This is a genomic window from Pseudoalteromonas sp. 2CM37A (assembly GCF_023161885.1).
Classification (GTDB): domain Bacteria; phylum Pseudomonadota; class Gammaproteobacteria; order Enterobacterales; family Alteromonadaceae; genus Pseudoalteromonas; species Pseudoalteromonas atlantica.
The window spans coordinates 57,672-98,618 of sequence record NZ_JALNTJ010000012.1 but is presented as its reverse complement, the minus strand read 5'-3'; the positions used below and the strand labels follow the sequence as shown (position 1 = coordinate 98,618).

Genomic DNA, 40,947 nt, shown 5'->3' with positions numbered 1-40,947 from the left:
AGTAGTGAAACGAAACAGCGCCGATGATAGTGTAGCATTTGCTATGTGAAAGTAGGACATTGCCAGGCTCCAAATACAAGAAAGCCCGACTCGAAAGAGGCGGGCTTTTTTACGTCTGCAGAAAAGTGAAATACCTGCCTTTACGTAATACCGACACGTTTTTCCACCCTCAAAATAGATCACATAATTAAGCGAATTGGTATTACAGTACACGCAAGTCTCTTAACTTAACTAATCTATTAAGATGTATAAAAATAATAGCTTTTAGTTCAGACTATTTTGATCCACACTCTTTAACTTTGACTATAGTTATACCTCATAATAATTATTCTGCAGAATTATAAAATGTCGTTACTTTTTAATATTCAGCGCTTTTTTATCTAAGTTGCTGAGTGTCTATGCGAAATAAAATATTTCAGATATTCGTTTTAATCCTGAGCCTACACCATTTACCGGCTAAATCGGATGAGTTTGATTTTTCAGGCTACGCACGTGTTATTGGTGGTTATTTAGATGAAAAAGATGTCGAATATAGAGGCTACGATGACAGTCTTAACTTTTCACCATCAAGTTTAATAGGTCTTCAAGCTGAGTATCAGTTTAATACAAACTGGTCAGTGACAGCACAAGGGTTATTTAGATCCGATAGCACAACGGTATCTGGTGAGAGTGGACTTGAATGGCTGTATTTAACTTATACGCCCACAACAAACCTACAGATAAAAATCGGTAAGCTGCGAACCCCATTTTTTACAATGAGCGACTTCTCTGATGTAGGGTTTGCATACCCATGGATCAATCCGCCACAACAAGTATACGACACGTACTTATTTAAAACATTTAATGGTATTGATGCTATTTACAAATTTGGCTCAGATGACTTTGATATCAGTATTGAAGGGTACTATGGCGAAGAGTCGGGAAGTATTGGCATAGGCCCTTTTAAAACAGGTTTTGAGGTGGATAATTTAGTGGGTGTGATAGGGAAGTTGAATATTGAAAATATAGAATTTAGGGCTTCAAGGTATAACGGTAACATAGCGTTAGATCTTAAATCGATTAACCAACTACAAGATATTTTAGAGGATTTTAATTTTAGCCAAAGTGCAGCATCGCTGACAACGCAGGGCAGTGCACATGCAGATCAATTTGGTGTTATTTATGATAATTTAGATTATTTTTTTAGAGGTGAATGGGTAAAGATTAAAACACAGTTAGATATAATTCCGACTATACGAAGCTATTACTTAACCGTAGGCTATAACAATGCACCTTTTACTTATCATTTAACCTTTGCAGACAGCGATGTAGAAATTAATGCCAATCAGAATGAAATCCCTATTGGTGCTAATGTAGAGCTTGATCAGCTGGCACAGGCTTATAACAGCGTGTTTGCAGAGTCGGCACCCGACTCACTAAAAACATGGACACTTGGTATACGATGGGATGTGCTACCTAATCTGGCATTAAAGGCGGAAGTATCTGCTTTAGAGGGCGATGAGGTTAGTAATTCTTTTTTTGTTATCCCTGAGGATGTTAGCTTTAATAGAAAAACGAATCTTTACCTTATTGGCTTAGATTGGGTATTTTGATGATGTACTCTAAGTTAACTTACGTGATTAGACATATAATACTGCTGTGTATTTTTACTTGGTCATTATTGTTTATTAGCGTCCAAGCCTACGCGGATAATAGCCACACAAGTAAAGTGATCATTGTTGTTAATACGGCCAATAAAAACTTAGCTTTGAGTAAGCAGCAAATTCGCCATATTTATATGGGCGGCGCGATGAGTCGTCAATTTAAAGCAGTAAATTTACCCGCCGGAAACCCGTTACGAATCGATTTTAATACGAAATTGGTTGGCTTAACCGAATCGAGAATTCAGGCTTATTGGGCTCAGATGAGATTTACAGGGCGTAGCAAGCCACCCGTAGAATTTAGCTCGACTAAAGAAATTATTGCGTATTTATTGAAAGAAGAAAATGCAGTTGCTTATTTGCCTGCTGATACAAAAATTCCGGACGAGTTAACTGTTGTAACGCTAACGCCTTAATTTATGGTTAACTAGTAGCGCTGATTTATTTTAAAGTTAGCGCTTTAAATGCCTCTTTTGCTTGGGCTTTAGCTGCTGGAATGTGTGCTATGGCTACAGGCTTTGCAAAATAATACCCTTGCATTTCATCACTGCCATTTTCAATTAGGTAGTTAGCTTGGCTGGCTGTTTCTATACCCTCACTACATACTTTTAAACCTAGGCGTTTACTTAAATCGAGTATGGCCTTTAATACCGCCGCATCCTTTTCTGAGCTATCAAATTGATTAACGAACATACGGTCAATTTTGATGGTATCGATATCTATTTTTGTCAGGTAGCTTAGCGATGAATAACCCGTTCCAAAATCATCAAGGGCTATAGACCCACCCATTTGTTTTATTTGGTTAAAGAATTCATTGGAGTTTTCAAAATTATCGAGATAGCTTGATTCGGTTATTTCAAACTGGATATTTGCAATGTCGACGTTGTATTTAACCAGTTTATTTTTTACAACATCAATAAAGTGATTATCTTTAAGATCATGGCTCGATAGGTTTAAAGAAACGAGTAAATGGTTACCTATAGTTTGCTTTAGTGTGGGTAAATCTTGAAATACCCTGGAGACAACCCACTGCGTGATTGCTTTTATTTTACCTGCTTGCTCTGCAATGGGTATAAATTCGCCTGGTGAAATGAAGCCAAGCTCTTCACTTTGCCACCTAATAAGGGCTTCAAGGCCATTAGCCTCACCATTGGCAGCTATTTTTAACTGATACACAACTTCAAACTCATTTTGCGCAATTGCATGACTAATTAAATTCGCCACTTGAGCCATTCGCTTGCTGTTTTCTAACATTTTTCTATGGAAAACGGTGTACGACCCTTTACCTTTTTCTTTTGAGGCATACATTGCGATGTCTGCATTACTAATTAACGTATTAATATCAAACTCTGCCTCTTTAGCGTGAGCAATACCAATACTTACCCCGGTGGGTATATCCCACTGGTTAATAGTAAAAGGCGTTTGCATTGAGCTGATAATTTGCTCCGCAATATTAATAACGTCGGTGTAATTATTTATATTACGCAGCATTATTAAAAACTCATCACCCCCTAAGCGTGCAATAACATCGTTTTCGCGTAAGTGCTTTTTGATATTACTGGCTACCGCCTTTAAAAGTAGGTCGCCCGTTTCATGGCCAAGTGTATCGTTAACACCTTTAAAGCTATCTACGTCAAAAAACATAATTGCTATATCTTGATGATTATTTTTACAGCGTGTTAATTCTTCTTTTAGTAAGCCCATAATAAACATGCGATTAGGTAAGCCAGTTAATATATCGAAGTTAGCTAAGTGCTCCATTGATTGCTTTTGCTTTAATAGTTGTGCGGTGTTTTTTTGATTAGTGAGCACTTGGGCATTAATAGTGTTAAGTAAGTTATTAATATCTTTGCCAAGTTGCGATACTTCGTCGTTGCCTGAGCCCTGGTATTGGAGTTGATAGTTAGTTGTTTTTTCTACTTTTTGTGTGAATTTAGAAAGTTTTAATAGCGGGCTTAATAAATGTTGGTATATCCAAAAAGAGATGAGGATGGTGATCACGATACTAAAAATAACGATAGGGGCTGCACTATAAAATAAGCTCGCTTTGCTTTCATTGAGGGGCTTATTAAAATCCTGAACAATTAATAGGTAGCCTATAGGGAACTGTTCCTCACCAATTGTTTTTAAGGCAACTAAGCCTTGGTTAGTAACACTGACGGTACGGGGCAAACTTTGTGGTTTGATCCCTTGTAACTGTGGAGAAAAATCCTCGAACTTTAAGTAATTAGGGTGCACGTAGGACTGTATTAGCTGCCAATTACTATCAAATACATTTACAAACTTTATGTGCTCGTACCTATCTAACCCCAAAAGCTCAGTTGTAATAGAAAATAAATCTATCTCTTGCGACATAACACGTAACAAATTATCTGAAATATTTGATGACATAGCATCGAGGTTTTCTTCAACTGATTGGCGGTATAAATCCTCGTGCTCATTAATAGCTAAATAAAAAACAAAACTAGCGCTTAGTACGATTAGACAAGTCGTAATAATAATAAATTTGTTACGAATACTATGAAACATTTAGCCAAATCCCTTCTTACTGTCATGCTCTTTCACTAAAAGAGTTATTACTTATTGTTGTTATTTATTAATAGAAGGCTTACGCGTAGCGCTGATGTTACTTACTAAATTTGTAAGTAAAAGAATGTGTTTAAATTCATAGAGTAACTATAGCTGGTTATTTTATTTTAGGCAGACTTACTTTGTTGCAATTTCATTCTTGGCTTAATAAGTGACCTGTGTAAGACTAATGCGGTTATTTATTAAATCAGGTGACATGAATGTCGAATATAAAAGCTTGGAAACTTATGAGCCTGTTTTGTTTGTTTGCAGTGCTTATGGGTTGTCAATCTAAAGAAGAGCAACTACAACAAACAATTCAAGAGTCTATTAAAAAGGCAGATGTTGAGCTTGCACAGCTTGGTACCGCGCTTGATAATGGGACTATACGTAATGCTGTATTGCTTAAAGAATATGGCAAACTCCTTAAACAGCAACAGCCAGAACTTAGTCAGGTTGTTGATGTAATTACCCTTGATGCTACAAGGCAGGGTGCCCTTTACAGTGGTTTAACACAACGACTTAAAGATATTAAAGGCACTTATTTAATCCCTCCTTACGAAGATACGCTACACAGTATTGATTTACTACGTGAGGCGGCTAAGCCTACGCTGTTTTCTGATGCGTTAACTGACCCGATTAATATGCTAGCGGATATGTCTAAGGGCAGCCTTGCGCGCGTTGGTGCTATTAGTAAAGAAGCGGAGGGCGCAGGCGAGGGTAATCAATTGGTGGGCAACCCTAATTACGGTAACTGGCAAACTAATAGTAATGGTATTAGCTTTTGGCAGTGGTATGGCATGTACCGTATTTTAGGCGATGTATTTGACCGTGTTGAATACGGACGTTGGAGCAGCCGCCGTAAATATAGCTATTACAACGATTACGGCCGCTATCGTTACTCAAGCCCTAAACAAATTAAAACGCAAAGTGCTTTAGAAACGCGTACGCGTCAATCGTACCAACGCCAAGGCAAACAGTTTACTAGCCCTTATGCGAGCAAAAAAACGGGTGCCTCGGGTTTAAGCCGCAGTAGTTATACACCGCCTAAAAGCCGCAGTAGTTACTCGCGTTCGAGTAGTTATAGCAACAGCTCTGGATCGGTACGCAATAGCGGTAGCAGAACCTCTCGTGGCGTGAGCCGTGGTAAGTAAAGAATAAGTTGGAGTTAGAAATATGTACGAATTTAATGGAATAACTACGTGGTCGCTACAAGCTTTGGCGATTGATTTTGCAATTATCGTGTTGTTATTTGTAAGCCTAAAATACATTAAGGGCTGGGTTTCAAACCTTCATGCAAATGACGAAATAACAGAACGCGATAACTTTGCTTTTGGTATTAGCTTTGCGGCAGGCTTAGTTGCACTTGCCATTGTATTAACGGGTGTGAGTAGTGGTGCCTTTGCTGCGTCGTTACAGCAAGAAGCCCTGCAAATGTTGGGCTATGGTGTATTAGCCATTGTACTGATTAAATTGGGCCACTTTTTTCAAGATAAGGTCGCGCTTCGTAAAGTCAGCCTGCACGACGAAATTGTAAAAGGTAATGTAACGGCCTCTATTATCGATTTTGGTCATGTAGTGAGTGTGGCTATTGTGATTCGCTCTGCACTTTTATGGGTAGCAACAGAGGGCTGGCATGGGCTGCCTATCGTTATTGCTGCCTTTATTATTGGCAGTGTTGCACTACTGCTTGTAAGCCAATACCGCGTACAATTATTTAAGCGTACCAATAAAAGCGGTGATTGTTTACAACAAGCCATTATTGATGGCAATTTAGCTGTAGGTATACGCTACGCAGGCTTTTTAGTAGGAAGTGCCTTAGCTATTACTGCGGCATCAGGTATTGCGCCGTATGCGGCCGATAACATTAATGCTAGCCTGCTTTATTGGGCTATTAGCGCGATTGTAAGTTTAGTGGCATTCATCATTTTGCACTTAATCACCATCAAAATAATTTTATCAGGTTGTGATATTTCAGATGAAGTTAACCGTCAGAAAAATGTAGGTGTAGGTGCTATTTCTGCTGCAGTGTCGTTTGCTGTGGGTATTACTATGGCAACCTTACTAGGCGCATAATCAGTGTCATCAACTACAACTAGCCCAAGTAAATCACGTTTACTTGGGCACGATATTTTACTAATAACTGTTATGGCCGTACTCGCTGGGTGCGGCCTTATTTATGAATACTTACTTTCGCATTACGCAGGGCGGGTACTGGGCTCTGTAGAGAGTGCTATCTATGCCATGATTGGCACAATGATAGTTGCCATGGGCTTAGGCGCATTTTTAGCCCGTTGGTTTAAAGATGCCTTTACCGCCTTTGCTTGGCTTGAAAGTATTATTGCCCTGGTTGGCATGGGCTGTATTTTGGCAATAGCCGGTGTAATTGCTGTAAGTTATTCACTTCCTCATTTGTTTTCTAGTATTTTTAATTTACCTCCCGATGTTGTGCTCAATGGCTATGTATTTCAAAAGCTGCAAGAGTGGTCACGCTTTTTACCTTATGTGTTTGGTTTAGTGCTGGGTTTATTTATTGGTATGGAAATACCGCTTATTGCACGAATTCGCCAACATGTGTACGGGCGTTTTTTAGAAAACAATGCAGGCACTATTTATGGTGCCGATTATATTGGCGCGGGTATTGGTGCGGCTATTTGGGTAAGCATTATGCTGGCGATGCCTATAATGCAAGCTGCAGCATGGACAGCTCTTTTTAATATACTGGCAGGGCTCGCCTTTTTATGGCGCTACCATGCTCATGTGCGCTTTGCTAAGGCACTTCTAGTTTGCCATATAGTATTACTGGCACTGTTTGGGTTTATTTTAGTGATGGGTAGTAGCTGGATGAACAGCTTAAGTAATGTACTTTATAAAGATAAAGTTATTTACTCACAAGCAACTAAATACCAGCATGTAGTATTAACCGAGCGCTTAAGTAAAAACCAGCCAGCGCCTATTACCGACTTGTATTTAAATGGACGTTTACAGTTCTCGAGTATTGATGAGCAAATATATCACTCAATGCTGGTGTATCCGGCAATGCTCGCATCAAACCGGCACGATAGCGTATTAATTATTGGTGGTGGCGACGGGCTTGCCCTTAGAGATGTTTTAAAGTGGGCAGTGAACGACGTAACATTAATTGATTTAGATGCACAGCTGCTTAATTTATTTGGCCATAAAGACGGTGATTTTACAGCGCCTGAGTCTATAAGTAAGCGGTTATTAGCGCTAAATAAACAATCGATGTTAGACCCACGCGCCAATATTATTGTGGGAGATGCGTTTTTAGAGGTTGAAAGGCTCCTTGATCAAGGTAAGCAATTTGACACTATTTTAATTGACTTGCCGGACCCTAATCATCCCGATTTAAACAAAATGTACAGCGACTATTTTTATAACCATGTACGTCAATTGTTAGCTCCCGATGGCGCAATGGCTGTGCAGTCTACCTCGCCTTATCATGCCAAAAAAGCATTTTTAAGTATTGCTAAAACGGTAAAAGCGGCGGGTTTTGATTATGTTGAGCAGTACCAGCAAAATATTCCTTCGTTTGGGCAATGGGGGTGGACAATAGCCACTAAAATGGGTCAACCAGCCAGTGGGCGAATTAAAAATATAAGCGCTATGCCGGTGCCATCAAGGTGGGTAAGTAAAGAATATTTATTAGCCAGCTTTGTATTTCCTAACCAGTATTTTGAACAAGTTAAAAGTATTGAGGTCAATAGGTTAGGTTCTGGTCAGCTATATGATTACTACCGTAATGCGTGGCAGATAGAAAGCGAATTGTATAAAAATTAATAAAACATGGTTGACATAATATGTCGACCATGCGAATCTTAACTCAGACATAATATGTCAAACAGCAAAAAGGCAGAGACATGGAATTAAATGAACTTTCAATAAAATTAGCTTCTTTTGAAACAGAAGGCGCTAACTTTGAGTCTTTCTTGATTGCCAACCCTGGTGAGCAAGATGTTTTACAAGTCATAGTTGATGGAAACGATGAGCTTCCAATTTTTGTTACGCAAACACAAGAGCAGTTGTTATGTATTAGCTACTTGTTTGGCGAAGATGAAGTAAAAAGTGAATTACGCAACGAGTTAAACGAAACACTACTACGTTTAAACGTGCCAATTCCACTGAGTGCATTTGCTAAAATCGATAACAAATACGCGATTTTTGGTGCACTGTCGGTAAATTCATCATTAGATGATATTACCCACGAACTAGTGACACTAGCTGACAACGCTATTGACGCACTAGAAGCCGTGACCTTGTATTTAAACGATTAGTAACTAGTTAGTGGAGTTAAGATTATGAGTATATTAAAAAAATTATTTACAGCAGTACGTGGCGGCGCGCGTGAAGCGGGCGAAGCAATTGTAGATGCAAACGGCATTCGTATTTTTGAACAAGAAATAGCAGATGCGCAAAATGCACTTAATCGTGCTAAAAAGAGCCTTACAGAAGTAATGGCTAAAGAAATGCAAACTAAGCGTAAAATTAGCGCAGTTGATGCATCAATTGCTGAGCACGAAGCATATGCAGGCCAAGCACTTGAAAAAGGTAACGAAGCCTTAGCATTAGAAATTGCCGAAAAAATTGGCGACTTTGAAGCTGAAAAAGCTGAAAACGAGCAAGTATTAGCAGGTTTTAGCAATCATATTGTAGCGCTTAAACAACAAGTTAAAGACGCTGAAAAGTCGATTAAAGAAAACCAACGTCAGCTTACTATGGTTAAAACCACAGAAAGCGTACAGCAAGCTACTATGGCGGTTAACAGCACGCTTAATACTAATAGCTCGTCTATGACATCGGCTCGTCAGTCGCTTGAGCGTATTAAACAGCGCCAGCAAGATCGTAGCGACCAGTTAGGCGCTGCAAAAGAGCTTGAGTCAGATACAAATGGCGACGATTTAAAAGCGAAGATGGCTGAAGCCGGTATTGGCGATACAAGCCCAAAAAGTGCCGATATTTTAGCGCGCATTAAAGCCAAGCAAAACGGCTAATAGTTCGTACATTTATAATAAAAGGTAATTAAGCGTGGCTTAGTTACCTTTTTTGCTTAAGGGATGCCTCACTATGTTTAATTTTTTCAAATCAAAAAAAGAGCCAGAACGTCAGCTTAACCATGCAAGTGAGCTTAAAAAAGGTGACATGTTTAGCGTTATCGATTCATTTGCATATCCGTCGTGGTTAAAAGGGCAAACGCTGCGTGTTATTGATATTCAAACCTATCAATATCAGCACAGTAGTGATACTGAGTTTGTGCTTGAGACGAACAGCGGACAGGTGGTATTTTTACAAATTGAGCAAGATGATGGCGAGCAGTGGGCTAATTTTTCAATCAAAATTCAGCGTGACGACGTAGAGCAAATATTTGGGCTAGACGAATTTTCACGTATTTTTGATGAAGAGTCGTTAACTCATATACAGGTACAAAATACGCCAGAGCAGTTTATGCAGTTTTTAGCTAAAAGCTATCAGCAAAGTGAATCGCCTTATGTGTGCTATTTCCATAACAAAGATTTTCGTGGCCAGTCATTACCGCGCTATGAGCAAGAGGGTGGCGAACCTTGTGAAATGATTTGCTTAGCATCGCCAGACGAAGGTCATGGCTTAAATATTGAAATATGGGATGGCGGTGAGACCGAAGTGTCACTAACGCTAACACGCCCAATTACCGATATAGTCGACTTGTTTCCAGGAGATGCGAAGTGAGTGATGCTAAAGACAAGTGGTTACGTCAAGAGCAAGCCGTGCGTGCCACACAAATGGCATTTGATTTAAGCAGCGAAGTACAAAAGTCGATAAAAAAGCAGGCCATTGACCAAGAGCTTACGCCCTCAGATATGATCCGTAAAATTTTAGGCTTAGATGTAAAGTCTAAAAAAACACGTCAGCGCCTATCGTTTAATTTAAACGATGATGAAATAGCCCAACTAGCAACGCGGTTTAATGTCCAAAGTGATGATAAGCGAGCCGTAAAGCAACAAGTAGCAGAGTTATTAATTGCTCATACTAAAAAAAACACTAAGTAGTTAATTTAGATTTATATGAATATTATTTTAATTGCTTACTTAATTATTTTTGCTTTATTTGGCACAGCTGCAAGTTACTTTGTGCGATTTATTTATGCGTACTGGGTAAAAAAAGAAATGCCAATGAAATATATTGTTAAAGCAGGAATTTGTGTGGTGCTGGTGGTGGTTATTTCAGCGTTAATACCTTTTATAGGTTAACGCTGAAATTGGCGTTTGCGCTATTTTATATCAAATGCCTGGCATTGCTGATTAATACACAGGGTTTGTACCTCAAGTACCGGTGAGCAATCGGTTAAACCTTGCGCTTTGTTTTGCGCTTTTTGTTGTTGTGTAATTTTTTGGGCAACTTCTTCGGCGTGCTCTTGAGAGGTATTAAGTGTTGAATACACAACATACTTACTTGGCCCACCACATGCTCGTGCACCTACTTCGAGTACCTTACATTGAAAGCTTGCGGTGCAACTATTATCACTAACAATGTTATTAAGATCGTAGTTCAAGTCAGACAAATTCTGATTTTGCTCAGTACTTGATGATGTGTTTGCGCAGCCGCTAAGTAATAGCATAGCGCTGGTGGCAACACTCACAATTGATAATTTAATTGCTGATGGTAAACAACTCATAACCTTGTCCTTAAAATACACTTACCGCTGAACCTTCAAGTTTAACACATTTATTTTCAACACACTGCGTGCTTGGAGAAGTTAAATGCTGGCACGTGCTCATCATTTCATTTTGTGTGTTGTAGGCTTTTTCAAGCGTTGTTATTTGCTTTGCAAGCGAACTGACTTGTCCCTCTTTAGCTGATTTTGTTGAGTAAACAACATAATCACTTGGTCCGCCGCAAGCTTTGCTTCCTACAGGCATAACCTTACATTGTGCAGAGGTATCGCACTGTGTATTGGCAATTAACGTATTAAGCTCGCTTTTTGCGGTTTTAATGTCGTTAAGTGATACTGCTTTTAAAGCGGTTTTTATGGGTTGCGATGCATCAGTAGGGGTTTTGTGCTTGTTTTCACTGCTGGTTTGTTGAGGTACTTCTTTAAGCTCGTTCACCGAGTTAGTTGGTGCATCTTGCGATGTTGTTTCGAGGCATGCAGTTAAGCAAAGTGGTAAAAGTAGGGCTAACAGTGGAGTACGCATAACAAACCTTGATAGTGATGAATTATTCATCACTATCATACACGGTGCATTTTTAACGGCAATAAAAACTATATTATCAAGTAATTAAAGCCGTTTTAGATTTACCTTTATAAACCGCCTTGGGTAAGTTTAGTGGGGTTAAGCAGTGTTTCTAATTCACTGCGTGGAAGGTCGGTTTCTTGCTCTGCGACATCAATTATTGGGCGGGCTTCTTTATACGCTTGCTTAGCTATTTTGGCTGCTTTTTCGTAACCGATCACCGGATTAAGCGCAGTCACTAAAATTGGATTTTTAGCCAGTGCTTTATCAATATTGGGCTGGTTTACTTTAAAACTCGCAATGGCTTTATCTGCCAATGCTTGGGCGCTATTAGCAAGTAACTCAATGCTTTGTAAAATATTGTGCGCAATAACAGGTAGCATTACGTTTAGCTCAAAATTACCGGCTTGGCCTGCCACAGTGATGGTTGCATCGTTACCTATAACTTGAGCGCTTACCATGGCTGCCGCTTCTGGGATCACCGGGTTTACTTTACCCGGCATAATCGACGAGCCTGGTTGCAGTGCTTCAAGCTCTATTTCGCCAAGCCCGGCAAGTGGGCCTGAGTTCATCCAGCGTAAGTCATTGGCTATTTTCATTTGTGCTACAGCGAGTACTTTTAACTGACCTGAGAGCGCTACAATGGCATCTTGCGAGCCAATATTGTAAAAAAAGTTACTGCTTGGTTTAAAGCTTATACCCACATTTGCGCTTAAGTTTTTAGCAAACTTTGAGGCAAATTCGCCATCAGCATTTATACCCGTACCAACAGCTGTCCCGCCTTGGGCAAGCTCACATACTCGCTCTAAGCTATGGCGAATACCGGAGGCTGCATTATTTACTTGTGATTGCCAGGCGCTTAGCGTTTGCTCAAACGTAACGGGCATGGCATCCATTAAATGCGTACGGCCAGTTTTAACTATTTTGCCAACGTCTGCCTTTTTTTGCTCTAAACTCTGCGATAGTTTTTCAAGAGATGGCAGTAATTCATAAACTACGTTAATAGCACTACTTAGTGCAATGGCTGTAGGCACCACATCGTTAGAGCTTTGCCCCATATTTACATCATCGTTGGGGTGAACTGGCTCATTACCAATGCGGGTTGCAAGCGTTGCGATAACTTCATTCGCGTTCATGTTCGAGCTGGTGCCTGAGCCAGTTTGGAAAATATCAACCGGGAAGTGCTCGTAATGCTCGCCATCAATAATTTGTTGGCATGCTTGCTCAATAGCGTTGGCTTTACTTTTACTTAAGTGATTTAGCTCAAAGTTACTTTGTGCTGCAGCTTGTTTAATGTATGCAAGCGCTGTTACAAACTGTTTTGGCATAGTTAAGCCGCTAATAGCAAAGTTGTTAACTGCACGCTGGGTTTGCGCTTGGTATAGCGCATCACTAGGGACCTGTAATTCACCCATGCTGTCGGATTCGGTTCTAAAATTGCTCATAAGTCGCTCCTTAAAAAGGGTTAAATTCGTGACTGAGTACGCGAGCTTCGCGCTCAAGTTTTAAAAATTTTTCAGTATCGTTATGTGCATAGTAAAAGCGTTTTAATGCCAATAAGGGTTTATATAATTGCTCAAGGAACTGCTTACGAATGGCATTGTGTATTAGAGGGTCGCACATTTTATTGATAATTTCATGGTGAGTGCGTAATAAATATAACTCTTGTAGTAAGGGGTTACGCTGTTTTTCAAAGCTTTTAGCAACGTTTAAAGCGGTTTCTATGTAGTGAGCTACCACCATAGGCGCATGTAAGCCCGGGCGTAAGCAGTTACAAGCAAGTTCATGATGATAAGGCTGTAATGCCTGAAAGGGAGACATAAAAAAACCGATTTAAGTTAACGATAATAGTTATCATTACATTTAATCGGTTTCAGTGTAAACAGTTATTATAAAAATTATTTGCAGCGTTTAATTGAGTATCAATTATAGCCAAGAATGAATATTTGGTCTGTTTCATGTTTTTTTAGCGCCTGTTGATTTTGGTTACAGTGAGAAAGTAAGTCGATTACAGTGGCTCTACTATCACAGGTGCTACTTGGTTTTTCGGTGCTTTTTTCTGTCACTGAGACCACAGCGTCTACAGCGGTGTAAGGGGGAGTATGCATAATTTTATCCTCGTATTTAATATTGGTAATACACCCTACTTAGGGTTGATTTAATTAAAGCATAATACATACCATCGCCTTATTTTTATTTTAGTGCCATGAATTAACTCACTTTTATAAATTATCTATAAAACTTTAATTGTTCAGTGCCATTTTTTTGCGTTAATGTTGTGCAATAAGTTTCAATATTGGTGCAGGTCATGATCAAACCTTTCTCACAAGCGTGTGAAAACAATAAGGGTCCTATTTTAGAGGTGCTTAAAACGGCTTTTAATAAGACAAAATCGGTACTCGAAGTAGGCTCGGGTACGGGGCAGCATAGTGTGTTTTTTGCTGAGCAATTACCGCATTTACAGTGGTATACAAGTGATCGCCGTATAAACCATGAGGGCATAAATTTATGGCATAAGGAGGCAAATTTAACTAATTTACACGGGCCTCTTGAGCTTGATTTGAATTATGCATGGCCGGTTAATAACGTAGATGCCATTTACACAGCAAATACGTTTCATATTGTAAGTTGGCAGTTGGTTGAGCAATTTTTTAAAGGGGTTTCAACGCACTTAGCAAGCCAAGGTGTAGTGTGTATTTATGGCCCTTTCAAATACCAAGGGCAGTTTACAAGTGCAAGTAATGAAGAGTTCGATCGCTTTTTAACACAGCGTGACCCATTTAGCGGTATTCGTGATTTTGAGGCCATAGAGCAATTAGCAACACAAGCAGGCCTTAGACTCATAAGTGATACAGCTATGCCAGCTAACAATCAGTTATTGGTTTTTAAACGGCAGTAAATCAGCGCACTGCGTTTTATAAATTGTCATATGTTGGCGTTCTCGCTTTAGGTAGTCGTTTATTGCTGCTCTAAAGTCGGGTTCAACAATATAGTGGCTAGAGTAGGTAAAAACAGGCTCAAACCCACGAGGTATTTTATGCTCACCTTGAGCGCCTGAGTGAAAGCAATGTAAGTTATGCTTAATCGCAAATTCAATCCCTTGGTAGTAACACAGCTCAAAATGAAGGGAGTCTATTTCTTCGCTGGCGCCCCAATAGCGGCCATACAAGGTGTTTTCACCTTGTAAGCTTAGCGTTGCTGCCACTATTTTGTTGTCTTTTTTGGCGAGCATAATAATTAGCTGATCGCCCATTAGCGCCTGTAATAAAGTAAAAAACTCAATATTCAAATACCCTAAATGCCCAGAACGTTTTAAATAAGTACGCTGATAAAACTCACAAAATAGCTGCATTGTTTCAGGGCTGAGGTGCAAGCCTTGCAGCCATTCAATGGTAATATTTTGCTGTGCTATTTTAGCTCGCTCTTTTTTTAGCGTTTTTCGTTTGCGTGCGGTGAGTGTATTTAAAAAATCGTCAAAGGTTTTAAAGCCTTTATTAAACCATTGAAACTGCACGCCTACGCGCTGCATTATTTCGTCAGTACACAGGGCTTGAGCTTGAACCTTTGGGCAAAAGTTAACATGCCAGCCAGACCAACCTTGCTCCACACTGGTTAAATTTAATTGCTTTTTTATGTACTCGTATACGCTTTGTGTATTCGTATGTGCAATGGCAATACGCTGGCCTTCAATAGGGCTAAAAGGTACACCACTTAGCCATTTAGGGTAATAGGCTAATCCGTGTTGCTCGTAGGCTTCTGCCCATGCCCAATCAAAAACATACTCTCCGTAAGAGTGGCTTTTTAAATACCCAGGAGCGAGTGCGACTAGTTTATCAGCTTCATAAACCGCTAAGTGCTGAGGCTGCCAGCCTGTCTCTTTGTTTACACAGTGGCTTTGCTCTAATGCATATAAAAATGCATGGCGGGTAAAAGGTTCATTACCGAATAAACGAGTCCATTCGTGTACGTCTATTTGGTTAATATCACTAAACCATTGGTGGGTAAAAGTTGCCATTACTGCTTACCTTGGGCTGCTTTATAGTGGGTGGTGGCGTTTTAAACTAAGTTAACACAAGTGCATTTATTAGCGCATTATTGTATTAGTGCTCTTCAATTTCGGCGTATTGGGCTAAGCACGCGGTTAGCTTAACCAGTTCTAGCGGTTTTGCAAGATGTTGATTAAAACCAACAGCTTGAGCATGGGCTTTATCCTCAGGCATAACATCGGCGGTCAGCGCAATAATGGGCAGCTCTACCTCACTCTTAAATTGCCTAATTAGGGCGGTGGCTCTGTAACCATCCATTATTGGCATTTGGCAGTCCATTAAAATTAAGTCAAAGTGTTGCTCTTTTGCTATATCTACTGCCGCTTCACCATTTTCGACAATATGGGCAACAATACCTAATGAGCCTAGCATGGCTTTAATTACCATTTGGTTTACGGGGTTATCTTCTGCTACTAGCACTTTTAAGGCCGCCAATTTAGTACCCGAGTATACAAGCTCGGCTTGCTCTTGTACTGGGCTGGTGCGAAGCTCAACGTCAAATTTAAACGTAGAGCCAACGTTTGGTTCGCTCTGTAATGTGACGTTACCGCCCATTAATTTACTGAGCTCTTTTACGACAGTTAAGCCCAGGCCTGTGCCACCGTATCGCCTTGATGTTGAGTCGTCGGCTTGGGTAAAGGCACTAAATAGCTTGGACTGCTGGGTAGGCTCTATGCCAATACCCGTATCTGTAACGGTTACTGTTATTTTAACTTTGTCAGTACTGATAAACTCTCCGCTAAAGTCCACCTTTACTTTGCCTTGCTCTGTAAACTTTATCGCGTTGCTGCAAAGGTTTAGCACTACTTGCTCAAAGCGTAAAGGGTCGCCTACATACCAAGTATCTACCGGAAGATGACTGCTAACCTGCCAGCCAATGCCTTTATTGGCTGCACTGGCCTCAAACATTGTGCTAATACGCTTTATAATTGCATGTAGGTCGAACGCTGTGCTTTCTAGCTTGAGCTTATGAGATTCAATTTTTGAAATATCAAGTATGTCGTTAATCAGGTTTAGTAAGCTTTTAGATGAAGAGTTTATTTTGTCTAAGTAACCAATAAGAGTGTGTGCGTTATCTTCTTTGCGCGCTAATGACGAAAAGCCAATAACTGCATTTAATGGTGTGCGTATTTCATGGCTCATATTGGCTAAAAATCGGCTTTTAGCCTGATTAGCTAAGTCAGATTGCTTTTTAGCTTGCGCAAGCGAATGGGTGCGCTCTGCGACTTTTCGGGTAAGGGCAATTTGTTGCTGATTAAAAAGCAGTAAAACAATTAAAATTAAGGCACATACCACCAATTGTAAGGCCATTAAATACAGTGTTAATTGGTTATTATGGGGGGCAAGGTATTTTTCTTTTAAGGCTAAATGTGCATTCCATGTTTGCCCACCAAAGTTGAGTTTTAGTTTCATAACACGGCTGCCCTGAGCAATATTTAAACTTTTGCCGTAGTTACTATAAAATGCGGGCTTATTTACATCTTCATAGAGCGCAATAGAAAACATCTCTGATTGTTGCTCGTTAATCGCTTGCTCAATAATATTACGCACTAAAAACACACCTGTTGCGTACCCCTTTATAATAGCTTTTTGCTGTTGTTGTTCGTACACGGGGGCAAATAGCAGATAGGCAGGCTCAGGCTCAGCTGTTTGCACTAACTGAATAATTTTAGTGCTGACTGGCTGATACCTGATTGCAGGGTTTACTAGCGATGCTTTTCTGTCTGGGTTTGAATACACATTAAAACCAACCGCTTTTTGGTTGCCATTAAAAGGAGCAATGTATTTAACGATGACCATAGGATCGTCTGGCTCAAGGGGCTCGCCGACAATTTCAAAGTCTAGATGGTATATATCGGCAACTTCTTGGGTAAACGAAGCTCGCTCACTTTGCGCTATTTTTTGATTCCACGAAAGCGCTTTAATAAACGAATGCTGTGCCAGTAACTCGCTGGCGTAGGCGTAAAAGTCTTGCTGGTTTAAATCAGGGTTAGATTGTACTTGGCTGGCTAAGCTTTGCACCGCTATTAAACTTTGGTTGATGTAGCGATATAAGCTATTTTCAATAATGTGAGCTTCTCGCTCGGCGACTTTAACGGTATTTTGTCTGTTTTCTTGGTTATAAAGCTGAGTAGTTACTGCAACAGATACAAATAAAATACTACATACCGCTAACGTAGGCAGCGGCGATATAGGCCTATTTTGCCCCTTAAACTGAGTAAGCACCAATAGCAGAGGAGTGGCAATAATTACGCCTAATGAGTCTCCTAGCCACCAAAATAACACATTTTGCCAATGATCTTTAATATCGTATGCGGAGTTAAATTGGCTCAGCGCAAAAACCCCAAAATTTGCTGAAATTAAACTAACCGCAATGCCCACAACAAAAATAAAATAAATGATACTTGCGCGTTTTTTAAAATACAGCGGGTGTCCAAGCCAATATTTAAGTAAACTAGCCCCCACCATTGCCTGCAATACAATGCCAATAGCAATATACATGGCTTGGCTGAAGGTATTGCCAACCAACACCATATCGTGAGCTGTGCTGTCAAAAATATTAAAGTTAAAAGCAAAGGCTGCTATAAAAAGCGCTGGAATGAAGCGCCACCACCACATATAGCATCCAACTAAGGCAATGCCTGCAGGCAACCATACCGGGATAATTTGAGTATTAAAGGCGAGTTTAGTGAGTGAAATACCAATTAAAAAGTACGCTAATGAAAAAATTATGTAAAAGATAACTGAATGATATTTTGAGTTAAAATTTTTCACATAGCTCCCTGACTTTTTAAAAGTACTTAATTTTAAATATCAGTATAGCGAACAGTATGTTATTTGCGGTATTTTTTAATATATGTTGTAAAAAGTGTACCTTGCGCAACCTGTAAACTGCTTATTTAGCAGTTAAGGTTGTTTGCTCAGCTGCTGTTTTTGCTGCTGTAAAATAGAGATTTGTTGCTCTACTGCGCTAATTAAGGCGTTATAGCGTTTTTGAATCGCCGTAGTTTTAGTGGCTATCGCTTCGGCTATTGATTCGGCGCCCATTCTATTAGCTTGATCTTGAGTAACATAGCTGGCTTGTTGTTTGGCGTCGGCTAAGTCTTCTTTATAGTTTTTGATAGTAAGCTGGTGGCGTTTAATTTCACGATCAATTTTTTTAATCTCAATGTAGTTATCTACAGAGGCACCAGGCATTGCGGGTGAGTTTGCATTATTGCCGTACTTATCGGCAACTAGTGGCTGTTTTAGCTTAATAACTTCTGCATTGTCAGCACAGGGTGTTTGGCTAAATGTAGCGACTCCTTTAATTGTGCATTTATAAACCGTAATGTCTTGGGCTGCGTGTGTACTTAAAGCCACAAGGCCTATTAAAGGTGCAATTAAACGAAACATAATTAAACTTACGTTAGTGGAGTTGTTATTAATAATGCCGTAACTACCCAGTGTATTCAATGTGTTTTGATTCACCTATTTTAATAAGAAATGGTGGAGAAGGAGGGGTTAGCTTAATTACATCCATGTAATTAATTGCTTCGCAACGCCTGCGGCGACTTAAATGTTCCAGACATTTTATCGAACCCTATCGAGGGCTCTCACCCTCCTTAGATACATGGGTTGTTAAATTTTAGGCACAAAAAAAACGCAACTAAGCGGTTTTTAAAAAGAAATGGTGGAGAGGGAGGGATTAGCTTAATTACATCCATGTAATTAATTGCTTTGCAACGCCTGCGGCGGCTTAAAGTGTTCCAGACATTTTATCGAACCCTAGCGAGGACTCTCACCCTCCTTGGATACATTGGCTGTTAAATTTCAGGCACAAAAAAACCGCAACTAAGCGGTTTTTAATAAGAAATGGTGGAGAAGGAGGGATTCGAACCCTCGATAGAGCTACAAACTCTATACTCCCTTAGCAGGGGAGCTCCTTCGGCCACTCGGACACCTCTCCAACGCATAACAGATTGTATTAACGGTAGTTTATTCATACCATTAATTAAATAGTGGTGGAGAGATAGGGATTTGAACCCTAGATAGGCTACAAACCTATGCCGGTTTTCAAGACCGGTGCATTCGACCACTCTGCCATCTCTCCGTGACGCAGAATAATACTTAGGTGATACCGTCGTGTAAATAGCAAATAAACTGTTTGCTTAAAAAGTAGGCGTAATTACGGTTTTTTTTGTAAATAGAGGGAAATTAGAAGGATTTAAACTAAAAATTAAAGGGTGGCAGCATACTAAGGGAGCTAAAGAAGCGCTTTCAATAGTGGTTAGTTGTTTACTGCCCCTGCTTAATAATCATAACAAGGTTGATTATTTGTATTGCGCGGCGCTGTTTAATGCTAACTTTTTGCCCATACGGTTTAATTTAGCAAGCATTTTAGCTTTACGGTTAGTTGGTTTTACGCCAACGTGGGCTGCTGCATTTTGGTTTAGGGTGTTTATTGGGTTCATGTCTTTGCTCCAAGGTGTATGTGTTTAAATCGCGAGCATTTTGACTCTTTTTTGTTTAAAAATACAACAATATAAACTAAGGCTTGGCTATTAGTTATTTTTATCTGAATTTGCATTGTTTTGTTTTTAATTAAAACTACTAAGTGCACATTTTGCATAGTTATTTAATCAGGGGAGTTAGGTTTTGATTTGTTTTATAAGTATTTTTTGTATTTGTTAATGTTTTTAGTAAATTTTTACGCACTTTTATGATTAATTATTCAGATAAATTAATTTTAACTTAATTCTTATTTATGCTGGTGTACTGGCTAATAGGAGATAAATTACTTGCAGTTGTTAATAATAGTTAAACCGAGCGTAAAAAGTGTGGTGTTAGATCACCTCGATTGGCTTAAAAAAACATGCCAGAAGAAAAATATTCTCTATATTACGGTTAAAACGACAGGCAATTTTGAGTACGACTTAGCAAACGTTAAATTGAATGCACAAAAAAGCCAAATAGCAGTGGCTATTGGTGGCGATGGCACGCTTAATTTGGCACTTAATGGCGTGATTAACAGTGCATGTAGTTTGGCAATATTACCTTGTGGTACGGGCAACGATTTTGCGCGTCGCTTTCATTGCACAGCTAAACAGTGGCAAAACGCTATTTTTAATGCCCCCACACACTTAATTGATGTAGGTAAAATTAATACTCGTTACTTTATTAATGTGGCTGGTGTTGGTTTTGATGCTCATGTAATTAAGCAGTTGGGTCATTTACAAAGCATGTCAGCTTGGCGCTATAAGTGGACGAGTTTTAAATCGCTCTTTACTTACAAAGCAAGCACACTAAATGGAGCATTTTTAAATAAGCAATGTAGCTATCAAAATTTAATAACTGTATTTGCGAACTCTCAGTATTTTGGTGGCGGCATTAAAATAGCACCTAGGGCTAAAATTGATGATGGACTGCTTGATTGCTACCAAATGCAAGCGGGTAGTCTTGTTGATCACTTATATAGCTTTATTAAATTAATTTTTAAGCGCCACCATACTTTAAAAAAGCTTACTTATAGCCAACTCAAACAGGCGCGTATTAATACTAAAAATTTATTAATTGAGGCCGATGGCGAGCTAGTAGGTGTTACGCCCGCGGTTATTGCTATTCATGAGCAGGCTATTAATTTTCATATACCAATAAAAAAGCGCCTACAGTAGGGTAGGCGCTTTTGTGTTAGTGCGTTAAAAACGCCTCTAACTGGGGACGGAGCCATTTTTAGCAACGCAGCGGCTTGCTAAAAAGGCGTTAATTCTTTTTGTGGGGGTAAGTACAATTGCATTACCCAGTAGTACTAAACTAAAGCCGGCAACGGTGTTTGCATGCCACTCAAAGCCTTCAAAAAAGCTGCTTAATGCAACGGCCACTAGCGGAAACAGCACTATGGCGTAGCTTGCTTTTTCGGGGCCAATGTTTTTTAACAAGGCAAAATAGCAGCCAAACGCAATCACAGTGCCAAAAACCGATAAATACAATAGCGACAGCCAATAGCTGGTAGGGGCACTAAAACTGACCGTTATACCATTTATTAATACATAAACGGCTAAACCTACTGCGCTATATAACATGCCCCATGCGTTACCCTGCAGCACACCTATTTGACGATTAGAATTACGTACACTAATCATATTGCCCAATGAAGCCACAAAGGTACCCCCAAGGGCAAGTAGTAACCCGACCAACGCCCCATTACTCAAGTCGAATTGCTGTAAATGCGGCCAAAACAGACAAATAATACCCACCACGCCGATTAGTGCGCCGCAGTAAATACGTTTGGCAATGGGCTTTGCAAAAAATAAACGGGTGTTGACTATGTTCATTATCAGCAACATTGAAAATGCAATAGAGGCCATTGCCGATGAGAGGTAGTTTTGTGCCCAATACAAAAGCAAATAATTTAAGCCAAAGTTAGAAATGGCCAATAAAGCAAAAAAGCCATGATCGACTAACGAAAATCGCATATTAGGCTTTTTGTAGGCCACAAATAGCCACATACATGCAGCTGCTATGGCAAAGCGATAAAACAAAGAAAGCTCCACAGCAATATCGCCTAGCTGAAACGAAATCGCGAGCCACGTAGAGCCCCAAATTAACACTGTTGTGAGATATAGCGCTGCGCTTTTCATGGCAAACCTCTAAAAAACCGATTGAGTGGTTATTTTAGAGTCTATCTGTATACTTACCATATACAGAAAAGTATAAATGTAACCTATACAGATTTGAGGCGAGATATGCAGCCAGCTGCCAATAAGCAAAAAGCCGAGTTTTTATATCAACAAGTTATTGAGCTAATTAAAGACATGCAAGCACAAAAGGTGTTACTACCAGGGGAAAAGCTTCCTTCGCTTCGTAAAATGGCTAGTAACTTAAATATTAGCATTCCGACGGTTAAGCAAGCGTATCAAGCGTTAGAAGATCAAGGGTTAGTAGAGGCACGTGAAAAATCGGGCTACTTTTTAACGGTGCTTAACACGGTTTACAGTTTGCCAAAGCGTGTAAAACTAAGCCGCGAGCCTGTCACTGTAAATAAACAAGCATTAATAGAGCAGGTATACAGCGCTATTCATCAACCTAATATAATTGCCTTTGGTATTGCCAATCCCGTTGCTGCCGCGCCTACCGATAAAGCTTTAGCCCGTACCATGCGTCGGGTTATGACAATTGCTGGGGCGAGTGTTATTAATTATGGCCCTATTGATGGTTTTGCTGCACTTAAAAAGCAATTAGTGCATAGATACTTAGGCTTTGGTATTGGTGTAAATATAGATGAACTGGTGATCACCAATGGCGCGCAAGAGGCGCTGGCTATTGCACTTAAGTGTGTCACTAAGCCCGGCGATGTGGTTGCAATTGAAACCCCGTGTTATCACGGCATTATTGAACTAATAGAGAGCTTAGGTTTAAAGGCGCTTGAAATCCCGCTATGCCCCGACAATGGTATTTGGCTTAACGACTTAGCTCAAGCGCTTGAACAACATGATATAAAAGCATGCTTGTTTTCGACCGCAATAAATAACCCGGTTGGCAGCTTTATGAGCGATGAAAGCCGTAAGCAAATGGTGGACTTAATAGAGTCACATAATGTTGTTCTTATAGAAGATGATGTGTACGGTGATCTACACTTTACTGCCAAGCGTGGCACGCCCGCTTTAGCGTATTCAAAAAAGGGGCTTGTGATCAGCTGCGCCTCGTTTTCAAAAACGGCTGCACCAAGTTATCGAGTTGGTTGGTTAATAGCAGGCAAGTTTGCAGGTCAAGCGCGCCGGCATAAGCGTGCATTAAGTTGCTCTGCCTCACTTATAAATCAGTGGACGCTTTCTGAGTTTATAGCCAGTGGTGAGTATGACCGTAATTTAAAAGTACTTAGGCAGCGCTTACGTAATAACAAAGAACGCATGCGGTGGTGCTTATTAAACGCGATGCCTAAAAATACACGTATTAGTGACCCTAAAGGTGGGTGTGTTATTTGGCTTGATTTAGGCCAAGGGGTAGACAGTCAAAAGTTATTTTTACTGGCGTTAGAAGCTGGTATTAGCATAACCCCTGGACTTATTTTTTCAGCAAGTAATAAGTATAAAAGCTGTATTAGGCTAAGTTACGGGGTGCAGTGGAGCGAAAAAATAGAGCAGGCTATTACCACGTTAGGTGCGCTGGCTCACACGCTAAAAGAATAAAAAAGCAGCACCTAATATACAAGTGCTGCTAAAGGGATGTTTAATACGGTGCGGGTATTAATTTTGTTTAATGGTAAATAACTCGTAGCCTTTTAGCTGGGGTAATTGCGCTACTAATTGCTCTTCTTGCTGTGCTATGTTGGCAAAGTTGTCGCATAAAGAGTTGGCACGCTTTTCAAGCGCACTGGCATGCAGCTCTACTTTTTCTTCTATTTGCGCGCCCATATTTTCCATGCGTTGCTCAAATGCATCCATATCTCCACCCGAACCAAGCAGCTCAGAGCCTAAAGCAACTAAAATACTGCCCATTGATTGCATAACGGCAGACTCAACCACGGTTTCTATTTGCTCCTCAAATTGATGTTCAAAGTTTTCACCAAATTGATTAAAGCTTTGTTGGCCCATTACAAACGTACCTTGTTGATAAAAGGTGTTTTCTACTTCAAGTCTTATATCGTCCATCAGGCCAGATAAGTCATCAAGGCCATCAATATTAAATGCGTTGGCTACTTCCTCTAGTGCTACACCGGCTATTTTCACTCCGTCTAGGGCAATATTAGCGACCTCAGGTAGCTGCGTACGTAAGTTGTCAGAATACTGGGTAAGCGCTTGGCGCTGTTCGCTGTTAATGGATACTTGTTCTCCATTTATAGTTAAGTTGCCATTGCTGTTAAAGCGCATGAATTGATTAGATGCGGTAAAAATTTCTAATTCGCTAGGTTTAATGCGTACATCGTTTTTAAACTCTACATTGCACTGTTCATTGCTAAACGAAATGCCCGCATTGTTATCGTTATGTGCCATTGCAGCGGGTGTACAAATTAAAGCGCTTACTAATAGTAAATTTTTCATGTTTATTCTCTAATAATTGTTGATGACAGCTAAGTATTAACAAGTTTGGTGCCATTATTTATTTTTATTTTAAAACAGTAGGTTATGAAATTTGTGTGTTTTTAATGATTTTTAATTTTGATAAATAAACTACTTTTTAGTCAAAAACACTAAAAATAAATAAATGATAAATTTTATTTGTCGAAACGATAAAAAACTCTCACTTTCCACTTTCTTAATTTAGCGCTATTTATTCACAATATTGACATGAAGGCTATTTACGATAGTCACGTGGCTTTATTTTGGTGCTAATTTGTTCGTATTTTAGCGCTAAACATTTTTAATTTACCAAGTGCAGGAATAAACCTGAGTTGGTCTCAAACACTTTATGGAGTGGGTTGTGGGTAAGACATTTAGTTACGATGCGCTAGATGATGATTTTGTTGAAGACGAGTACGAAATGGTCGGGCGTAATCAGCATGACAAAAAAAAGCAAAAGGTGAAAAAGAAGTTGGAAGATTACCTTGAGCAAAAACGTTTGCGTAAAAACCTAGGTGAAGACGACTTAAACGATTACATAGACTAAATTGTGCTAGTTAAAATAATGCGCCTTTTTATTAGGGTTTGAATGTGCGTTTACGCATGTTTAAAGGCTAAATATTGGCAATAAAGAGGCTTTATGCCTCTTTATTACTTATTGTGTACTTAATTTAGCGAGTGCTTGTTGAATAGTGGTTTCTAGCTTTTCTGGTTTTGTAAAAGGCGCATAGCGCTTGATAGGTGTGCCATCGGGCGCTATCAAAAACTTAGTGAAGTTCCACTTTATTTTGCGTGTTAAAAAGCCGGGTAAGGCCGATTTTAAATACCTAAATACAGGGTGGGCGTGACGACCGTTTACATCCACCTTAGCGGCCATTAAAAAGCTTACCCCGTAATTAATTAAACAGCCTTGTTGTATTTGCGTCGCGTCGCCTGGCTCTTGCTGACCAAATTGATTACATGGAAAACCAATAATAACCAATCCGCTTTTCGCGTACTTACTATGAAGAGTTTGTAGCGACTCGTACTGCTTAGTAAAACCACATTCACTTGCGGTATTAACAATAAGCACAACCTTGCCTTCAAAGTCGCTAAAATTAATTGTTTTACCGTCTAACGCAGTAGCCGTTAATTGATGAAATTCATGCATGATGAGTGCTTTTTTATTGTTGTTAGCTACATTCTACCCGCTGTAGCGCGTTACTAAAAGTATAAAATTTAGGCTTGTTAATACCGCGCTTAACTATGCGCTAATGGGTTGGCTGTTATTTAGGGCGTGTTGAACTTTGCGGATTGAAATTTGTTCAACCTAGGGGCGATCAAATCGCGGCGCGAGGTTTGTAACCTAGTGGGCTAAGTAAAAACCGAGCAACAAAGAGTTTATCGCCCCTAGGCAGAACCCAAAGGGCAGCGCATGTTTGGCATTTATGCTACGTTATCGCCTATTTATGGGGAATAACCACACTTCACAGGCTCTGCCTTGCCTAAAAACCAAACATACTGCTGCAAATTCAAACGCCAAAGGTCAACACGCCCTAGTTTAAAATTAAAAATAACCCCATACTGGCAAGCGTTGTGTAATAAATATTATGTGTTTTATAGGCAACAATAATGGCAACGATGGCTGCGCTTAAATAAGGGTTGTGCCAGTTTAGGTTGAGCCCGTCTTCATTTATAAAAATAATGGGTACCCAAATAGCGGTTAGTACAGCGGGTGCGCTAAAGCTTAAAAACTGCTGCATTTTAGGGCCCACTTTAAAACCAAGGCGTTGATGTAAAAATAAGTAACGAGTAAAAAAGGTAATACACGCCATTAATAATATAGTGAGCATCATAATGGGCTGTCCTTTTTTTGTGTAAGCCTTGCAGTAAAGTAGCCTGCACTCATTGCAAGTAGAGCAGCACAAACCAACCACAACTCAAACCCCGTGCTTTTTAAAACTGTGGCGCTAATACCCGCAACAATCACTGTAACCAGCGAGGCTAAATTTTTTATGCCCGGTACCACAAGCGCAATAAATGTAGCTGCAATAGCAAAGTCGAGCCCTAAATTTGTTAAATCAGGGAGCACACTACCTGCAACTATGCCTATGAGTGTCCAAAGGTTCCATGCAATATAAAAACTAAAACCCGCGCTTAAAGCGTATATTAGGCGCGCTTTTGTTTTATAGGCTTTGCGGTGATGCGAAAAGGCAAACAGCTCGTCGGTTAGTACAAAACTTATTGGTAAGCGCCACCGTAATGGCTGTGAAATAACTTTATGACGTACGGCTAAACCGTATAAAAAATGCCGAGAGCTAATAATAAATGTGGTAAATAAAATAGTCAGTAAAGGGGTGTTACCGGCCATTAGTTCAATTGCAACTAATTGTGCAGAACCCGCGAATACAAGTAATGACATTGCTTGTGTTTCAAAGGCACTAAAGCCATTTTGAATCGCTAAAGAGCCACATAATATTCCCCAAGGAACGACCGCCAGGCAAAGCGGGAGCATATCAAAAAAACCTTTTAATACTGCGCGTTTAGTTATATTCATTAATACAAGTAAGTAATAAGTTTGTGCGTTTAGTGTGCCATAAATAGCGCTTTATGTAATATCATTAATGCAGCGGTAGTAAAACTTTGGAATAATGGCTTTAGTATCAAAATAATGTGTCAGAGCCTGGCAACAAGTTGAGGATGTATATGCAAAGTATAAAAGTATGGGATGGCTTTATAAGAAGCTTTCATTGGTTATTAGTGATTAATATTGCTGTGCTTTACTTTAGCATTGACGAGGGCATGATTGAGCTTCATTTTGTGGCTGGCTTTTTCGCAATCGCATTAATAGTGACCCGTTTAGTTTGGGGGCTGGTGGGCAGTAAAACGGCAAAGTTAAGCGCGTTACTGCACTCGCCAATAGCAGTATTTAAAGAGTTTAAAAACCCCAGTAAAGGTATGGGTCATTCGGCGCCAGGTAGCTACATGGTTTTGTTGTTTTTTGTACTCATTATAGTGCAGTTAGTGTCCGGGCTAATGAGCAGTGATGGCATTTTGACTGATGGGCCTTTGGTTGAGTATGTGTCGAGCTCAACAGTTGATTTTGCAAATTGGCTGCACAGCCTTAATTTCGATATTTTATTTTATGCCATTTGCCTGCATGTTACAGCCATTGTTGTGTATAAAATAAAAGGAAAACCACTTGTCAAAGCAATGATCACCGGTAAACAGGCTAACAGCGAGCAAGCCACTCAAACTAATATAGACAACACGAAAGCTCCTTGGTTGGCGTGGGCTATTTTTGCTGGATTGTTAGTGCTACTGGCTGTTACGTGGGGCAAAGAACCACTTAGTTATTTGCTAAGTTAATAGCTAACAAAAAAACAAAACGGCGCATAAAGCGCCGTTTTAGTGTGCATTGTTTTAATTGTAATTAGTCTTTAAATTGCTTATGGCAATCTTTACAGCCTTTGGCCCATGCGCCAAATGCTTTACCAATTACCGCTTTATCGCCAGATTGAGCTGCTAAAGCTAGCTTATCTGCATTGGCAGCAAAGGCATTGGCTTTTTTAACAAAGGTTGCATTATCAGACCATACATCAGCTAATGCTGCTGTATCACCTTTATCAGTGCCTTCGTAAAACGCTTCCCATGGCATTTTAGAAAGGGCTGCTGCGTTATTAGCGCGCATTTTAAATTGCTCTGCATCAAAAGGAATTTTACCTTTTAGCATCGCGCCCATATCGCTAATTTGCACTGAAATCATAGAAAATGCAGCTTGACGGTATTCAATAGCATCACTTGGCTCTTTAAATGCAGTATTTGCAGATACGCTAAGTGTACATGTTGCTAAAGCAACCCCTGCTAAAAATTGTTTTAATTTCATGTTTTGCCCCTGTAAGAAATTATATCTACTAATCAGACATCTTGAATCGATTATATATTTTATTCAAGTGAAACTTTAATGTCTCGCAGCTTGTTTTCTGAATATATCATTACACCTTGTCAGTTTATTGTTAACGACTGTAAACGGTGAGTTGCTATTAATACCCCTGTTGTGTACCTTGAGTCATCATAAAAATAATTAACGAAGGAAGTTTATGAAGCATAATATTTTTAAAATGTCGGCACTTTCTGCCGCAGTAGTTATGACGCTAGCAGGGTGTGGTGGCAGCGACAATGACAATAATAGCCAAGTTGCTGTAGTAACTGATGTTGCACCAAAAGCAAGCGATGTAGCCGTTGCCGGTTTAAAGCAATGGGTACCTGTAACTGCTGAGTTTAATGCAAGTGATAACGATGGCGATACACTTAGTTATACATTTACTGAAAATGGTGAAGCGGTTGAAGCGCAAGATGGCGTATATACTTTTAGCCATGGCTTACTAACAGTTGAAGGCGATACCTTTACTTACGTTCCTGTTTCAGGCGAAGACGCGGTAATTGATTACACCGCTAATGCAAATGGTAAATCGGCGTCTGCGCAATTAACAATTAGTGATATTGCAACTGACCCGTTAGCTAATCAGCAATGGCACCTACGTAACACAGGTCAAAAGTCGTATGCTTTAAGCGATGATATGAAACAAGGCCTAATTGATTTATATGTCAACCAATTAGGTTACAGCGAAGAAGAAGCGCAAACTATTTTTGACGAGGATTTTGCTGAATCAGAGGCAGAAGAATTGGTTGCTGGCGAAGATATGAACGTAGCAGCTGCGTACGCTCAAGGTGTTACAGGTGCTGGCGTAACGGCGGTTGTTGTTGACTCTGGTATGGAAATTCGTCACGAAGACTTAGTTGATAACGTTTTACCAAACCGTTCTTTAAATTTAGATGTTGATGTGTTGGATCGCACCGACCCTACAAGTCTGTCAAACAGTGGCGACCACGGTACCAGTGTTGCAGGCTTAATTGCAGCGAAAGGTTGGAATGGTAAGGGCGGGCGCGGTGTTGCACCAGATGCTGGTCTAATTGGCATGAACTACCTAGGTGGCGATAAAATTGAGCAAACTGATTTACTCGCGCATGGTTTCCCAGGTAGCGGCATTAGCACGTCAGAAAATATTTCTGCTTTTAACCGCAGCTACGGTATTACCTTCCCAACGTTTATTGGCTACTCAGAGCTAGATGAAGCTATCGAGTCATACCCTAACCTTAACCTTCGTGATGGTAAAGGTGCCCTAAACATGAAATCGAGCGGTAACTCGTTTGTAGATGGCAGCGGTGAAGGGTCATTATGTGCTGATAACGGCGCAAATGAGCTAGGTCTTACTTGTTATAACGGCGCGTTTGAGCCAAGCCAAGGTCATCCATATTACTTAAGCGTTGCAGCTGTAAATGCTGATGGTACGCATACAAGCTACTCAAGCGGTGGTGCTAACTTAATGGTTTCAGCCCCTGCGGGTGAATATGGGCGCTGGGCGCCTGCCATGGTAACAACTGATCAAATGACCTGTATTAATGGGTACTCAGGCTTTAATGGTAGCTCGATTACGGCATGGGCTGCAGCATATGGCGAAGACTTTGCTGCATCGCAATACCCATTCAACTACCCAGGACATGAAGATAACGCTAGCTGTAACTATACCTCAACGTTTAATGGTACTTCTTCGGCAGCACCTAATGCGTCAGGTGTAGTATCACTGATTTTATCAGCTAATTCAGAGCTAACATGGCGCGATGTTCGTCATATCTTAGCTACTACAAGCACAGTCAACGATGCAGAAGATGAAGTTGTAACGCTTAGCGTTGGTGAAGGTGAATTTGTAGCGCATGACGGCTGGGTTGAAAATGCAGCAGGTTATAACTTTAATAACTTATACGGTTTTGGACGTGTAGATGCTGGTGCTGCAGTTGCGATGGCAAAAGAGTACGACGTAGCATTAGGTGAGCAAGTTATTACAGATTGGAGTGGTGTTGGCTCTGTTGTTGAAGAAGATGCCCTTACGCTAGAAATCCCAGATAACAGTGCCGCGGGTGTTACACAGCAAATCACTGTTGAAGAAGAGCTAAACATTGAAGCAATGCAGTTTAAGTTTGATGTGAGCAATACTGAAATGGGCTTTGGTTTAGCGGATGGTACGCAAACATCTGCTGGTACCGATTTAGCAATTGAAGTGACGTCTCCATCAGGCACACGCAGTGTATTACTAGCGTCTAAGCAAGCTCTATTTTACCCAGCTTATAGCTTTACTAACGGTTGGAACACAGGCTATGTTTTAAAAGATGCGGTACTACTGTCTAATGCTTTCTATGGCGAGACAACAAAAGGTACTTGGACTATTCGTGTTCTTGATGCTGCAGCAGATAGCTTTGCATTCAGCGATGGCGGGGATAACGGACTTGGTGCCGTAGGTATTTCAAATAACCGTGCCGCAAGCGTTTTAGAAGGCGTTTCGTTGAGAGCATTTGGTCACGCAGGTCAAGAGTAAGGAATATAGATATGAAAATGAATAAATTAGTTATTTTAGGTGCTGCTGCGTGTATTTCTCTAAGTGCAACAGCGAGTTCAGTAGCAGATAAAGAGCTGCAACTTCCAAAAAAGCCGGTAAATAGTGTGAAATACAGCAAAACCGACTTTGGCTCTTACGTTGTAGAAAAAAACTTACGTTTAGTACCAACAAGTGTTGCTGCTGATGAGTATGTTGTTTCTACTAAAGGTGAGATGGCGGTTGTTGAGTCTTCTGAGACTTCATCGTTAGTAACAAAAGGTACACTGGTACGTAATGTCCTAACAAACAACTTAACGTCGCTTTCTGGCAATATTACTGTTTTGCTTAAAGATGGCATGAACGCAACAGAGGTAGCTCAGCTGTCTGGCTTAAAGGTAGTGTCTGTTTTCCCAGGTACTAAAATAGCGGTTTTAGCTGTTAATGAGGGTCAAGATATTTTAGCTGCTGCAGAGCAATTAAAGTCATCTGATTATACTAAAGAAGCGCGAATTGAAGTGTTAGAGACTATTTATACTGCACAATAAAATTAAAATGTTGTGATAAAAGCCCGAGAAAATCTCGGGCTTTTTTATTGCTAATCGTTAATATCAGCAAATATCATCCCTCGGCGCATACTACGTGTGGCCAAAAATACCTCGCCAAGTAACGACATAAAACCACATATTAATAAGGCCATTGCAGCCACAAAACAGCTGGCAATTGTTACCCCTAAATTAATAGACTGAATGTGTGATAAAAACAACAGCATAACCACAGCGCATACTAGCAAGGCGCTTAGCACGCTCATACTAAAAGCAATATGAATACATCGAGAGCGTTTTAACAGGGCTCGCAGCTCTGTGGCTAGGGTTTTATTAAAGTCTTCATCGGTGCTTACCTTGAGTTTTCGCTCAAGTTGTCGTGCACGGTCAGTAATGCGGGCTAAGCGATTAGATAAAACCCCGAGCGTGGCAGCAATACCCGTAATTAAAAAGACTGGGGCGACGGCAGTCTGAATTACTTTAGCCATGGTTAAAATATTTATAACGTCGTTACTCATTCATTTTCCATAGAGAAGTTAGGTTTTGTTTACAGTGATTTACAAATCACAGAAATGGAAAAACTTATTTAAAATTAGTTTGTTGTGATGTTTTTGCGATGCTATCCCTGCAGTTTTGTAATCCACTTGTAATTGAGTTGTTGCTAGCCTGAGGGCTGTAGTTCTATATTAAAATCACAATTCTAATCACATTGAATTGAGTAAATACAATAATATAAAACTCACTCCAGGGGAAATAATGTCTAATATAACACTGAAAAGAACCGCTATTTCATCAGCTATAGGTTTAGCTATGATGTCATACGGTGCAGCCGCCGCACCTGATTTATCTAAAGGATATGTCCCAGAAACATCAAGTGTAAAAACATACTCTCAAGATAAAACCATTTCTACTAAAGCACGCTATATTATCCAGCTTGAAGACGAGCCGCTAGCAACCTACAAAGGCGGCATTGCAGGGCTTGAAGCAACCTCTGCAGCAGTAACTGGGGATAGTAAAGTTAATCTATCTTCAGCACCTGCGTTAAAGTACAGCAGCTACTTAAAAGCAAAACAAAAAAGTGTAGCGCAAGTAGCCGCATCTGTTAGCGGTGGCTCAGTTTCACATTCATTTAGTACGTTATTCAACGGTATTGTGGTAGAAGGTGAGCAAGGTCAACGTGAAAAACTCGCTAAACTTGCGGGTGTAAAAAAAGTATTTTTAGATACTGAGTACCACACATTAATGGATGCTTCTATTGATGTGATTAGAGGTGTTGAGGCATGGCAGGCGCTTGGTGGTCAATCTGAAGCTGGTAAAGGCGTTAAAGTTGCTATTATTGACTCGGGTATTCGCCCAGAAAACCCTATGTTTTCAGATGTGGGTTTTGCAGCTGCAGAGTTTAGTGAAGAAGAAGCGGCTTACATCGCAGAAAACCCCGATTACTGTCGTATAGAGGGTGGTGAAGCCGATTTTTGTAATAATAAATTAATTGTGGCGCGTGCATTTGGTCCAACACCAAGTGATGTTCACCCTGATGAATATATTGGTTCTCCACTCGGTTATGACGGTCACGGAACGCATGTTGCGGGTACTGCTGTAGGTAACCCAATTGAAATTACTTACCAAGACAATAACGTGTCAATTTCAGGTGTTGCGCCAGCTGCACAGTTAATGGCTTATAAAGCGCTTTGGCACACAGCCGATGGACGAGGCAGTGGTACTACCGTTGCACTAATGGGGGCATTAGAAGCGGCCATTAAAGATGGCGCAGACGTAATTAATAACTCGTGGGGCGGTGGTGCTGGTGGTAATCCATCAAGCAGTGCATACAGTGATTTATTCACAGCTGCAGAAGAAGCGGGTGTAGTGGTTGTAACTGCAGCGGGTAACGATGGTAACGGCGCACAAACTATTGGTTGCCCTAGCTGTATTGAGTCTGGTTTAACAGTTGCCAATACGCAAACAGGGCGTTTCTTCTCTCAACAAATTGAAGTGGCAGGTGAAACCTATTTAAGCATTGAAGGAAGCAATGGTTTATTAACTGACCCTATTTCACTTCCTATTATTTCGGCGCAAGTGATTGCTCCTGATAATTTTGAAGGGTGTGAAGAGTTTGCTGAAGATATCTCATTTGCTGACTCTGTAGCATTAATCTCTCGTGGTAGCTGTGCGTTTTCAGCCAAAGCTGAAAATGCGGCAAAAGCAGGGGCAGCAGCGGTAATTATCCACAACAATGTTGCTGGCGGTGCAATGGGCATGTCTATGGATGACGCCACAATTCCAGCCTCAGCGATTAGCCAAGAAGATGGTTTAAGCTTGGTTGAGCTGTTAACTGCAGCTGAAGAGCCGGTTATTGCTTCACTCGACCCTAGTGTTAAAAGAACAATTCAAGAGAAATTTACTGATGCAGTAAACTCTTCAAGTTCGCGTGGTCCTAATGGTGAGCCTAGCTTCTTAAAACCTGATATTGCAGCGCCAGGTACAGATATTTTATCTGCGTACTCGCCAGATGAAGGTAATGGTATTACCTTTAATGCGATTACAGGCACAAGTATGGCAAGCCCTCATGTTGCTGGTGCAGCAGCATTGATGAAGCAAGCTCACCCAGAGTGGAATGCGGTACAAATCAAAACGGCGCTTATGAGCTCATCTAAAATGGATGGCCTACATAAAGAAGACTTAGTTACCAAAGCTGATGCATTTGATGTAGGTGCCGGACGATTAGATATGCCTAATGCGCTAGAGGCAGCACTTACATTTGATCATGGCTCTTACGCCGATCCAAGTTGTTTAAGCGTTTGTAGCTTCTCAAATACCGTGCAAAATATGACTGATGTTGCTGGTGAGTGGACTGCAAAAGTAGTAACCGATATGCAAGGCGCTGAAATTACGGTTTCGCCTAGCACCGTTATGCTTGGCGCGCATGGTTCTACCTCAACGGATGCAGAAGGTACAGAAACAAGCACTGACATGGCTGAATTTAACTTAGATATTGATTCAACATTTAACGATGTAAAAGGGTGGAACTTTGGCCACGTAGTATGGACTCATACTGAGACAGGTCAAATCGCTCACTTACCATTTGCTATTTACGATAACGAAGCAACAAATAGCAGTGTGTTTAGTGCAACAGTCGATGCCGATTCTTTAAATTCTTCTACTCCAGCAAAAGTAGGTGTGCAATTTAATAATACTCTGTTCACTGACGAGCTATCAGTAAATGTAAAACTTGACGAAAATGCAGAACTTCTTAAAGGTGCTGCCCCTGTTGTTGAAGTGACTAATGGTGCAGGTGAAGTAACATTAAGTGAAGACAATAAAGAGCTAACTTGGACAGGTACATTGGGACCAAAAGAATTTGCTATTAACAGCAGTGATTTCTTAGGTACCTTCTCATTGGCTGATGAAGGCATTGAGCCACAAGCGTGTCCTGACGGGTGTGATGAGATAACTATTACGGTTGAAGCTGACTTTATTTTTGATGGGAAAGAGTACTCAGCATTTACTATCTCAGATAACGGCTTTATTGCTGTTGGTGCAGATGTAAATACAACTAACTCTTGGAGCCCTCAAGCAATGCCTAATGCACGTACACCTAATGGTGTTATTGCGCCGCTTTGGGCTGACTTTGATTTAGCTGGTGGCACGAGCGGTGGCGGTGATCTTTATGTGGCTAAATTTGATAGCGGCTATGTAGTTGTAGAATGGCATGACGTTGAGCTTTGGGGTAGTTCTTTAGGTGATAAGTACACGTTCCAAGTGATCTTAAAAGAAGGAACTGATGAAGTTCGTATGAACTACATTGATGTGCCTGCTTTACCTGCACCTTACTCAGCGGGTGTAGAGTCTGCTGATGGCAACGTAGGTGCAATGCTGGACACAGTTCCAACGGGTAATGCTATTGGTAGTGGCTACTTAGTCGATCAAATCAAAGGCGGTGTTGTTGATATTCAATATCAAGCCTTTGCAAAAGATCGTAGCCATTACACAGCTGCAGATGCAGTAGAAGTTGATGAAGAGCAAACAGTGACTATTGATGTATTAGCTAATGATATGGCTGAGTCGCGTTTTGTATTTGACGCAGTAGCCTCTTCAGAAACAGAAAACGCAGAATTCTCTGCCCATAAAGGTGTAAGAATTAAAGGCAGCTTAGTGGCATCAACTGTTGAGGTGGTTTCTGCACCTGCAAATGGCTCTACAACCGTGAATGAAGATGGCACGATTGATTATACGCCAAATGCACAGTTCTCTGGTGAAGATAGCTTTACATACACAGTGCGTGAAGCATCAGGCACTAGCGCCGAAGAAACTATGGTATCAATCGTTGTTAACGATACCATTGCAGACCCTCAGCCAGTGACGCCAACACCAGAGCCTGAAAGCAATGGTTCATCGGGCTCACTAGCTTGGTTAACATTACTTGCTGCGCCGTTTGCATTTATGCGTCGTCGTAAACAAAAGTAATTTTATAACTAGCACGTTATTTTAAAGGGAGCCTCGGCTCCCTTTTTACATAGCTTCACAAACTAAATTACACCACGCTTTATTATTAGGTATATTTAATAGCACCAATAATAAAAACCATAGAGATTTCATAATGATTCGTTCTTCATTCACGCTAGCCGCGTTATCACTCGCTGTGCTAGCCGGGTGTGATAATGCGCCAAAAAGTACACCTTCAGATACAGCAACTACTATGCAAACACAACAAACAGAAAAACCAGTGAGCGCCGTGGCGCCAATTGCTAAAAAAGTACCTCATGAAATGACGATTCATGGCGATACGCGTATTGATGATTACTACTGGTTGCGTGATGACGAGCGTAAAGCGCCAGACGTTATAAGTTACTTAAATGCTGAAAACGCTTATACCGAGGCAATGCTTGCGCATACTCAAACATTGCAAGATAAGTTATTTGAAGAGTTGAAAGGGCGTATTAAAAAAGACGATGACTCGGTGCCTGTTAAAAAAGGCGACTATTTTTATTCATCGCAAACGCGTGGCGAAAACGAATACCCTACCTATGTTCGCAGTAGCGATTTTAAAGGCACTGATCAGCAAGTTATTTTAGATGTAAATGCGTTGGCCAAAGATCACGACTACTTTGCTGTAAGTGGCTTATCTGTAAGTACTAACGGAAATTTAATGGCGTACGGGGAAGATACCGTTAGCCGTAGAATTTACACCATAAAGGTAAAAGATTTAACCACAGGTCAATTACTCGAAGACACGCTTGAGGGAACAAATGGCGGCGTTATTTGGGCAAACGACAATAAAACCTTTTACTACATTAAAAAAGATGCACAAACCTTACTTGGCTATCAAGTTTTTCGCCATACTTTAGGTACACCGCAAAGCGATGATGAACTTATTTACGAAGAAGCTGATACAAGTTATTACACGGGTATTAGTAAGAGCAAAGATGGCTCAGAAATATATATTTGGCACAGCAGCACCAATGCCTCTGGTATGTCGGTACTCAGCGCAGATGATAATAAAGCAAAACCTAAGCGCTTAATTGAGCGTCAGGACGAACTAGAATACAGTATTTCAAAGCTTGGCAATACGTATTACATCGTAACTAACTTAAATGCGGTTAACTTTCAGCTTATGAAGGTGGATGTAGATAAAGCGCATGATAAAGCAAATTGGCAAACGGTAATTGCGCCGCGCGATGATATTAAGCTAGAAGGCGTTGATTTATTTAAAGACTACCTTGTATATCAAGAGCGAGAACTGGGTCAGTCGCGCCTTATTGTTCGCCATTTAACTACTGGAGATGAGCACACGCTAAGCTTTAACGACAGTGCCTATACCATTGCAAGCTATGGCAACAACGATATAAACAGCGACAAATTACGTGTTTATTATACCAGTATGACGACACCGGTTTCGTCGTACGATATAGACCTTAAATCGGGTGATAAAACCCTACTTAAACAGCAAGCCGTGTTAGGTGATTTTAACGCAGATAACTATGCCTCGGAGCGTATTTTTATAAAGGCGCGCGATGGTATAAAAGTCCCCGTAAGCTTAGTGTACCGTAAAGATGCATTTAAAAAGGATGGCACAAACCCGTTACTGCAATATGGTTATGGCTCGTACGGCGCCACTATGGACCCTACTTTTTCAAGCTCACGTTTAAGCTTATTAGACCGTGGCTTTGTGTTTGCTATAGCGCATGTGCGTGGTTCGCAAATGTTAGGACGCCCATGGTATGAAGACGGAAAGTTATTAACTAAAAAGAACACTTTTAACGACTTTGTAGATGTAACCAAATCATTAGCGGCACAAGGTTATGGCGCAAAAGACGAAATATTTGCCTACGGTGGTAGTGCTGGTGGTTTATTAATGGGCGCGGTGGTTAACCAAGCACCAGAGCTATATAAAGGGGTGGTTGCAGCAGTGCCTTTTGTTGATGTAGTCACCACCATGCTTGATGCAAGCATACCACTTACTACCAATGAGTATGGTGAGTGGGGTAACCCAAATGAAAAAGAGTATTACGATTACATGCTGTCGTACTCGCCGTATGATCAAGTCTCAAAGCAAGCGTATCCTAATATGTTAGTGACTACCGGTTTACATGACTCACAAGTTCAATACTTTGAACCGGCTAAGTGGGTTGCAAAGCTGCGTGACTATAAAACAGATGATAATAAACTGCTGTTTAAAATAGATATGGAAGCCGGCCATGGCGGGGCGTCTGGTCGCTTTAAACGCCTAGAAGATACTGCGCTAAACTATGCATTTATGCTTGATTTAGTCGGTATTAAAAACTAACAAAATAAAAATTAAGTAATGTTCTAAAGGTATAGCCGTTGGCTATGCCTTTATTTTTTGCGGCAAGTTAAAGCTAAACATAGTGCCTTTGCCCAGCTCACTTTGTACATTTATTTCACTGTCCATAAGTTTTAGTAACCCCTTACAAATAGCCAGCCCTAAGCCACCTTGTTGGCGCCCTTCGTTATTTGAATTTGAAGCCTGGTAATGCGGATTAAAAATCGCGTTTAGCTCATCATGCTTAATACCCACGCCGGTATCAGAAACCTGCACAAATAATTGCTTTTCATCAATACGCTTAACGTTTACAGCTATGCTGCCGCCTTTAGGTGTGTGCCTTATTGCGTTATCAATTAAATTACTTAAAACACGCTCAAGTTTTGCAATATCGGCTACTACAGGAAAATCGCAAATTGCGGGCTCTACCGTTAAGTTAAGGCCTTTTTTCTCGGCGGTTAGAGAAAACTTAGCAATACAATCGTAAATAAGCTCACCTAAATTAAAGGTTTCTTTGTGAATGCTTATTTCGCCGTTTTCTAAATGGGCTAATTCAAAAATTTGTTCAATAAGCTGTTTAAGCTGCGCGCAGTTATTAAGGGATACATGTAAGTATTCTTGTTGTTCTTGAGCACTTAATTGCGACCCCGACTGATTAAGCACCTCTAAAAACCCCTGCAAAGAGGCAAGGGGGGTTCTTAAATCGTGAGATAAGTGAGTAAGCAACTCCTTGCGCTGTTTATCGCTTTGCTCAAGTGCTTTAAATTGCTCGTCAATACGGGTAACCATCGCTTGAATGTTACGGCCTAAACTGTGCACTTCGTTACTTTTTTGGGTTGAATAGTTACTGAGCTTGGTATCGGTAAGGCTGTAATTAGCTGCTTCAATATTGCTTACATCACGGGCTAATCGCTGAATAGGGTTGGTAAAAAAGCGCAGTAAAATAAGCATCGCAATCAGTAAAAATGCAAGTGCAGCTCCAAGCCATAATGCGGCAAGCCATAGTTTGTCATTATTTTTAATTGTGCTTAAAGAGGTATCGTAAGCTTCACCGCCAATAATTACATACAAGTACCCTTGCAGCTTATCGTTATTAAAAACAGGCGCTACAGAGAATATTTTTTGCTGCGCTTTATTTCTTGGATCATCACCATAAATTGGCGCTGCAGCTGGGGTGTTAATCAGCTTTTTTAAGGGGGCTAAATTAATATGAGTGCGTTTAACTTTACCAGGCTTTGCTGAGTAAGTGAGGATTTTTCCGTTTTCATCCACAAAATAAAACTCAAATGCGGGGCCTAATAACATTAAGGTATGAAATAGGTTTTCTAGGGCTGCGTAGTCGTATACACCCTCTTTTATTAATGGGTTATCTTGTACTAAATGCTCAGCAAGGGCTAAGTGCAGGTTTTGCTCGCCATGATGTTTTGAGGTGAGCTCTAGTTGTTTACTCCAGCTGTATACGAGTGCACAAATAAAGCAAAATATAACCACCAACGACACCGCTAATTTTTGATACAAAGATAGGTTCATAATAAGGCTCTTAAGTAAGTTGGCTTGGATTTAGTTTGTAGCCAACGCCCCAAACGGTTTCGATAATAGGCGCTTGATGATGTAGCTCAAGTTTGGCGCGTAACCTATTTATATGTGAGTTAACGGTATGCTCGTACCCGCTGTGCTGATACCCCCATACTTTGTCGAGCAATTGCTGGCGGCTAAAAACATGGTTTGGGTGGCGAGCAAAATATACCAGTAAATCAAATTCAGTGGCGGTGAGGTTAAGTGCTTGTTCGTCTAAATAAACTTGATGTGAGCTAAATTCAATATTGAGTGAGCCGATATTTAGCCTTTGTTCGTTGCACGGGCTGTCGTTTTCGTTATTTTGAATCGCTAGAAGCTGTGAGCGGTGGCGTAGTTGTGTTTTAACGCGGGCTTGTAATTCGCGAGCAAAAAAGGGTTTACAAATATAGTCATCTGCACCCATTTCAAGGCCAATTACACGGTCCATATCGCTACTGAGCGCGGTAAGTAAAATAACGGAAATGGTAGGGTAGTGCTCTTTAATTTTACGGCATAAACTCAAGCCATCCATTTGTGGCAGGTTTATATCCAGTAATATAAGCCCGTAAGGTTGTTTTGCTATTTTTTTTAGTGCGAGCTCAGCGCTTACAACATGGTCAACATGCAAATTTAACGCAGCAAGTTGAGTTGTTATTAATTGCCCTATTTCTCTGTCGTCTTCTACTACCAGTATTTTTTCGTGCCGCATGGTTAACCTCGTAAAAAAGGGACATCCGTGTCGCCTCACATCCCCATTACAAGCTGTTTTACTGTGTACGAGTGATCACGATTTTTGATACTGGGTTATCAAACTTATGTTCAGCACCTAGTGCAGAGGTTGATAAGCCATCTTGATTAGACACAACACCTGGGTGCATTGTGATTATATCGGCAATATCGTCGCGTATTTCGTTAAACCCTTCGCCGCCAGCAGCGGGACCAGGCACAGTGTCAGCTGTTTCTGTATTTGCTTCCGTACCTGCATCGTAAACGGGCGTCGTTCGTGATATTGAACTGCCTACTTCCAATGTTGATACATCTACAGAACTAAGACCGGTAAAAGCGTCATTTGTATTCCCAAGCATGGCAGCAAAAGATAAATTAAGAACATCTTGTGCATCAACTAAAAGGGT

General features: G+C 40.5%; 39 protein-coding genes and 2 tRNA genes (1 of these 41 cut by a window edge). 19 read left to right on the top strand and 22 right to left on the bottom strand.

Annotated features, from left to right (window positions below; translation table 11 throughout):
- Positions 1-398: 398 nt before the first annotated feature.
- Complete coding sequence (locus MTF68_RS18370; protein ID WP_248463273.1) at positions 399-1,592, top strand: hypothetical protein; 1,194 nt, start codon at positions 399-401, stop codon at positions 1,590-1,592.
- Between the two features lie 23 nt (positions 1,593-1,615).
- Positions 1,616-2,056: a hypothetical protein gene (locus MTF68_RS18365; protein ID WP_338128464.1), complete on the top strand. Its 441-nt coding sequence runs from the start codon at positions 1,616-1,618 to the stop codon at positions 2,054-2,056.
- A gap of 25 nt (positions 2,057-2,081) precedes the next feature.
- Here MTF68_RS18365 and MTF68_RS18360 read toward each other — a convergent pair whose 3' ends face one another.
- A complete protein-coding gene (locus MTF68_RS18360; protein ID WP_248463271.1) occupies positions 2,082-4,169 on the bottom strand; it encodes an EAL domain-containing protein in 2,088 nt (695 codons plus the stop codon).
- A 260-nt stretch (positions 4,170-4,429) separates the two neighbouring features.
- On the opposite strand from MTF68_RS18360, the gene MTF68_RS18355 reads away from it, so the two are divergent.
- The 8 genes from MTF68_RS18355 to MTF68_RS18320 all read left to right on the top strand — a co-directional run bounded on the left by MTF68_RS18355 (position 4,430) and on the right by MTF68_RS18320 (position 10,453).
- The gene (locus tag MTF68_RS18355; RefSeq protein WP_004589136.1) at positions 4,430-5,362 is read left to right on the top strand and encodes a hypothetical protein; all 933 of its coding nucleotides are present in this window, start codon (positions 4,430-4,432) and stop codon (positions 5,360-5,362) included.
- Between the two features lie 22 nt (positions 5,363-5,384).
- Positions 5,385-6,284: a DUF350 domain-containing protein gene (locus tag MTF68_RS18350; RefSeq protein WP_004589137.1), complete on the top strand. Its 900-nt coding sequence runs from the start codon at positions 5,385-5,387 to the stop codon at positions 6,282-6,284.
- Positions 6,285-6,287: 3 nt separating this feature from the next.
- Positions 6,288-8,009, top strand: a complete 1,722-nt coding sequence (locus tag MTF68_RS18345; protein ID WP_248463269.1) for a polyamine aminopropyltransferase — start codon at positions 6,288-6,290, stop codon at positions 8,007-8,009.
- A gap of 80 nt (positions 8,010-8,089) precedes the next feature.
- Positions 8,090-8,503, top strand: a complete 414-nt coding sequence (locus MTF68_RS18340; RefSeq protein ID WP_004589139.1) for a DUF2170 family protein — start codon at positions 8,090-8,092, stop codon at positions 8,501-8,503.
- Positions 8,504-8,527: 24 nt separating this feature from the next.
- Positions 8,528-9,220: a PspA/IM30 family protein gene (locus tag MTF68_RS18335; protein ID WP_004589140.1), complete on the top strand. Its 693-nt coding sequence runs from the start codon at positions 8,528-8,530 to the stop codon at positions 9,218-9,220.
- 73 nt (positions 9,221-9,293) lie between these two features.
- Positions 9,294-9,932 carry a DUF4178 domain-containing protein gene (locus tag MTF68_RS18330; protein ID WP_248463268.1) on the top strand — a complete coding sequence of 213 codons (639 nt, stop codon included), beginning with the start codon at positions 9,294-9,296 and terminating at the stop codon, positions 9,930-9,932.
- Positions 9,929-10,252 (top strand): hypothetical protein, encoded by a 324-nt coding sequence (locus MTF68_RS18325; protein WP_029772225.1) that lies wholly within the window; start codon positions 9,929-9,931, stop codon positions 10,250-10,252. Before MTF68_RS18330 ends, MTF68_RS18325 begins: the two co-directional genes overlap by 4 nt.
- A gap of 15 nt (positions 10,253-10,267) precedes the next feature.
- Complete coding sequence (locus tag MTF68_RS18320) at positions 10,268-10,453, top strand: hypothetical protein (RefSeq protein WP_004589143.1); 186 nt, start codon at positions 10,268-10,270, stop codon at positions 10,451-10,453.
- Positions 10,454-10,473: 20 nt separating this feature from the next.
- Here the strand turns inward: MTF68_RS18320 and MTF68_RS18315 are convergent, their stop codons facing one another.
- From MTF68_RS18315 to MTF68_RS18295, 5 genes are all read right to left on the bottom strand, one after another.
- On the bottom strand, positions 10,474-10,878 hold the full coding sequence (locus MTF68_RS18315) for a hypothetical protein (RefSeq protein ID WP_024032116.1): 405 nt from the start codon (positions 10,876-10,878) through the stop codon (positions 10,474-10,476).
- Between the two features lie 10 nt (positions 10,879-10,888).
- The gene (locus tag MTF68_RS18310) at positions 10,889-11,398 is read right to left on the bottom strand and encodes a hypothetical protein (RefSeq protein ID WP_248463267.1); all 510 of its coding nucleotides are present in this window, start codon (positions 11,396-11,398) and stop codon (positions 10,889-10,891) included.
- A 107-nt stretch (positions 11,399-11,505) separates the two neighbouring features.
- Positions 11,506-12,882, bottom strand: a complete 1,377-nt coding sequence (locus tag MTF68_RS18305) for a class II fumarate hydratase (protein ID WP_248452126.1) — start codon at positions 12,880-12,882, stop codon at positions 11,506-11,508.
- A gap of 10 nt (positions 12,883-12,892) precedes the next feature.
- A complete protein-coding gene (locus MTF68_RS18300) occupies positions 12,893-13,258 on the bottom strand; it encodes a hypothetical protein (protein ID WP_248463266.1) in 366 nt (121 codons plus the stop codon).
- Between the two features lie 101 nt (positions 13,259-13,359).
- Positions 13,360-13,545: a hypothetical protein gene (locus MTF68_RS18295; RefSeq protein ID WP_004589148.1), complete on the bottom strand. Its 186-nt coding sequence runs from the start codon at positions 13,543-13,545 to the stop codon at positions 13,360-13,362.
- A gap of 200 nt (positions 13,546-13,745) precedes the next feature.
- Here MTF68_RS18295 and MTF68_RS18290 point away from each other — a divergent pair, with 200 nt between their 5' ends.
- A complete protein-coding gene (locus MTF68_RS18290) occupies positions 13,746-14,336 on the top strand; it encodes a DUF938 domain-containing protein (protein ID WP_248463265.1) in 591 nt (196 codons plus the stop codon).
- Here the strand turns inward: MTF68_RS18290 and MTF68_RS18285 are convergent.
- From MTF68_RS18285 to MTF68_RS18260, 6 genes are all read right to left on the bottom strand, one after another.
- Complete coding sequence (locus MTF68_RS18285) at positions 14,313-15,452, bottom strand: GNAT family N-acetyltransferase (RefSeq protein ID WP_248463264.1); 1,140 nt, start codon at positions 15,450-15,452, stop codon at positions 14,313-14,315. The genes MTF68_RS18290 and MTF68_RS18285 overlap by 24 nt on opposite strands.
- Positions 15,453-15,537: 85 nt before the next feature.
- Positions 15,538-18,258: an ATP-binding protein gene (locus MTF68_RS18280; RefSeq protein ID WP_248463263.1), complete on the bottom strand. Its 2,721-nt coding sequence runs from the start codon at positions 18,256-18,258 to the stop codon at positions 15,538-15,540.
- 132 nt (positions 18,259-18,390) lie between these two features.
- Positions 18,391-18,879 (bottom strand): RNA-binding protein, encoded by a 489-nt coding sequence (locus tag MTF68_RS18275; protein WP_248463261.1) that lies wholly within the window; start codon positions 18,877-18,879, stop codon positions 18,391-18,393.
- Positions 18,880-19,339: 460 nt separating this feature from the next.
- Positions 19,340-19,432 (bottom strand) — tRNA-Ser (locus MTF68_RS18270).
- Positions 19,433-19,485: 53 nt separating this feature from the next.
- Positions 19,486-19,576, bottom strand: a tRNA-Ser gene (locus tag MTF68_RS18265).
- Between the two features lie 220 nt (positions 19,577-19,796).
- A complete protein-coding gene (locus MTF68_RS18260) occupies positions 19,797-19,937 on the bottom strand; it encodes a hypothetical protein (RefSeq protein ID WP_004589025.1) in 141 nt (46 codons plus the stop codon).
- Positions 19,938-20,264: 327 nt separating this feature from the next.
- Here MTF68_RS18260 and MTF68_RS18255 point away from each other — a divergent pair, with 327 nt between their 5' ends.
- Positions 20,265-21,137: a YegS/Rv2252/BmrU family lipid kinase gene (locus MTF68_RS18255; protein WP_248463259.1), complete on the top strand. Its 873-nt coding sequence runs from the start codon at positions 20,265-20,267 to the stop codon at positions 21,135-21,137.
- 36 nt (positions 21,138-21,173) lie between these two features.
- Here the strand turns inward: MTF68_RS18255 and MTF68_RS18250 are convergent, their stop codons facing one another.
- Positions 21,174-22,103: an EamA family transporter gene (locus MTF68_RS18250; protein WP_248463258.1), complete on the bottom strand. Its 930-nt coding sequence runs from the start codon at positions 22,101-22,103 to the stop codon at positions 21,174-21,176.
- A gap of 105 nt (positions 22,104-22,208) precedes the next feature.
- On the opposite strand from MTF68_RS18250, the gene MTF68_RS18245 reads away from it, so the two are divergent.
- Positions 22,209-23,651: a PLP-dependent aminotransferase family protein gene (locus tag MTF68_RS18245; RefSeq protein ID WP_248463257.1), complete on the top strand. Its 1,443-nt coding sequence runs from the start codon at positions 22,209-22,211 to the stop codon at positions 23,649-23,651.
- A gap of 57 nt (positions 23,652-23,708) precedes the next feature.
- On the opposite strand, the gene MTF68_RS18240 is transcribed toward MTF68_RS18245, so the two are convergent.
- Positions 23,709-24,503: a YggN family protein gene (locus MTF68_RS18240; protein WP_138580004.1), complete on the bottom strand. Its 795-nt coding sequence runs from the start codon at positions 24,501-24,503 to the stop codon at positions 23,709-23,711.
- 379 nt (positions 24,504-24,882) lie between these two features.
- On the opposite strand from MTF68_RS18240, the gene MTF68_RS18235 reads away from it, so the two are divergent.
- Positions 24,883-25,068: a hypothetical protein gene (locus MTF68_RS18235; protein WP_004589020.1), complete on the top strand. Its 186-nt coding sequence runs from the start codon at positions 24,883-24,885 to the stop codon at positions 25,066-25,068.
- A 108-nt stretch (positions 25,069-25,176) separates the two neighbouring features.
- Here MTF68_RS18235 and MTF68_RS18230 read toward each other — a convergent pair whose 3' ends face one another.
- The 3 genes from MTF68_RS18230 to MTF68_RS18220 form a co-directional block, all read right to left on the bottom strand.
- Positions 25,177-25,671, bottom strand: a complete 495-nt coding sequence (locus tag MTF68_RS18230) for a glutathione peroxidase (protein ID WP_248463256.1) — start codon at positions 25,669-25,671, stop codon at positions 25,177-25,179.
- 385 nt (positions 25,672-26,056) lie between these two features.
- A complete protein-coding gene (locus tag MTF68_RS18225; protein ID WP_004589018.1) occupies positions 26,057-26,356 on the bottom strand; it encodes an AzlD domain-containing protein in 300 nt (99 codons plus the stop codon).
- Positions 26,353-27,057: an AzlC family ABC transporter permease gene (locus MTF68_RS18220; RefSeq protein ID WP_138685495.1), complete on the bottom strand. Its 705-nt coding sequence runs from the start codon at positions 27,055-27,057 to the stop codon at positions 26,353-26,355. Before MTF68_RS18220 ends, MTF68_RS18225 begins: the two co-directional genes overlap by 4 nt.
- Before the next feature lie 149 nt (positions 27,058-27,206).
- Between MTF68_RS18220 and MTF68_RS18215 the strand changes: the two genes are divergently transcribed.
- Positions 27,207-27,869 carry a cytochrome b/b6 domain-containing protein gene (locus MTF68_RS18215; protein WP_248463255.1) on the top strand — a complete coding sequence of 221 codons (663 nt, stop codon included), beginning with the start codon at positions 27,207-27,209 and terminating at the stop codon, positions 27,867-27,869.
- Between the two features lie 64 nt (positions 27,870-27,933).
- On the opposite strand, the gene MTF68_RS18210 is transcribed toward MTF68_RS18215, so the two are convergent.
- A complete protein-coding gene (locus MTF68_RS18210) occupies positions 27,934-28,386 on the bottom strand; it encodes a cytochrome c (RefSeq protein WP_024032101.1) in 453 nt (150 codons plus the stop codon).
- A 214-nt stretch (positions 28,387-28,600) separates the two neighbouring features.
- Between MTF68_RS18210 and MTF68_RS18205 the strand changes: the two genes are divergently transcribed.
- On the top strand, positions 28,601-30,934 hold the full coding sequence (locus MTF68_RS18205; RefSeq protein WP_248463254.1) for a S8 family serine peptidase: 2,334 nt from the start codon (positions 28,601-28,603) through the stop codon (positions 30,932-30,934).
- Positions 30,935-30,945: 11 nt separating this feature from the next.
- On the top strand, positions 30,946-31,479 hold the full coding sequence (locus tag MTF68_RS18200) for a hypothetical protein (protein ID WP_248463253.1): 534 nt from the start codon (positions 30,946-30,948) through the stop codon (positions 31,477-31,479).
- Between the two features lie 50 nt (positions 31,480-31,529).
- Here the strand turns inward: MTF68_RS18200 and MTF68_RS18195 are convergent, their stop codons facing one another.
- On the bottom strand, positions 31,530-31,994 hold the full coding sequence (locus MTF68_RS18195) for a DUF2721 domain-containing protein (RefSeq protein WP_004589012.1): 465 nt from the start codon (positions 31,992-31,994) through the stop codon (positions 31,530-31,532).
- Positions 31,995-32,232: 238 nt separating this feature from the next.
- On the opposite strand from MTF68_RS18195, the gene MTF68_RS19740 reads away from it, so the two are divergent.
- Positions 32,233-35,940 carry a S8 family serine peptidase gene (locus MTF68_RS19740; protein ID WP_282448347.1) on the top strand — a complete coding sequence of 1,236 codons (3,708 nt, stop codon included), beginning with the start codon at positions 32,233-32,235 and terminating at the stop codon, positions 35,938-35,940.
- Between the two features lie 133 nt (positions 35,941-36,073).
- Positions 36,074-38,260 (top strand): S9 family peptidase, encoded by a 2,187-nt coding sequence (locus MTF68_RS18175; RefSeq protein ID WP_248463252.1) that lies wholly within the window; start codon positions 36,074-36,076, stop codon positions 38,258-38,260.
- Positions 38,261-38,302: 42 nt separating this feature from the next.
- Here the strand turns inward: MTF68_RS18175 and MTF68_RS18170 are convergent, their stop codons facing one another.
- The 3 genes in view from MTF68_RS18170 to MTF68_RS18160 are tightly spaced (at most 58 nt apart) and all read right to left on the bottom strand, a layout consistent with a single transcriptional unit that may run on beyond the window.
- The gene (locus MTF68_RS18170) at positions 38,303-39,787 is read right to left on the bottom strand and encodes a HAMP domain-containing sensor histidine kinase (RefSeq protein ID WP_248463250.1); all 1,485 of its coding nucleotides are present in this window, start codon (positions 39,785-39,787) and stop codon (positions 38,303-38,305) included.
- A 10-nt stretch (positions 39,788-39,797) separates the two neighbouring features.
- Positions 39,798-40,523, bottom strand: coding sequence for a response regulator transcription factor (locus tag MTF68_RS18165; protein ID WP_054983697.1), 726 nt, complete (start codon positions 40,521-40,523; stop codon positions 39,798-39,800).
- Between the two features lie 58 nt (positions 40,524-40,581).
- Positions 40,582-40,947 carry the end of a spondin domain-containing protein gene (locus MTF68_RS18160; protein ID WP_138685488.1) on the bottom strand. 369 nt of this gene lie beyond the right edge of the window, so only the last 366 of its 735 coding nucleotides appear in the window; the start codon falls outside the window, past its right edge — the gene reads right to left on this strand; the stop codon is at positions 40,582-40,584.

Bases quoted from the DNA above. Each gene is read 5' to 3' on its own strand.
- MTF68_RS18370 (WP_248463273.1), top strand. From the start codon at position 399: ATGCGAAATAAAATATTTCAGATATTCGTTTTAATCCTGAGCCTACAC.
- MTF68_RS18360 (WP_248463271.1), bottom strand. From the start codon at position 4,169: ATGTTTCATAGTATTCGTAACAAATTTATTATTATTACGACTTGTCTA.
- MTF68_RS18355 (WP_004589136.1), top strand. From the start codon at position 4,430: ATGTCGAATATAAAAGCTTGGAAACTTATGAGCCTGTTTTGTTTGTTT.
- MTF68_RS18350 (WP_004589137.1), top strand. From the start codon at position 5,385: ATGTACGAATTTAATGGAATAACTACGTGGTCGCTACAAGCTTTGGCG.
- MTF68_RS18340 (WP_004589139.1), top strand. From the start codon at position 8,090: ATGGAATTAAATGAACTTTCAATAAAATTAGCTTCTTTTGAAACAGAA.
- MTF68_RS18335 (WP_004589140.1), top strand. From the start codon at position 8,528: ATGAGTATATTAAAAAAATTATTTACAGCAGTACGTGGCGGCGCGCGT.
- MTF68_RS18330 (WP_248463268.1), top strand. From the start codon at position 9,294: ATGTTTAATTTTTTCAAATCAAAAAAAGAGCCAGAACGTCAGCTTAAC.
- MTF68_RS18320 (WP_004589143.1), top strand. From the start codon at position 10,268: ATGAATATTATTTTAATTGCTTACTTAATTATTTTTGCTTTATTTGGC.
- MTF68_RS18315 (WP_024032116.1), bottom strand. From the start codon at position 10,878: ATGAGTTGTTTACCATCAGCAATTAAATTATCAATTGTGAGTGTTGCC.
- MTF68_RS18310 (WP_248463267.1), bottom strand. From the start codon at position 11,398: ATGCGTACTCCACTGTTAGCCCTACTTTTACCACTTTGCTTAACTGCA.
- MTF68_RS18305 (WP_248452126.1), bottom strand. From the start codon at position 12,882: ATGAGCAATTTTAGAACCGAATCCGACAGCATGGGTGAATTACAGGTC.
- MTF68_RS18300 (WP_248463266.1), bottom strand. From the start codon at position 13,258: ATGTCTCCCTTTCAGGCATTACAGCCTTATCATCATGAACTTGCTTGT.
- MTF68_RS18295 (WP_004589148.1), bottom strand. From the start codon at position 13,545: ATGCATACTCCCCCTTACACCGCTGTAGACGCTGTGGTCTCAGTGACA.
- MTF68_RS18290 (WP_248463265.1), top strand. From the start codon at position 13,746: ATGATCAAACCTTTCTCACAAGCGTGTGAAAACAATAAGGGTCCTATT.
- MTF68_RS18285 (WP_248463264.1), bottom strand. From the start codon at position 15,452: ATGGCAACTTTTACCCACCAATGGTTTAGTGATATTAACCAAATAGAC.
- MTF68_RS18275 (WP_248463261.1), bottom strand. From the start codon at position 18,879: ATGTTTCGTTTAATTGCACCTTTAATAGGCCTTGTGGCTTTAAGTACA.
- MTF68_RS18260 (WP_004589025.1), bottom strand. From the start codon at position 19,937: ATGAACCCAATAAACACCCTAAACCAAAATGCAGCAGCCCACGTTGGC.
- MTF68_RS18250 (WP_248463258.1), bottom strand. From the start codon at position 22,103: ATGAAAAGCGCAGCGCTATATCTCACAACAGTGTTAATTTGGGGCTCT.
- MTF68_RS18245 (WP_248463257.1), top strand. From the start codon at position 22,209: ATGCAGCCAGCTGCCAATAAGCAAAAAGCCGAGTTTTTATATCAACAA.
- MTF68_RS18240 (WP_138580004.1), bottom strand. From the start codon at position 24,503: ATGAAAAATTTACTATTAGTAAGCGCTTTAATTTGTACACCCGCTGCA.
- MTF68_RS18230 (WP_248463256.1), bottom strand. From the start codon at position 25,671: ATGCATGAATTTCATCAATTAACGGCTACTGCGTTAGACGGTAAAACA.
- MTF68_RS18225 (WP_004589018.1), bottom strand. From the start codon at position 26,356: ATGATGCTCACTATATTATTAATGGCGTGTATTACCTTTTTTACTCGT.
- MTF68_RS18220 (WP_138685495.1), bottom strand. From the start codon at position 27,057: ATGAATATAACTAAACGCGCAGTATTAAAAGGTTTTTTTGATATGCTC.
- MTF68_RS18215 (WP_248463255.1), top strand. From the start codon at position 27,207: ATGCAAAGTATAAAAGTATGGGATGGCTTTATAAGAAGCTTTCATTGG.
- MTF68_RS18210 (WP_024032101.1), bottom strand. From the start codon at position 28,386: ATGAAATTAAAACAATTTTTAGCAGGGGTTGCTTTAGCAACATGTACA.
- MTF68_RS18205 (WP_248463254.1), top strand. From the start codon at position 28,601: ATGAAGCATAATATTTTTAAAATGTCGGCACTTTCTGCCGCAGTAGTT.
- MTF68_RS18200 (WP_248463253.1), top strand. From the start codon at position 30,946: ATGAAAATGAATAAATTAGTTATTTTAGGTGCTGCTGCGTGTATTTCT.
- MTF68_RS18195 (WP_004589012.1), bottom strand. From the start codon at position 31,994: ATGAGTAACGACGTTATAAATATTTTAACCATGGCTAAAGTAATTCAG.
- MTF68_RS19740 (WP_282448347.1), top strand. From the start codon at position 32,233: ATGTCTAATATAACACTGAAAAGAACCGCTATTTCATCAGCTATAGGT.
- MTF68_RS18175 (WP_248463252.1), top strand. From the start codon at position 36,074: ATGATTCGTTCTTCATTCACGCTAGCCGCGTTATCACTCGCTGTGCTA.
- MTF68_RS18170 (WP_248463250.1), bottom strand. From the start codon at position 39,787: ATGAACCTATCTTTGTATCAAAAATTAGCGGTGTCGTTGGTGGTTATA.
- MTF68_RS18165 (WP_054983697.1), bottom strand. From the start codon at position 40,523: ATGCGGCACGAAAAAATACTGGTAGTAGAAGACGACAGAGAAATAGGG.